This window comes from Andreprevotia chitinilytica DSM 18519 (assembly GCF_000711875.1).
Classification (GTDB): Bacteria; Pseudomonadota; Gammaproteobacteria; order Burkholderiales; family Chitinibacteraceae; genus Andreprevotia; species Andreprevotia chitinilytica.
The window spans coordinates 1-57,671 of sequence record NZ_JONM01000014.1 but is presented as its reverse complement, the minus strand read 5'-3'; the positions used below and the strand labels follow the sequence as shown (position 1 = coordinate 57,671).

Genomic DNA, 57,671 nt, shown 5'->3' with positions numbered 1-57,671 from the left:
GTGCGCGGGTCACACGGCGTTCGGTGGCCTCGGCGGCGACGGCCTTGGCGCCGTTTTCGCAGAACTCGAACGTGGAATGGTGATTCTTGTCCGGCCAGGCACAACCGGGGCAATCGAAACCATCTGGCTGGTTGGCGCGCAACAAGGTGCTCACGCCCCGCCCGACGATGCCCTGCTCCTCGATATGCTTGAACACGCTACGCAACGCACCCCAGCCGCCGGCCGGCTTGTCGTAACGCTTGATTACCTGTTTGGTCATGCCACCGTTCTCCCTCGCTACGCCACCGTTGTGCTTTACCGGTGGAATCGCAGCCCAATCGGGTGAAATACCCTGTGAGCATGACGCCGTCAACTACCCGGCCGGGCGGACTGCAATGACGCCATCACGTAAAGGCGAGCGGATTCTTGCAGTAGCCATTCAAATTTTGCAGAAAAATGTCAGGAATAGGTATCACCAACGGCCACGGAGTGGTATCTGGCGGCGCGGGTTTTGCCCCGATCCCGTGATCAGCCCCTGTTTTTCACCCATAAAACCACCGAAGAAATGATGAAGAAACCACTTCGTCAACAACATTTACAACAGCTTTCTCAATATAAAAACCTACCGCTCATCCAGCGCAATATTTTTGACTTAATCACTCGCATCCACTCACCACCGCCTCATCACCCCGCACCAAAACAAGGCACGGAGAGACTTGCACGCCGACATGCCAACCCCGTGGCGCGGCCAACGCAAGCGATGCAGAAGAATTATCTAATCTGCTGAATTTAAAACAATATTGACAACCGCATAATCGTTTCCGATGCTCAATTCCGGCCACGACATGCGGTACAAGCAAGGGGTGGCCGAATTGACGTGAGCGGTTGCTGTCGTCAAAAAACCCTGGCAACAACAGCTGACAATGGCTGACGAAGATCAGCTTACAGCACTGACTCATGTTCCTGAGCGAGCGTGGTCTGCCGTACTACACCGGTTTCACCACGCGTGTATCTAAAAACGAAAGAAGATGGAGAAGTTACGAATGAAACATCATTTGCCGCGAAAGCTGGCCATTAGCGCCGCACTCGCCATGCTGCCTGCCGCCGCCTGGGCCTATCCGGTCTGGCAAGACGGTGGCACCTATACGGCCGGCACCATTGTTTATTACAACGGCCATGATTATCAGGCGCTCGTCACGCAGACCGACTATGTCGGCGCAGGCTGGAATCCGGCTGCCGCACAAAGCCTGTGGAAAGACCTGGGTGTAGATACCGGTGGCACGCCGACTGCGACCCCCGTACCGACGCCCACGCCAACTGCCACACCGACGCCGGTCACGGGCACCCCGGCGCCGACGCCCAAACCAACTACAACGCCAACTGCAACGCCGGCCCCGACCACGGCACCTACCCCGGCCGGCACCTGCTACGCCGCATGGGATTCGACCAAGGATCACTACAACGGTGGCGACAAGGTCACCTTGAATGGCGTCAATTACGTCGCCAACTGGTGGACCAATGCCAATCCGTCGACCAACAGCGGCCCATCCGGCTCCGGCAAGGATTGGACCGTGCTGGGTAACTGCAGCGGCGGCACGCCCGTCCCAACCCCGGTGCCGACAGCAACGCCAACACCGAAACCGACCGCCACACCAACACCCACGCCAAGTGGTACGCCGACCCCGACACCAAGTGGCACGCCCACGCCGGTGCCGACCGCGACCCCGACACCCACACCAAGCAGCGGCGCTGAAGTCGGCGCTTACTTCGCACAGTGGGGCATCTACGCGCGCAACTACTTCGTGAAGACCATCGACACCAGCGGTTCCGCCGCCAAGATGACCTTCGTCAACTACGCGTTCGCCAACCTCTACAAGCAAGCCGACGGCACCTATCAATGCCAGAACGGCATCAGCCAGCTCGAACCGGGCTCCACCGATCCGAACTCGGCCTCCGCCGGTCTGGGTGGCGATGCCTGGGCGGATTACCAGAAGACATTCAGCGATACCGTCAGCGGCACCGCAGATACCTGGAACCAGCCACTGGCCGGCAACTTCAACCAATTGAAGGAACTGAAGGCCAAGTATCCGAAGCTGAAGATCTTCATCTCCGTCGGCGGCTGGACGTGGTCGAAGTGGTTCTCCGCCGCCGCAGCGACCGATGCGGGCCGTAAAGCGCTGGCATCGAGCTGTATCAACCAGTTCATCAAGGGCAACATCACCGCTTCCGGCGGCTTCGGCGGCGCGGGGACTGGCGCGGGCATCTTCGATGGCATCGACATCGACTGGGAATACCCGGGCGTGCAAGGCGTGGGCTACAACACCCTCAATGCCACCGCCGACAAGCACAACTTCACCCTGCTGATGCAAGAGCTGCGCACCCAGCTCGATGCCTACGGTTCGACCACCGGCAAGCATTACTACCTGACGGCAACCAGCTCGGCCGGCGCAGACAAGATCGCGCAAACCGAACCGGCCGCCCTCGCCCCGCTGGTGGACTGGATCAACCTGATGGCCTACGACTATCACGGCGGCTGGGAATACACGAGCACCAGCTACCTGGATGCGACTGGTCAGAACCACCCGACCCCGTCGGCCGTCACCGACTTCCACGCCAACCTCTACAAGGACCCGAACAGCCCGAACGTGAAGGCGGCCGGCATCGCTGCGTCGTACAACACGGATGATGCGGTCAACCTGCTGATCAGCTCCGGCCTGCCCGCCAACAAGATCGTGATGGGCGTGCCCTTCTACGGTCGCGGCTGGACCAGCGTCGCCGCAGGCAGCAACAACGGCCTGTACTCCGGCGCGACCGCACCGGCACACGGCACCTATGAAAACGGCGTTGAAGACTACAAGGTGCTGAAGAACGCCGCCGGCACCGTGTACTACAACAACGTCACCATGGGTCTGTTCAAGTACGACGGCAGCAACTGGTGGAGCTATGACGACGTCACCACCCTCGCCACCAAGGTGAACTACGCCAAGTCCAAGGGCTTCCGCGGCGTGTTTGCCTGGTCGCTGGATGGCGATGACAGCAGCGCCACGCTGATGGGCGCTGCAGCGAAGTTCGCGCAGTAAGTGAGGTATGCACTCGGGCGGAACATCGCCTGAGTGCAAAGCCGCACAACGACGTGAACCCGCGTTTGTAAACGTCAGTTCGACGAGTGATTAACCGGCCCGCAAGGGCCGGTTTTTTATTGGGCCCGATGACGTCACGGGATTGCATAGGCCCGTAGCCCGGACGGCTTTGCCGGCCGGGGTTGGTTCACATGGCCCAACCCGCTTGATTTGCCCACGCCGCTCCCCGGCCGGCAAAGCCGTCCGGGCTACGGAAGCTGACGTTCTTGACCGCTCCGGTGAGGGTTGGGGATACTTCGCTTTGTCACGCCTCACGGCGTGATCAGGTTTAGCAGCCTGGATATGTAGGCGGACAAACCGCTGCAAAGCGGTTTTATTACGTCCGCAACACCCTTGGTGCGCCTTCAATGGCGGAGCAAGGATGGGGCACCTTCGGGTGCGCCGGTTCCTACATTCCGGTCTGCTAACCCGTCCTTGCGCCCGCCACCTTCGTTTAGCAGCGAAGCGGCGGGTAAAAACCCGCAAATGTAGGGGGCTCCCATGCCCAACGCACCCCAAGGTACACCTGCACCACCGCTCCCCCGCTACGCCTCTGCACCCCGCTCGATCGGCCGCACCACCGACGATTTTGCCCGCTACGGCATCGAATGCGTAGACGAACTCGGCCGGCTCTTCCAGATCCTCGCCCGCATCGTCGATCCCGGCTCCGCTGCGTACCAGCTGACACAAACGGGTATCTCACTGGCTCAGGAGCGACGCAGCGCGATTGATATGGCGCGGATCAATGAAAAGGAATTGAAGGAATTCAGGGAGAAAGACCGGAAGTAGAACGTAGGGCGGAACACCCAAAGGGCGTTCCGCCGTATCTCAAATGATCCAACATGCGGCGCACTGCCCTTTGCTGGGCGAATCCAAGATTCGCACGCGACGGGGAGTGCGCCCTACGAACTGGCCTTTTAAGTTTTGCTGCATTCGTTGGTGGGGCTGAATAGAATGATGCCCAATAGTTGCCCTTCCCCCTCCACTCCAGGGCACCGATTGTCTCAAGCATACGGAAAACCGATGGCTGACCAAGACAGCATCAACTGCACTACACATGGCGACTCGGTCACCACTTATGTCTGCCAGCACCTGATTCGCGGGGAAAATCAGGACTGGTATTGCGCCGAACCCGACGAAGAAAAACCGTGGCCGGATTCTTGGTGCGGAAAATGCCACGAACATTTCGCCAAGGAAGGCGAATGGAACGACGTTTCTGAACAAGCAGCCGACATCACGAACAACGTCAGTATCCTTTGCAATCACTGCTATGAGCAGATTCGCTCAACCTGCCATGTCCACTATATCTAACTGCGCCAAACTCACATCGAACAAAGCCCAATGTGTAGGCATTTGTGGTCGGCATAGCGCCATGACAATGAATGGCACCCAATGATTGAACTCTTGCAAGCACTACTAGGACTCTATCTTTTATACATATTCCTGGTATTGCCATACTTCATAATTGCATGGAACATTTATTTCAAGAAAATAAAATACCTATGCTATACGCGAAAATATTTCGAAGACACTTCGTTGTTTGCATACAGATCAAATTCTCTCTTGATCCGCAAGATGTACACCAACAAGGGTTATCTTAAATTCAACGACCCTGAAATAAATAACCTATTTGAGAAGCTCCACCAAATCAACGCGCGTGCCTTGAAGGCCTTCTTCATATCAATCCCTATTTTCGCAATCGGCCTTTTGATATACGCCTTTTCATAACCGCAAACAAATCACAACGGCAAGAGACGTTACATACAGGAAATTTATAAAAATGAGCGGGCTGCGTAGAATACTGCTGTGTTGCTTTTCATGCGGATGGCTCGTCCCCGCCTGGTTCTGTACTTATCTTGCGTTGTACATGCTTGGCGGCCACGGAGTTAAATGCGGCGACTCATTCCCTTTTGAGTACTATGCAGAAAATTCGTTAGCCGTTGCAGCCATCTGGCTTGGGTTGGTTATTTTTTATTGGGCAAATCGCACCTTAAAAACCCAACGCATCAATTAGGCTGAGAATGCAGGCATAACCAAGGCAATCCAACAGGAGCACCGAATGCCTTTCGAAAGAGCCAACTGTTACGGATATGCGTGGGGCGTGGATTACAACTTCGCGCCGGGATCGATCAGCGATGAGCGTGAAGGGATCGACCTGGACGGGATCAGCGACGTGAAGGAGGCAAAGCGCATCGTCATGGATGCGTGTAAGCGCGATGGTCTGTTGCCGCTGGCCAATGCCTCCACTTACCCAATCGCTGTCTTTATCAATACCTATGAAGGCGGCAGGCTGGACTACCACTTTTACCGATTTGGTGTGACGAAGTGGAGCCATAAAATGAGCAACACCGGTGAAGTCGAAACAGGGATTGATGAGCCGGTGGGGCACAATCGGGGCTTGATCAACACCAGAGACGCAAATGACGACCTGATCATCGACCAGAAATGTTGCGGCGTTCTTTATCGGCCGGCCGCCCCGAGTCCGGAACAGATCATCGAGATTCTTGAAGAGTAGCCGTATACTGCGAGCCAATCCTCAGTTTGAGCTGAATGAAGCCCGACACTCATCACCCAATAATTAAATTATTACATCACGAGTCACAATGAACGCAATTAAAAAATTCGCTTTGGCTACTTGCCTGATCATGTTTGCAACTGGCGAAAAGGCGCAAGCCGATGAGCAAAGCAAGCTTGGAAAAATAGATCAAATGCTGGATGCGATGCATCTTGAAACGGCGCATAGGCTAGGTATTGAGACTTGCATAGAAACGGCATCTACTGCCTATTACGCCCCTGAAGAAATGGTAAAGAAAAACGGAAGTTATAACGGATTCACACCAAAATCAGCAGAGTGGCCCAAAGTAGAAAAATTGTTCAAGGAGTACGTAAAATCCACGTGCACCTATATGGACTATCCAGCATTAAAGGCATTGTACGTTAAGTTCTACATGGACAATGTGACCGAGGAAGACATGGATGCTTGGTTGGTATTTGTCCAAAGCCAGCCAGGGCAGGCTTTCTTGAAGAATCAAGATACCATCGTCAAATCTCTTACCAGCTATTCCTATCAAAAATCCTTGGAAGCTGGCAAAGCCGCAGACATGAAACTCGGGACAGGGTTGGCGGCGTTAAGAACAAATGACGGCGGCAATGATTTTACGTATTTGTTGATGCTTGGCGGTAAGGCTTTCTTTGCTATGACGTGGCTTTTAATGTTTTCGTTGTTGGCATTTCAACAAATCAAAAAAAGAAAATCCAAACCCATAGGCTGGGCTGAATGAAATGAAGCCCAACGGCAACCGAATGCGTTGGGCTTCATTTCATTCAACCCAACCTACCGCTTAGCCGTCTCCTCACGTCGCACCGCCCCAATCACCCCCGCCACCAACCGATCCATCCCCGCAATCATTCCATCCGGATGATGTGATACCCCCAGGCGCACCACGACCAGATGTTGGGACGGCACGATCACCACGTGCTGGCCCATGTAGCCCATGGCGAAAAAGGCATCTGGCGGGACGTTGGGCATGCCCCACGGCAGCCCCCACGGGCCGTCACCGCTGACGCTGTTGATCCAGAAGCCTGCGCCATAGCCGGTATCCAGCGTTTGGGCGGCGGAGTATTTCACCCACCCTTCCGGCAGGATGCGTTCGGTGCCGATCTTGCCGTCGTTCAGGTACAGGAGCCCGAAGCGAGCCCAGTCACGTGCAGGAGCTGCCATGCGATCAACAGGGACAGGATCGCCAACCCGCAGGCGTTGGTCGTGCTTGAAAGCGCCGCTGGTACGCCGCCTTCGGATGCAAGGGCAGCCAGCGCCATCACGATGCTGTAACCCGCCGTCGCCGCCACGATCAACATGCGCAGTCGTCGACGGCCTTCAACCAGATCGGCCCGCCACGTTGCCAGCGATTGCGCTACGGATAACGCGGCCAGCAACACCGTTGCGAGGGTGAGCACCAAGCCGGCCGGCGCAGAGATCGAAAGCTGCCTTGGCACGAACACCAGACAATTCAACACTCCAAGGGCGGCGAGCAGGCTCCATACCGCCAAGTACCACGGCCGCAGCACGAATTTTTCGTCCGGGGCGTCATTGAGCAAAGCGCGGGTGAACAGCCAGAACACGATGCGACTGCGGCACCGAGGCGGGCAGCAAGCACCCGCGGAAAACCGCGCAGCAAAGAAGCGGCAATAAGGACAAGCAACAGCATCGCCCCGCCGCGCAGCAGCAGGTTCAGCGCAAGTTGTGGGTTGATCTCCACGCGTGTTCCTTTGGGTGGGGGATGGGTCGCAAGTGGGTCGGCGTAGTCAGGTGCCAAGCATGCCAGCAGCAATATTGCATTCGCTAGCCTGCTCTTAGAATCTGTTCACGATCTTTTGGGAAGCCGGTTCAGAGTTAGATGCGGCGCAATGCCCGGCGGGGATTGCAGCCTACGAAATAACGGTCAGTCGCACACTGTAGCCATTGTTTTCCTCGCAATGGCTGCACTGCGCGCTTTTCCTCCCCTTTCGCTCAGCGCCGAGGGAGTGTCGCGAGACCTTAGGCTCGCGACCGACCGAGGGTAGCCCGGAGGGCCGCCCAGCGGGGGTCGCCTTTGGAGTGGAGAGGGCTTTGGCGAGACAAAGTCCTTTCCCCGTTTGCGCGGCGGAACGCGCTGTAATGCTTTTAACCTGCGCCGCAGGCGCATAACTAGAAACAACAAACCAGATACATACCAAGCAAGCATTGTTGTCAGAAACACAAACCGCTTGTCCCCCTGTTACAACCGATCGTCCATAAGCGCATCAGCAACGACTGATTTGGCTGCGAGCCGCCAGCCGGCAAGCAGGGCAGCCATCCCTAGAAGTAACAATGCCTTGCCGCACGTTGACACCATGCGCAGCAAGATCGATGCGTGTTTCAGACAAATCCGATGTTGATTCCACCCACGTTGACAATGTCATGGTGCTATTGAATGATCTGAAAGCGTTTGCATATCCGCGTTTGGCGTATCCCGGCGCAGGTTGCAGCCACACAATCTGCACCCATCAATCAGCAAAACAACAACTTAGCTGCGCGGTGCGGATCGGCACAAATGAGGCAAAGTCCTCGTACAGATCAATAAAGGATGGAGAGTCCCAATCATGAAGCAGAAAGCGTTTTCACGCCGTCTGGCGATGAGTGCTGCCTTGGCCATATTGCCGGTTGCAGCGTTTGCGTCTTACCCGACCTGGCAGCCGGATGTGACCTATACCGCCGGCACCATCGTGCTCTACAACGGCCACGACTATAAGGCGCTGGTCACCCAGACCGACTACAGCAGCGCCGGCTGGAACCCCACTGTCACCAGTCTGTGGCAAGACCTGGGTGTGGATACCAGCGGCAGCCCCACTCCTGCACCAACCCCGGCCCCCACGCCGAAACCCACCGCAACACCAACTCCGGCACCGGCCGCGACACCAACCCCGGCACCGGCTGCCACGCCGACCCCAGCACCAAGCTCCGGCTGTTATGCAGCGTGGAGCAGCAGCACGGCCTATGGCGGTGGCTCGCTGGTGAGCTACAACGGCGTGAACTATAAGGCGGCGTTCTGGACGCAGGGCAACAATCCGTCGACCAGTTCCGGCGCAGCCGGCAGCGGCCAGCCGTGGACGGTCGTCGGCAGCTGTGGCGGCAGCACGCCGGCACCGACGCCAACGCCGACACCTGCACCAACTCCGGGCCCGACACCCGCTCCAACACCCGCTCCAACACCCACACCGACCCCAGCGCCGACCCCCACTCCGAGTGGCGGCTATCGCTTCACGCCGTATGTCGATGTCAGCGGTACGTTCGATCCGGTCGGCTGGTCGCAAGCCACCGGCCAGAAGTACCTGACGCTGGCGTTCGTGAACTCGAACGGCGGTTGCGGTGCCAAGTGGCCGATCGACGAAGCCACCGTGCTTTCCAAGGCCCAAGGGTTGCAGGGTTTGGGCGGCAACGTGATCATTTCGAGCGGCGGCTGGAACGCACTTGATCTGGCGCGCCAATGTACCGATGCCGCCAGCCTGGCAGCGGTATATCAGGCTGAGCTCGACAAGTTCGGCGTAAATCACCTCGATCTGGATGCCGAGCACGGCGATCAGCAAAACAACCTCGATACCACCGTGGTGGACCGTCGCAGCGCCGCCGTGAAGATCCTGCAGGATCACTACGCCAGCCTGGGCAAGGCCTTCACCGTGTCGTTCACGCTGGCGGTCAACCCGGTCAACGGTATCCCGGCAGAAAGCTTCTATGTGCTGCAGTCGGCCAAGAATGCCGGTGCGCGTATCGATCTGGTCAACCTGATGGTGATGGATTACTACGATGGCGGCGCATCGTCGGGCCAGATGGGCTCGCGTTCGGTCACGGCGTTGCAGCTGTCGTTCAACCAGATCAAGAACCTGTTGCCGGGCAAGACCGATGCACAGTACTGGGCCATGATCGGCGCAACGCCGATGATCGGGCAGAACGATGACCCGACCGAGGTGTTCTCACTGGCCGATGCGCAAACGGTACTGAACTTCGCCAAGACCAATGGCCTGGGCCGGCTCGCGTTCTGGTCGACCGGTCGCGACAACGGCAATTGCGCCGGTAGCACTACCGCCAACTGGCAGTGCAGCGGCATCAGCCAAAGCCTGTGGGGATTCAGCAGCATCTTTGGCGGATTCTAAAGGGTTCTAAAAGGCAGTAAGTAAGCTGTTCGTCCCCGAATAGCTGATGTTGGAAATCGGCCGAAAGGTCCGATGCAATGTTCTCCTTCTTGACCGGCCCGTAAAGGGCCGGCTTTTTTTGCGCAGCACATTGGGGAGTTCAGCCACGGGGAGCGCAGATAAAACAACACCAGCGCAGGGCTGGTGTCGTTTGCGGCTTAAAGCTTAGGGGACTAGTGCTTGGTGCCGGTTGGCGTATTCGGCTTGGCCGGTGTGACGAAGGAGGTTGCCGGAGCAATAGGCGGTTTGGTTTTCTTGGGCTTCTTGGCTTCGCGGTGACTACGTAATTGACTCTTGGCCATGATGGTTCTCCTGGCCACGCCGGCCCGCTGCTGCGACCGTGCGGCCTTTGGGTTGCAGGTATTTCCCTGCGGCGGCTGCCTGGGTGCGTGAAGTGCTGTTGGTACCAATTCCGTTTGCGCCGGGGCAGCAGCGTGCTTAGATCATAGGCCGACGTGCCGCAGGGCGTCGTTTTTTTCCAGGCAAGACCAGACAATCGAGCAGATAGCCGGAAAATACAGCTATTATTTGGACTGTCGGGTCTAACCCATAGTGCACAACGGCAGAATGCCGGGTAAGTTAGCAAGTGTGCCGACCAATGCAGCTGACCGCGTCACCACACCGATTCCGCAAAAACAGCCTGAAAAAAGATTGTTCAATAGCAAGTTGATGCAGCTTGAATTTGATAATTAATACCCACACACTAAACTTTTCTGGTCAGGCATGGCCTATTGATACCTTTCGCAGCCAATTCAAAAAAACATGATTCAATTGCATCTTCCCGCAGGCGTTTCCGAAACAGATCACCCATCTGCCTTATTCAAGGCACCGGATCAAGCTGAGTCCGCCAAGTCCGGCGAATCGCAGTCACCCCAAAGCAATCAGACGCACCATCATCCCCACCCGCCGAATCATCCATCAGCCTTAACAGCCTTATTCAAGGAACCTGAACCCGCTACGACGGCAAATGGTGATGAATCGTGGCACTCGCTGGTGAAGCAAACCACCCAGCTGACCCAACGTCAGATCGAGCGCCTGGCACTGCAACGATTGGTATTTGAACGCATCCGCCTCTGTGCCAAGCGCTACGGCGAAACGCCAGATGAAATGCTGGAATGGGTACGCAGCCAAGTCATGCCCAACCCGGAGCCCTGACCTCCACCCTTCCGATCTACCGCAACAAACCCGCCAGACCCCAATTCATATGAACAGCACCAGTACAAGACTGGGGTTGTCGCTCTGCCATTTAATCGGGGCGGTATTTTATTTCGCTTAGCTTGCATCCTGCTTCCGCATTCATCGCGTTACCTTTATCAAGCACCGTGCGCTTGAATTCATGCACGCCATGCCAATCATTTGCCATATTGCTTAATCGACCGTTTCGCTTACTTGCCGATATGGATTGGCAATGACAAATCATCTGCATCGTCGAAACCCTCCAAGTTAGCCACCGCTCGACGGCATAGGTCGTTGCGCCATCCAGCAAAAGCCCGCACCCTTCCACCATTCCCAACTCCGTCGGACCTGATTATGAAACTCCGCCTGTTGCTACTCACCCTCCTCTGCCTGCTCGCCGCGCCCTTCGCCCTCGCTGGCGTCGATCAGATCAGCGACAAGGAAGCCGGCAACGGCCTGCGCGAAGCGCTGAACAAAGCCGCCACCATTGCCGTGAATCAATTGGGCACAACGGACGGCTTCTTTGGCGATAGTCGCGTGAAGATTCCGCTGCCGGAGAGCCTGAAAAAGGGCGAAGTGCTGGTACGCACGATGGGCTACGGCAAGCAGGCGGATGAGCTGGTGCTGACCATGAACCGCGCCGCAGAAAGTGCGGTGACGCAAGCCAAACCGATTCTGGTCGACAGCATCAAGAAGATGAGTTGGCAGGATGCCAAGGAGATCGTCACGGGTGGCGATACCGCCGCGACCGAGTACTTCCGCCGCACTACCAGCCAGGCCATCACGGCCAAATTCCGCCCGGTGGTCAGCAAAGCCACCGCCCGCGTGCAACTGGCGGACAAATACAACGCCTACGCCGGCATGGCTGCGCAGCTGGGCCTGATCAAGGCGGAGGATGCGAATCTGGATGACTACGTGACGCAAAAAGCGCTGGATGGCCTGTTCCTGATGATTGCCGAGCAGGAAAAAGCCATCCGCAAAGATCCGCTCGGGCAGGCCAGCAAGCTGTTGCAGAAGGTGTTCGGGCAATAGCGTTGCGCGCTAAGCGGCATCAACCATCGCCGCATCAGTTGTAGCCCGGACGGCTTGCCGGCCGGGGCGACATCGCGTCAGGGATCAGATGCCCCCGGCCGGCCAAGCCGTCCGGGCTACGGAGCGCCCCTCTCCAGCATATTGCCGGGGGAAGTTACAAATCACTTCCCCACCATCGCCAGCACCGCAATCACCTCGCCATCCTCCACCTGATTGAAATGGGTATAGAACTGCCCGACCGCCTGGAAGAACGTGGGCGTGAACAAGCAGACCACTTCGTCGGCATGGCGTTGCATCTTTGCCAATACGTCGAACGGCGCGACGGGCACTGCGCAGATCAGCCGCGCCGGCTGTTGCTGACGCACCGCATGCAGCCCGGCGATCATGGTGGCGCCGGTCGCAAGACCATCGTCCACGACGATCACAACACGCCCGGCGGGACTCACGGGGGCACGCCCCGGCGTGTATTGCGCACGGCGGCGGTGGATGACCGCTAGTTCGGTCACGCGCTGCGCTTCGATATAACGCGCACTCTCCTCATCATCGCCGGCATAGGGGTTGCGATAGACCCAGCCCGATTCATCGACCGCTGCCAGCGCGAATTCAGGCTGATACGGCGCACCGATCTTGCGCACCATCACCACATCCAGCTCGCCGTCCAGCGCATCGGCCACCACCTTGCTCATCGGCACCGCACCACGCGGAATGGCAAGCACCAGCGGTCGTTGGCCCTTCAGGTAGCGCAGCGCCTCGGCCAAGCGCTGGCCGGCCTCGATCCGGTCGTGAAACACCATGTTTCCTCCTCACGCGCCAGCCGCGATGCCGTCAACAGAGCCTGGCAACACAAAGGTGTCATGAATCCGCAAGCAGGTTGTCAATTCGTCTTGCGATATTCTTTTGCTCTAACTACAAAAAAGCACGATGCGCGGGTACTTGGCCGGCTTGTCTGATCGCAGCACCGACTAGCGGCAAAAACAGCGCAAATGCACTGTGCCAAGGAAGAGGAGCCGGATGATTCGCAGGTCTTGCCTGACGAGCCGTCCTCCACTTCGCCCCATGACGTGCAGCCCGATCATTCCCCCATCGATGCCCCGCGGCTTCGAATACGCCTTGCCCAGGAAAACGACCCATGAACCGACTTTGCCTGCTCCTTGCCCTTGTTGCCGCAACCTTCAGCCTTTCCGCCGAGGCACGGCACCAGCCCAAGTCGCAGTCTCAAGACGCCAGCACGCAAAACCAGCCCGGCCTGTTCGACTATTACGCGCTCTCGCTCAGCTGGGCGCCCTCCTACTGCGCCACCCATGCGGCCGATCAATCGGAGTGCGGCACTGGTAAACGCTATGGCTTTGTTCTGCACGGGCTCTGGCCGCAATTTGAAAAAGGCTATCCGCAAAGCTGTGGCAACACGCCGCTCAGCAGCGATGAACAAGCGCAATATGCCAGTCTCTATCCATCGACCAATCTGATGCAGCACGAGTGGAGCAAGCACGGCACCTGCTCCGGTCTATCCGCTGCGGACTATTTCACCTTGTCGGGCAAGCTCAAGGATGGGGTGGCGATCCCGGATGCCTATCAGCTGCCCGCCCAGCCCTTTCGCACCACCAGCGCCGATCTGGCCAGCGCCTTTGTCAGCGCCAACCCCAGCCTGAGCCCCGGCAGCGTGCTCGCCATCTGCACCGGTGGCGGCCGGTTCTTGCAGGAAATCCACGTGTGCTTCGATAAATCCGGCACATCGCGCGATTGCAGCAGCAACGATGTGAATCAGGCGGCCAAGAGCTGCGGCCAGAGCAATTTCCTGGTTCAAAACGTACGTTGATCAGGGGACTGCCATGCGATCCATCCGCACCCGTTTTTTCTGCGTATTACGGCTGACCGCAGCGCTGCTCGTTGCCGCCACGGCCAGCTTTGGCCACGCCGACGATGCGCCAGTGCCACTGCTGGCCGAAGGGCACCCGGTCGACTGGTGGTTTGCCTTCAAATTCAACGGGCAGTCTTTCCCCGCCTGTTCGGCGCAAGCGCCTGCCAACACCTGCGTATTTGGCGGCAGCCTGCAGAGCTACAAGCAAGGCGCCAGCCAGCAGTTCGTCTACGCCAGTAGCGACGACGCCACCTTGCAGCAGGGGGTGGATTGCATCGGCACCACCAGCGTGGACCCGCTCGGCGCGACATTTGGCGAGATTTACAACGGCAGCTACCACTTCGTGGTCTGGAACGATCAGTTCAAGACCGACCCATCCGTGGCCGGTTGTGGCGTGAATTGCGGCGCGCCGTGGGGGCATTCGAAAGGAGTATTGGCGTGGAACGACGCCGGTGATGGCGTGGTGGTGCAGGTCTCCACGCCGTCCTGGCCCGGCAGCGGCAGCCGCGCCTTCCCCCGTAGTGACGGCAATACCTTGGGCTGCGTGCAGGACAACAACATTGAATACAGCCAGCATTTCTTCGCGCTCAAGCTGACCAAGTCCGACGTGGTAACGGTGCTGGAGGCCTTGCAGACCGCCAGCGTGGTCACCGACCCCACGGTACCGCAGCTGGTACAGAACGGCGGGCCTGCGGATATCCAGTTACTGGTGAAACAACTGGGCAAGCGGCTGGCAACGGCGCGTGCGACTTCGGCCACCTTGTCGAGCGGCGTGCAGCTGATCGCCAAGCCATCGCACCTCAGTGTGCCGCCGTGGCAGATGGTGTCGTCCTTGCTCGGCGGCGTGCCCTTGTATGTGGCCAATTGGTGGGAGCAGACCAAGAGCGTCGCCATACCCGACACCACCGCAACCACCCAGATCGATTGCTGGGATGCCAGCCTGACCACGCCCCCCGGCGCGGTTACCAATGCCAAGACCGGCACGTGGCAAGGCGTGGCTTTGGGGCTGACCGGTGGCGGTGGCGATACCCATAACCATGCCAAGGTCGGCGTTACTGTGGGCAGCGATGGTCACACCGCCATTTTTGGCGACATGAATCAGGAAGGCTCGATTTCCGGCAAGTGCACCAGCGCCCAGAATGGCCGCGGCGGGATGTTCTTCGTAGTGCCCAACCCGACGCTGGGCAACGGTGTGGCGCAGTTGATCGGCCTCACCCCCTGATTCCTGAACGTAGGGCGGGTTAGCAAAGCGTAACCCGCCGCCCCCGTCATTCCACCGTCACTCCTCCCTCACCTTTGCGAGAAAAACATGCCCCAAGCCACAAAAATCATGATCGTTCGTCACGCTGAAAAACCGGCAGATACTGGCGCGCCCTACGGTGTCGCCATCGATGGCACGCAGGATGCCGAATCGCTGATCGTGCGTGGCTGGCAGCGTGCCGGCGCGCTGGCAGTGCTATTCGCACCGAGCCACGGCCCGTTGCAGAACACCGGTCTGGCACAACCGCAAGCGCTGTTTGCCTCCGGCATCGCCAAGCACAGCGAGAGCATGCGCCCGCAGGAAACGCTGACGCCGCTGTCGCAGAAACTGGGCATCGAGATCAATACCGGCTGCCTCAAGGGGCAGGAAAGCCAAGTCGCCGCCCAGGCCGTGGCGACGGCCGGCATTGTGCTGATTGGTTGGGAACACCAGAACATCCCGCTGATCGCCAACGCCATCGTCGGCAACGACACCACCGTGCCGCAAAGCTGGCCCGGCGATCGTTTCGATATCGTTTGGGTGTTTGATCTGGACAGCAGCGGCAACTACGCATTCAGCCAGGTGCCGCAGCAGGTGTTGGCGGGGGATTTGCCGACGGTGATTTGATGCGAGTCGTTTCGCATCAGGTGACAGCCGCACAACTGTTGAAGTTATCCCCTCTCCCACGAGTGGGAGAGGGTTAGGGTGAGGGTGCCAGGATAAGTACGCTGCCGTTGCTCGGCCCTCACCCCCGGCCCCTCTCCCGCACGCGGGCGAGGGGAGAATACCCAGATAGCCCTTAGGGCCGGCAAACATGCGCCAACGCCAGCTTGAGCGAAGCGCGAAACACATCATCCACAGCCGGCTCCAGCGCAATCAGCTGACCAAGCGTTTCTTCACAATCCGGCTGGTGCAAAAGCGGCGCATTTTCCGCCAGCGTTGCCACGATCTGACGGTTGAGCAGATCGATTTTCGGCCGCACATCCCGCGCCAGATCAGGGATGGTGCCCTCCCCCGGCCCGCCATCCTCCCGCCAGTGCTGCATGATGCTGGCTTGCAGCTGTTTATTGGCTTCGATCTGATCGTTGAACACGGCAGCCACATAGTTCTCGTCCAGCGCCAAGGGCTTGCTGAGCTGCTTTACCGACTGGATCACCGTCGCTTCACGCGCCCGATCCTGAATGGCCGCATCGCCTGCGCCGTCGTGGCCCCATTTCGCCCGGGCCACGGGCTCAGCCAATTGCAGCCGTGCCACGCAAAGCTTCACGATTTGTTCCGGGCCGCCTTGGGCTGCGCAGACCGCAGCGGAGAAAAAAATCAGGCTGATGAATCGGATCGGTTTCATGGGGCACTTGTGTAAAAAGGGGAGAGAGCGGCCGAAGGGGCTGCGGCATTATCGGCGCGCGGGGCTCGCCGATGCAAAAACACCGCCATCCCAAGCCGTGCCGAAGGTCTGCCAATCCTGCTTGACCGCAGTGGCGCAAGCCTCGGCGGCATCCAGCAGTGGGCGCTGCCAGTCGGCTCGCTGGCCAAAGTCGATCAGCTCATCCGCAATGGCCGACCCTTGCCGCCCACTGCTGCGCAACTGTGCCCAAGCCACCACCGCCCCCATGCTGCACATCAAGCTGGCGAGCTGCTTGCCCGAGGCTTTGTCGGCAGGGGCATCGGCGGGCAGCGCCACCCGATCTTCACTTGGCTGCAAGCCACGCAGGATGTAGGACGGCGCGCTGGCATCGTCCTCGATCCGTACCGATTGCAGAAAAGCCATCGACACCGCCTGCATGCGCCGCTGGATCGTCACCACGCGCTCGGCCTCGCTGGTCCACGCTGGCTGCTTCAGTGGCACATGCGGCACCAATGCCGAGGGCAAGGCCTGCTTCAGATCGAGCAGGTAGTTGTCGTCTGGCGAGCCCTTGCCTTCGACCAGAATGGAATAGCGATCCACGCCCAGGCTGCCGGTGCCGGCGATGCGGCGCGCAACGTCCAGCAATTTGAAGAACTGGGGATGGGTTTGTTGGCTGGCCCATGCCGCAATGAAACTTTCGATGCGGCTGCGTTGCTCATCCGACACCGACAGCGCCTTTTTGCCGTCGATCCGCAGCACCCGCCGCTTCCCCTTCAACTCGGTGCGGCTATCCAGAAAACGGGGCCGCAAACACCCTTGCAGACTGTCGAGCAAATCCTTGACCAGACCATCGGCCGTTTCCCGCTCTACCCAGCGCGCCTTGCCGTTGGCGAGCGCCGCGCTGTAGCTATCCAGAAAGACGTGGCACAGCGGCAGGATATCGGGCCGTTTGAGCTTCAGGTCCTCCATGCCCAGGATCACGCTGGTCAGAAACCGCACCAGATCCCAGGTGGCCGGTGCCAGCACGGCTTCGTCGAAATCATTGATATCGAAGTAAACCAGCCGGTTGTCACCCTTGTAGCTGCCGAAGTTCTCCAGGTGCAGATCGCCGCAATGCCACGTGGCTGGTGCGCGCTTGAACAGCGCATCGCTTGCCGGTAAGCGGTCATAAAACAGATGGCAGCTACCGCGCAGAAAGATGAACGGGCTTTGGCGCATCTTGGCGAACTTCATCGCCAGCCGCTCTGGATCACGCCCTTGGTTGAAGGTCTGCAGACAGGTGATGACGTCGATCATGGGAAGCTCTCAATTGTGTCGTTCAAGACGGAAGCACGCGTATTTCAACGGGATTGACTGGCGGTATTTGGCGCACGCTTGCTGAAAAGTATGGATCGACTCCGGGACGTCGTCGCCACTTGTTTCGCCCTGGCACCAGACATCCGGCCGGAAATTCCCATGCCAAATGGTTAAACAGTTTGTACAAGCATGCCATAGCAGGCAAAAATAGCGCTCACCCGGCGCAACGGTAGAACAAGTGTCTATACAGACACCCGGCGACAACTTTGCGGCAGGATGTCTTTATCTGGCAGAAAGCATCCCCATATCAAACGGCGGCCAACAGCATTGCGGCAGCCCCGAATTGGCAAGCTCGGCTCAACAGGCCGATGATTGCACCTTGGCAACAGGCGCAGCTACGACATGCGCATATCGACAGGAGCAGAAGAAATGTCCAAGCAGCAAATCGGCGTTATCGGTATGGCGGTCATGGGCCGCAACCTGGCGCTGAACATTGAAAGCCGTGGTCATACGGTCTCGATCTACAACCGCTCGCCGGAGAAGACCGACGAAGTCATCGCCGAGAACCCCGGCAAGAAGCTGGTGCCGCACCACACGCTGGAAGATTTCGTTGCTTCGCTCGAAACCCCGCGCCGCATTCTGTTGATGGTGAAAGCCGGTGGCCCCACCGACTCCACCATCGACCAGCTCAAGCCGCTGCTCGCCAAGGGCGACATCATCATCGACGGCGGCAACACCCTTTACACCGACACCATCCGCCGCAACAAGGAATTGTCCGACCTCGGTTTCAACTTCATCGGCACCGGCGTTTCCGGCGGCGAGGAAGGCGCGCTGAAAGGCCCGTCCATCATGCCGGGCGGCCAGAAAGAAGCCTATGAGCTGGTCGCGCCGATCCTGCGCGAAATCGCCGCCAAGGCCCCGGATGGCGAACCGTGCGTGACCTACATCGGCCCGGATGGCGCCGGCCATTATGTGAAGATGGTCCACAACGGCATCGAATACGGCGATATGCAGCTGATCGCCGAAGCCTACGACATCCTCAAGAACGTGCTGGGCCTCTCCAACGCCGAACTCGCTACCGTGTTCGCCGACTGGAACAAGGGCGAGCTCGATAGCTTCCTGATCGAGATCACCGCCAACATCTTCAAGAAGAAAGACGCCGACACCGGCAAGGAACTGGTCGATGTGATCCTCGACCAGGCCGGCCAGAAAGGCACCGGCAAGTGGACCAGCAAGAGCGCGCTCGATCTGGGCGTGCCGCTGCCGCTGATCACCGAATCGGTATTTGCCCGCTTCATCTCCGCACTCAAGACCGAACGCGTTGCCGCCAGCAAGGTGCTGAACGGCCCGGCGAAGAAGCCGGCCATCGCCGATCGCGCCGCCTTCATCGAAGCCGTGCGCCGTGCGCTGTATCTGTCCAAGATCGCGTCCTACGCCCAAGGCTTTGCGCAGATGCGTGCTCAGTCGGATGAAAGCGGCTGGAACCTGCACTACGGCGAAATCGCCAAGATCTTCCGCGCCGGTTGCATCATCCGTTCCGGCTTCTTGCAGAACATCACCGATGCTTATGCCAAGAACCCGAAGCTGGCCAACCTGCTACTCGATCCGTACTTCGCGGGTATTGCCAACGAGTATCAAGCAGCGTTGCGCGAAGTCGTGGCGGCGGCTGTGCAAGCCGGCATTCCGGTGCCGACCTTCGGCTCCGCGATTGCCTACTTCGACAGCTACCGTGCGGAACGCCTGCCGGCCAACCTGATCCAGGCCCAGCGGGATTACTTCGGCGCGCATACCTTCGAGCGCACCGACAAGCCGGGGATTTTCCACGCTGAGTGGTTCTAAGCGGGATGCCGTCCTTCATCGGATCGACGGTTGGATAAGTTGTGGCTCCAAAAAAAATCGGCCCTTAATGGGCCGTTTTTTTGGTCGCATCACTGGCGAACTATCTCACCGGCAAGCCCCCTTATCCGCCCACACCTTGCCAGAGCCTTCATTACCGGTCGTGGCAGCCAGACCCGGTTCATTGTTTTGCGTCCACCAGCGGGCCAGGTAGTTCTTGCCATTTCTGGATACGCTCTGACCCCCGGTATATGCCTTGGCACCAGTCCAAGCGGCTGCGCATGCATTCGGTGTCGGCGTCGGAACCACCGTCGGAGTCGGAGTCGGAGCTGGCGTAGGGGCCGGAGTCGGCGTGGGTGTTGGCACGACAGCACGCTCAATCGTCAACTCCTTTTCAAGGGTTGCGGTGCGCTCGCCACTGCTGCTGTAGGCACGCACGTTCACCTTGTAGCTGCCAGCAGCCAGATCGGCCGGCGTGCTCCAGGTTTGCCCGGTACCGGTTGCCACCGGCTGCGCTGCCCCATTCAGCAATGTCCACGTATAGGTGGCGCTGCCAAAATTCGCGTTGGCGCTGTAACTGACCGACTGTTTCTCGATGGTGCGATTGTTGCCGTTCAAGGTCACCTGCGGCGCCACGGCAATCACCTTGGTCGTCGCGGTTGCTGTCTTGCCGGCATCGTTGCTCACCATCAGTTCATACACGCTCTCGCCCGTGGTGTTCTTCGGCACGATCGCTTCCGCGTTGGCTTGCGTAGCATTGCGCAAGGAAAACGGACCGCTGACCACGCGCCATTGGTGCTTCAGGCTCTGGCCGGCAGGATCACTGCTTTGTGCTCCCTGCAGCGCATATGCATAGCTGAAGTTGCCAGTCGCCACCACGGTGCGATCCGGCCCGGCATTGGCAATGGGCATCGGAACAGGCGTGGGTGTCGGCATCGGCGTCGGCTCTGCGCCTGCCACCGCAACGATGTGCGATACGCTCGCTTTCGCCTGACCGTCATCGACTTCCACATCAAACAGATACTTCTTTTCGCTGCTGTTGCTCGGGGCCAGCACGGTCAGTCTGGCGCTGTCGAGGATATTGGCGGTGATACCGGCCGGCACCGTCCAGCGGTATTTCAGCGCGGATGCCCCCTTGTTGTTACTGGTCGAACCGCTGGCATCCAGCGTGAATGCCTTGCCAGCTGCAATACTGACCGGCCCGGCAACGTGGACGGAAGGCGGTACGGCAACCGGCGGCACATCGGGCGGCGGGAAGAAGTTGGCAACGGTCTCGCGTCGCTCTTCCAGGCGCCGGGCGCTATTACCGGTGGTGACCGAGCCGCCGGGCAAGCCGTTGACCAACACATTCGGGTTCGAGAATTGATTGATCCGCGGGCAGGTCACGCCGCTGCAATCATAGGCCATGATCGTGCGCCAATAGGGCGCGACGGCTTTCTGCTGATAGCCCGATTTGTACTTGAGATTGACATCCGCAATGTCGTCCGCTGAATGCTTGAGGCCAAAGTTATGCCCCAGCTCATGCGCGAAGGAGTAATTGCCGATGGCGCACGTCGATTTCACCATGCTCACTGCGGAATTCACGCTGGCCTCCACATACGCCAACCCGCAGTAGGCGCTGTTGTCCGCCAGCAGCGACACCAGATCGGCACGATGTTCCGCCCGCAGACTCTGCGCCCTCGCGCCCAACGCCGTGGATTTGTCTTTCAATGCACTCAGCGTATCGCCGAACGAGGTCGTCGTATAAGGCTTGGGCTCCGTATAGTCAGCCAGAAATACACCCGCGTTCTCCAGCCTGATCTTGGCTCCGGTGTTGGCAAAACCCTGATTGGCTTCGGCGAACATTTGCGTGACAAAGCCATCCAGATCCGGGCCGATCTTCCTCGCGGCCTCGCTGGTAACCAGGATCAACACGCGCACCGTGCTCATGGCACTGCTCGTGCTTTTCAGTAGTGGCTTGGGGGCCGGCTCGATGGCTTCTGGCGGTGCATATACCTCGTCATCGCCGCCTTGCGGTAGCTGTGTGGCGTCCACCTTGACGATCGCATGCTCGCCATCGCCCACTGGCTGGATGCGATACAACTGGCCATTGACGTGAACGGAACCGAACAGGTTTTCACCACGTTGGGTCAGGATGACATCACCGGCACTTGCCGGCGACGCACCCTCAGGCTGGCCATCGACGACCACATGCCCGGACCACATGATGCCGTCGCCGCCGCTTTCAAAACCGGATTTGGTGGCAATCACGGTCATGCCCGGCTCCAGCTCGATCTTCAGGCTGTCGCTGTCGTTACCGAGTAGCTGCGTATTGATGCGAACCAGCCGAATCTGCTGCGAGCTGGGCTCGTTCGCCAGCGTCTTGAGCATCGGCTTGGGGCTGCTTTGCAGCAGCTTGCGGGGCGGGGTTGTCTCGGGCACGAAGAGCGAGTCGGCAGCGAACGACGCAAGCGGCAGCACCAGCGTCATCGCGACCCCCAGGTTTATGCCGGCTCGATGCCATTTTTTCAGCAAGGCCATTTTCAATCTCCGGTGAAACAATTCATCTGTTCATACAGAACCCCATAAAACCAGATGCCCCACCCGGAGATCGAACTTGCTTTACGTTTCCTCAAAGAAATCAACTACGAGCACGACTTGATGCATGCGCCGCAGGCACTTACCGCTGGCTGCGCCGAAACTGATCCGGCGTCGTCCCGCTCTGGCGCTGGAACATCGCAATGAACGCCGACGACGTGCTGTAGCCCAGCTCCAACGCCACCGTCTGCACCGGCAAGCCCTGCTCCAGCATCGGCAGCGACGCCAGATAGCGCTGGCGTTGCCGCCACTCCCCAAAACTCATTCCCAGATCACGCAGGCAACGCCGCGCCAGCGTGCGCTCGGTGACGTGCAGCTCCACCGCCCAATCGGCCAGCGTGCGGTTGCAACCGGGTTCTTTTTCCAAGGCAGCCAGCAGTGCAGACAAAGCCGGATCGTCGCTCCCCGGCAAATAGCTACTGGTGTAATGCAGCGCCCGCAACTGGTCGAGCAACACCTCGGCCAGGCGTTTGTCCGCATCGGTGGCCGGCGTGTGCACTTGGCGCTCGGCGAAGTCGGCCAGGATCGCCTTCAGGATCGGGCTGAGCATCACGGCGCGTGGTTGCTGCGGCAAGTCACCGCATAGCGCGGCGTCGATATAGGCCGAGTGATAACTCACCGGCTGGCGGATATACGCGCTGTGCGGCACCGCCGGCGGAATCCAGATCGCGTATTGCGGCGGGGACATGTACTGCTGGCCGGCGATTTCCATTTCGATCACGCCTACCGCTGAATAGTTGAGCAGTCCCCACGGATGAGCGTGCATGGCGAAGCGGCTATGCGCATCGAAATGATCGATGCGCAGATACACCGGGTATGGCAGTTCGGTGAACGAGGGCGGCTGAAGTTGGGTATCGGCGGTCATGTCTGGATCACGGCATGTTTTGTCTGATTTGGATTATATCCACCGAAACCGACTATGGAAGAATGGCCCAATCCAAACAAAGACTCATGTAGGAGCGAGCTGCTCCTGCAGAGACCAGCCATCTACCCGAAGGCATGCCATGCAACTCAAACACTACGTCTTCCCCATACTCGCCGTCGTGATCTGGTCCGCTAATGCGGTGGTCAGCAAGCTCGCCGCCGGTGTGATCGACCCCGCCGCCATTTCCTTCTATCGCTGGTTGCTCGCGGGCCTGTTGATGGCCACCGTACTGTTCAAGCCGGCCTGGGCTCAGCGCCGCGCCATCCTGCCTTGGCTCCCCAAGCTGGCGGTGCTCGGCGTTCTCGGCATGGTCATGTACCAATGTCTGGCGTATATCGCCGCACAAACCACCACCGCTACCAATATGGGCCTGCTCGCATCGCTGATGCCGTTGCTGGCCGTCGGCCTGAGCATGCTGTTGCTGGGCGAAGCGCCCACGCTGGGCAGCATCGTCGGCGGCATGTTGTCTTTGTTCGGGCTGGGTTATCTGCTGAGTCGCGGTGATGCCGCAACGCTGATTTCGCATGGCATCACGACCGGTGACGGCATGATGCTGCTGGCGTGCCTCTCCTACGCCGCCTATGGCGTATTACTCAAGCGCTGGGCGATTCCGCTCGATAGCTGGACATCGCTGTTCATGCAGATCTGGTGCGCCATCCCGGTGCTGTTCGTCTACTACCTGTGCCAATCCGCCCCGCCGATTACTCCCGCCGGCCTGCCACTGGTGCTGTTCGCAGGCATTCCGGCCTCCATCCTTGCGCCCTTCTTGTGGATGCACGGCCTGAAACGGCTCGGCCCCAGCCAGACCACGGTGCTGATGAACCTGTTGCCGGTATTCACGGTGGCAATCGCCATGCTGTTTCTGGGCGAAACACTGCACACCTACCATGTGATCGGCGGCGGTATCGCGCTGTTTGGCGTGATCTTGGCGCAGCGCTGGAAGCAGCCGCTGCTACGACGCAAGGTGGCGATGGCCTGACCGGGACGATGCCGGCAATAAAACCCAGCGCACAAAAAACAACGCCAGCTCAAAGCTGGCGTTGTTCGTTTCAGGCGGCGAATTTGGAATGTGTATTTACGCCGCGAGCGTCGGGCAAACCCGGGCGCGTGGATCAATCGTCGTGATGACGATGGCCCCGGTCATGCTCATCCCCACGATCATCGTGGCGATCATGGTCCCGCCCACGACCGTGGTCTTCTTCACGCCAATGGCCTTCATCGCGATGCTCCTGGCGATAACGCGGCGCGTATTCGTTGTTGTACCAATTGTCCCGCACGAAATAGACCGGGCGTCCGCATGCGTTGTACTCGCCACAATGTCTATCCCAGTGCTTCATGTGGCCGGGCGGCACCCGCAGGTAGATCGGCTCGTAGTGCACTGGCTCATGCACGATCACGACCGGTTGCGTGTACACCACCTGTGGCCGAGGGTAATCGCCGATGTTGATCTGACCATAGAAATTAGGATCGCCGATGGTGACGGAGACACCGACATTCGCGGCCAGCGCCGACGTTGCGGCACAGGCGATAACAACCGCAAGCAGAAATTTTTTCATGATCAAGGCTCCTTGCCTGGTTTCTTGCCCAAATGGCACAGCGACCCACTCGCTCTTCAATCGTGCTGCAGTGCTGCCCAGATTGGAGCGGCATTTTTAAGATTTGCCGCATGGACACATGCGTTCAAAGCGACACATGAACCGTGGCGCAATTGAATCTGGATTCAAGGCAAGACACTGTTATCCCCGTCACATTCTGATCAAGGATGGCAATTTTAACGGTAGTCCTTGCGCGGCTCCGCGACGGCGCTTACTGGATCGAGGGCAGCTGTGTGGTGAAGGAACGATGTAGCCGGGCATGGGCCGATTTGCGTACTGCACCGTGTCAGGCAAAGTAACAGACAGTATTGCTGGCGTGCTTAAGCCCAAAAAAACGGGGAAGAGGCACGAATGGCCTCTCCCCCCAAACCGCCCTCTGATGGGCGGTACTGCACCACTGATCTCAATGCATTGCGTGCTTTAGCGTGCAAGCATTACCAGCCAATCCCCATGCCCACCCCGAAGTTGTACTCGCTGCCGGATGTCGAGCCGCCCACGGTCACGGTCGTCACGTCGTTGACGCGACGTTGGTAGCCAAAGGCAATCGCGCTTTGACCGTGCATGGAACCGGCACCAATTGCGACCCGGTTATCAGTGCGCAGGCCAGCGGTACTAGCGACCATCGTGGACATGGCGGCGTTCATCGCGCCCAGGCGGTTCAACTTCTGAGCTCTCGGCAATGGCGGAGACTTCCGGGCCGATCGCAACGGCATTGGCGTTCTTTGCGGTTGCGCCACGGCCGATGGCGACCTGGGCCGGGTCGACGGTCACAACGGATTAGGCACCGGCAACTGCGCCGTCACTTAGTGCAATGGCACCACCGCCGGTTGCGGTAGCTTCCGTGGCGGATTGAACGCCGCCAAACAAAAAGGGAACTGGCAATGGCCTGTTCCCCCGAATCCCCTCTTCCCTTGCAACGCGAAAAGGGTGCGCCTGATATTTAGGTATTGGCGCGCTTTTGTCGTTCTGCTCTTCCCCTTCCTCCTCTATCTACCAACCAATCCCCACGCCTACGCCCACGTTGTATTCGCTGCCCGAGGTCGAACCGCCAATGGTCACGGTGGTGGCATCAGTCACACGGCGCTGGTAGCCGAAGGCAATGGCGCTTTGCCCGTTCATGTAACCGGTGCCGATGGCTACACGGTTATCGGTGCGCAGACCGGCGGCACTGGCGGTCATGGTGGACATGGCGGCGTTCATCGCGCCAAGTTTGTCCAGCTTGCGTTCCTGATCGCTCAGGCGTTGGTACACGTCGTCGCGCAGACTGTTCAGGTCGGCTTGCACCTGATCGACGCGCCTGCTGACCGCGTTGAGCTGCCCGACGTTGACCGCGTCCGTAGCGGCAGTACCGGCTGCGACGTTGGCTATGGCGCGTTCGTTGCCCGCTGAGCCGACCGAGACGGTATTGGCCCGATCCGCCACCGAATTGGCACCGATGGCTGCTGAGTTATCCGCACTGGCGATGGAATTGGCACCAAGCGCCGTTGTGCTGTTGCCGGAAGCAGTCGCATTGGCCCCGGCGGCGGTGGCATTGGTCCCGGTCGCGGTGGCTTGCTCTTGCTGTTCATCGGCCGCGCCACTGCCACTGCCGTTGAACTTGGAACCCCCTTGCGAACTGCCACCGCCGCCGTTTTGCTCCAGCGTCGAGACGCGACCGTCCAGCCCACTGATCGAAGACTGCAGCGAATCACGCAGCGCGGCGATCTGGCCGCCGTTCACCGCATCGCGGCTGCCGGCCCCGATGACGCCATCCCGCACATTGGTGATCAGCGTGCCGGCCATACCACCGCCCAACACGACCGAGCCGCGAGATGCGTCGGTATAGGTGACGACCGCTCCTGCCGAGCCATCGGCATTGATCACGCCCGCGCTCTTGAGCTGGCGCACATTCACCGCATCGGCATCGTCAGTGCCATCCGCCACGTTCCTGATCTGCACCGCCTGACCGCCCTTGTTGAGGGTGATGCTGGCTTTGCTGGCGTCGTCGTATTGCACCGTGCTGGCCTCCAACACGCCGACCCGGCCATTGGTCGCGTGCAGCTGCTTGCCCGTTACCGCGTCGCTGCTGGTCTCGGTCAGATCGGCATCGGCCAGATCGGTCAGCTTGCGGGCGATGGCTATGCCGTCCTGGTTTTTGCCGGCAAAGCTCACCTGCGTACCGGCTGTGTCTTTGGCGACGGAGAGATTGCCGGTGGCGGCATCCTGCTGCACCAAGCCGACCGAGCCGTTATTGAGTTGGGTGGATAGATTGGTAATCGCGACTGCGTTATCCGCCACGTTACTGTTGGTGGCATGCAGCTGCTTGCCGGTGACGGCATCGGTGCTGTCGTCCGATAACCGGGCATCCTTCACGCCGGAGATTGTCCGCACACCATCCGTGCCGGTGACGTTGATGTGGTCACCCCCGGTGGCACTGGCAATCGTGATGGCTTTGGTATCGGCGTTTTGCTGCACCAAGCCGATGCTGCCGTTGCTGAAATTGGTAATGGCGCTGGTGTTGGCGGCGGTGCGGCCATCCAGATTGGTGAGTGCGCCGCCGACGCTATTGAAGGTCTGATCACCAAACTGGTAGGTCGGTGCGGTGATCACGCCACCCGCTCCTACCGTCGAGCCACCACCCAACGCTGCAGCGATTACAGCCGCATTGCCGGCAACGATCGTGCTGGTTGCAGCAAGCATCGCGTTGGCAGCATGCAGCTGCTTGCCGGTGACGGCATCGGTGCTGTCGTCCGACAACCGGGCATCCTTCACGCCGGAGATTGTCCGCACACCATCCGTGCCGGCGACGTTGATGCTGTCGCCGCCAGTGGCACGGGCAATCGTGATGTTCTTGCTGGCGGAATCTTGCTGCACCAGTCCGGCCAGCCCGGTATTGAGATTGGTAATGGCGATCTTGTTGTTCGCCGTGAGGCCATCCAGATCGCTCAAGGCGCTGCCGACATTGTTGTGGCTGATCCCGCCAACGGTGTAGGCCGGCGCAGTCATCGCGCCGTCCGTGCCGACTTTCGCACCGCCGCCCAAGGCCGCTGCCGTGCGGATGGCGTTGGTATCGACCACGCTTTTCACGCCCAGCACCTGGCCGACATTGGCGGCATCGGTGGCTTGGGTGCCGGCTGCAACGTTAGTGATCTGGCGTTTCAGGTCGGCATTGGTATCGTCCCCGACCGATACCTCCCCCACCCATGTCGTCACCGTGGCTTTGGAATAAGAGAGCGGGTCCAACAGCTTGGTCACCGCGCCACGTGAAGTCCACGATGCACTGCCCAGCGCCACGGATTCATCCGCATTTGCATGCGCCTGCTGCCCAATTGCAACAGACATATCCGCGCGCGCCCAGGCATACGCGCCCAGCGCCACCGTCATGTGTTGCTCGGCCCGCGCGCCCGCACCGATGGCCGTCTGGGAATACGCCTGTACCTTGTCCGGCTGCCCGGCATAGGCACCGTTGCCGATGGCGATCGCACCGGGGTCGGTCGCGGCCGCATCCGCCAGATCCTTGCCGGTTGACCCGTTGGCCTTCACATATTTCTGCCCGGCCACGACGGCACTGTTGAGTGCGGTGAGCGCGGTGGCGTTGTTTTGCACATTGGTGTTGGTGGTGAACAACTGCGCGCCGTTGACGGCATCGGTGCTGATAGCCGATAGCGTGCCAGCGCTCACGCCGGTGATCTTGTGGCCGTTCATGTCGAGGATGGATTTGAGGCTGGTATTGCCCCACACGGTCAGATCGCCACCGACGTTGATCGAGTCGCCCCCGCCCGCCGTGCCCTTCACGCCGGTCTTGGAATAGAAAACGATATTGCCGCCGGGGTTGGTGCCGGCTTGTTTGGTGCAGTTGTCATCCTGGGTATTGGATGTAAACGCGCTGGCGGTATCGACGATCTTGGCGCAGGTGCTGTCATTGCCATCGGCAAAGTAATAGGCTGCGCGCGATTCGGCTGATACGCCCAGCCCGCTCAACAGCAATCCGGCGATCAAGGTCAGCCTGTTCGCCTTGCCTCGGTACCTCATCGACGCCAGCTCGGCACATGACTTGCCCGCTGCTTTGCATAATTTCAAACGAATCGCCTTGGTCATTGCACTACCCCATCGAGAAGACGAGCCGCCCGCATTGCGGACAGCAGATTTGCCTCTTTTCGAACAAGGAAATAAACCTTTCCTCATTTCTAAAAAGCATCTGCATAAGGTAGAGAAACAACACCTCCGGGCACATGAGACGATTCTCAAAGTGTGCATGGATTTGATTTGGCGCAAACCGATGCGGCCGTGCGTACCGAAGCAACCCCGGCCGCAAAATGCGTCCGGGCTACGTCTCAAGCCAGCGCCACACGTAGCCCGGACGGCTTGCCGGCCGGGGGCACTATACGAATCACTCCTCTGACCCAGACTCCTCTTCACATGCGCCAACCCCGGCCGGAACTTGTTCATAAGCGGCACCGCCGACAACGCTGTCCGGGCTACGTTTTCCCCGCCGATCAACCGATAAGGTCAAACCCCTACAAACGCGTCGGAACAGTGCAACGCCTCGGCCTGGTGCACCGTTGCAGTGCAGCAAAAGAAAATGGGGCAAACCCCATAAATCCAGCAAATCCGCCACTTCCCGGTCTTTTTACCGCCCGCTGAGCCGCTGGCACGACCATTGCTACATATCCCCTGACTGGCACAAAGGCGTGCTGGTCACCGAACCGTTAACCCTGCCAACGCAGGCAGGGTGACGCGGGTAATCCTTCCCCCGGCGCGCTCCGACTCCCGCGTCGGCGGGATTGGATTCCCAAACACAAGGACAACGGCGTCCCCTCCAACCTTCGGGTTGCGAGCGGACGCCTTTTTTTTCGCCTGTCGGCATGTCGCCGGGGCTGTGTTAACGAGGAGAGCCACCCATGAACCGTTCCTTCTGGCGAGCCGGCCATACGCCCACGCTGTTTTCCGCGTTTCTGTATTTCGACCTGAGCTTCATGGTCTGGTATCTGCTCGGCCCCTTGCAGGTGCAGATCGCCAAAGCGCTGGAGCTCTCCACGCAACAACGTGGCCTGATGGTCGCTACACCGATTCTGGCCGGCGCGATCCTGCGCTTGTTCATGGGCATGCTGGCTGACCGCATCGGCGCCAAGCGCGCTGGCCTGTTGGGTCAGGTCATCGTGATCTGTGCGCTGCTGGCCGCCTGGAAGCTGGGCGTGCACAACCTGCACGAAGCGCTGCTGCTGGGCGTGTTCCTCGGCGTGGCGGGCGCATCGTTCGCCGTGGCCCTGCCGCTGGCATCGCGCTGGTATCCGCCGGAGCACCAAGGTACGGCGATGGGCATTGCTGGTGCGGGTAACTCCGGCACCGTGTTGGCCGCCCTGTTCGCCCCGGTGCTGGCAATTGCCTTTGGCTGGCAGAACGTGTTCGCCCTGGCCACCATCCCGCTGGTGATCGTGCTGGCGGTGTACTGGAAGCTCGCCAAAGATGCACCGGGCGACTTCAAGCAAAAGACCTGGACCGACTACGCCCAAGTGCTGGCGAATCGTGATGCTTGGTGGTTCATGTTCTTCTATGCGCTGACTTTCGGCGGTTTCTCCGGCTTCGCCAGCGCCCTGCCCGGTTACTTCCATGACCAGTTCGCCTTCGAGCCGAAGATGGCTGGCTGGGCCACTGCGGCTTGCGTGATGGCCGGTTCGGTGATGCGCCCGGTCGGCGGCGTGCTGGCCGACAAGATCGGTGGCACCAAGTCGCTGCTGGCAGTGTATGCATCCGTGGCGGTGTTGATCGGTCTGGCCGGCTTCAACCCGGGCGGCGCTGCCGTGCAACTGTGCCTGTTCATCGCCGCCATGCTCTGCCTCGGCGCGGGTAACGGCGCGGTGTTCCAACTGGTGCCGCAACGCTTCCGCAGCGAAATCGGCGTGATGACCGGCCTGATCGGCATGGCCGGCGGCGTGGGTGGTTTCGCACTGGCAGCCAGCCTGGCCTCGATCAAGCAAGCCACCGGCGATTACGCCACCGGCCTGTGGTTGTTCGCCTGCCTGGCAGCACTGGGTTGGGTCAGCCTGACCACCGTGAAGCAACGCTGGCGCAGCAGCTGGACCGTAGCGGCAGCGCGGGTTTAAGGGTTTTAACCTCCCCCTTTCATGCCTGAACGAATTAATAAATTCGCACGGCAAAGGGGGATTGAGGGGGATTTCGACGTCATTGCAAGTTGAGATGCCGCAGAAATCCCCCCTAGCCCCCCTTCATGGAAGGGGGGAACAAGTTAAGTACGTTTTTGAAGGAACGACTCACCATGAACAAACCGAAACTCGTCGTCGTCGGCAACGGCATGGCCGGCATCCGCACCATCGAAGAGCTGCTGACCATCGCGCCGGATCGCTACGACATCACGGTCTTCGGCAGCGAGCCGCATCCCAACTACAACCGCATCCTGCTCTCGCCGGTGCTGGCGGGCGAGCAAGCGTTCGAGGACATCATCCTCAACTCGCTCGATTGGTATGCCGAGAACAACATCACCCTGCACACCAGCAAGACCATCACCCGCATCGACCGCATGCGCCGGCTGGTCGTGGCGGACGACGGCACCGAGGTGCAGTACGACCGCCTGCTGCTCGCCACTGGCTCCACCCCGTTCATCCTGCCGGTGCCGGGCAAGGATCTGAAGGGTGTGATCACCTATCGCGACATCTACGACACCGAAACGATGATCGAAACCGCCAAGGTCAAGAAGCACGCGGTCGTCATCGGCGGCGGCCTGTTGGGTCTGGAAGCGGCCAACGGCCTGAAGCTGCGCGGCATGGCAGTCAGCGTGGTGCATCTGGGCGACTGGCTGCTGGATCGCCAGCTGGACGACACCGCCGGCGCGCTGCTGCGCAAGTCGCTGGAAGATCGCGGCCTGACCTTCCTGATGCCCAAGCAAACCGCTGAAATCGTCGGCAACGATCTGGGCGAAGTGACCTCGGTGCGTTTCAAGGATGGCGACGAAGTCCCGGCCGATCTGGTCGTGATGGCCGTCGGCATCCGCCCGAATTCCTCGCTGGCCGAATCGGCCGGCCTGCATTGCGATCGCGGCATCAAGGTGAGCGATACGCTGCAAACATTCGACCCGCGCATCTACGCCGTGGGCGAGTGCGTGAACCATCGCGGCGTGGCTTATGGCCTCGTCGCCCCGCTGTTCGAACAAGCCAAGGTCTGCGCCAACCATCTGGCGCAGCACGGCATCGGCCAATACAAGGGCTCGGTGCTGTCCACCAAGCTCAAGGTCACCGGCATCGATCTGTTTAGCGCCGGCGATTTCATGGGTAGCGACGGCACCGAAGACATCGTGCTCTCCGACCCGGCCGGCGGCGTGTACAAGAAGCTGGTGATCAAGGACGACCAACTGGTCGGCGCCTGCCTCTACGGCGACACCACCGACGGCGCGTGGTACTTCAAGCTGCTGCGCGAGGGCCGCAAGATCAACGATCTGCGCGAACACATCATGTTCGGCGAATCGGCCATCGGTGACTCCGGCGTGGGCGGCCAAAGCCGCGCTGCCGCCATGCAGGACAGCGACGAAGTGTGCGGCTGCAACGGCGTGTGCAAGGGCACCATCGTCAAGGCGATCAAGGACAAGGGCCTGTTCACCGTCGATGACGTGAAGAAGCAAACCAAGGCCGCCAGCTCCTGTGGCTCATGCACCGGTCTGGTCGAGCAAATCCTGATGAATTGCCTGGGCTCCAGCTTTCAGGAAACGCCCAAGACCAAGGCGGTCTGCGGCTGTACCGACCACACGCACGCCAACGTGCGCAAGGCGATCCGCGAGAACCATCTGCTGACGCACAAGGAGGTCTACGACTTCCTGGAATGGCGCACGCCGAACGGCTGCGCCACCTGCCGGCCGGCGGTGAACTACTACTTGCTCTCCACCTGGCCGCATGAAGCCAAGGACGATCCGCAAAGCCGTTTCGTCAACGAGCGCGTGCACGCCAATATCCAGAAGGACGGCACGTTCTCGGTCATTCCACAGATGAAGGGCGGCGTGACCAATTCGTCCGAACTGCGCCGCATCGCCGATGTGGCCGACAAGTATCAAGTGCCGATGGTGAAAGTGACCGGCGGCCAGCGCATCGACTTGCTGGGCGTGAAGAAGGAAGACCTGGTCAACGTGTGGCAAGACCTCGGCATGCAATCCGGCCACGCCTACGGCAAATCCATCCGCACGGTGAAAACCTGCGTGGGCAGCGAGTTCTGCCGCTTCGGCACCCAGAACAGCACGCAGATGGGCATCGATCTGGAAACGATGCTGGCCAATATGTGGTCGCCGCACAAGGTGAAGCTCGCCGTCTCCGGCTGCCCGCGCAACTGCGCCGAAGCCGGCATCAAGGACGTGGGCGTGATCGCGGTCGATAGCGGTTGGGAGCTTTACGTGGGCGGCAACGGCGGCATCAAGACCGAAGTCGCGCAGTTCCTGTGCAAGGTGAAGACCGCCGAGGAAGTGAAGGAATACAGCGGCGCCTTCCTGCAGCTGTATCGCGAAGAAGCCTATTACCTCGACCGCACCGTGCATTACATCGAGCGCGTGGGTCTGGATTACATCAAGGCCAAGGTGGTTGAGGACGCCGCCAACCGCCGTACCTTGTTCGAACGCTTGCTGTACTCGCTGGAAGGCTTGCCCGACCCATGGGCTGCCCGCATCGCCGGGGCGCAGAAGAATGAGTACATCCCGATCAAGGTGGTCGCGTAACCAGTTTCCACGACGGCCCCACCTGACTAGCCCCCTTTTTGAAGGGGGCGGGCCAAAGGCCGGGGGATTTCGACGCCGCGTCAACGTGAGATGCCGCTGAAATCCCCCCTAGCCCCCCTTCAAAAAGGGGGGAACAGCAGCGAGGAAGAGACAAATGAACATGCAAGCCGAACAACCCTGGGTGCGTATCTGCACCGTTGAAGACATCCCGCAACTGGGCAGCCGCCTGGTCGAACGCGCCAGCGGCAACGTGGCCGTGTTCCGCACCGCCAGCGACACTGTGTTCGCCCTGCTCGACCGCTGCCCGCACAAAGCCGGCCCGCTTTCGCAAGGCATCGTCCACGGCGAAACGGTCACCTGCCCGCTGCACAGCTGGAACATCGACCTCGCCAGCGGCGAAGCCAAAGCGCCGGACGTCGGCTGTGCGCGGCGGTTTCCGGTGAAGGTGGTGGATGGCGAGGTGTTTTTGTCGCTGAGTTGATCCGAACACAGTAGGGCGGGTTAGACGCGTAGCGGCGTAACCCGCCGAATACGACGTTTGGGTCACCACGTTGTCCGGCGGGTTACGCAGCAAGCTGCTAACCCGCCCTACGCAACCCACGCAAGCCAACGGTTTTGCTCTCTTCAACAGGATTCGCCATGACCAAAACCATCACCAAATCCACTTGCTGCTACTGCGGCGTCGGTTGCGGCGTGCTCATCGAATCCGAAGCCGGCCGCATCACCGGCGTACAGGGCGATCCGGATCACCCGGCCAATTTCGGCCGGCTGTGCACCAAAGGCATGAGCTTGGCGAAGACGGTCGCCAGCGACGCCGGCCGTGCGCTCTATCCCACCATGCGCCTCACCCGTGACGAGCCGCGCCAGCAAGTCGATTGGCCGACTGCCTTCGATACCGTGGCCGAACGCTTTGCCGACATCATCGAGCGCTACGGCCCTGATGCGGTCGCTTTCTATGTCTCCGGCCAGTTGCTGACCGAGGACTACTACGTGTTCAACAAGCTCGCCAAGGGCTTGATCGGCACCAACAACATCGATACCAACTCGCGCCTGTGCATGTCGAGCGCGGTGGTCGGCTACAAGCTCGCGCTCGGCGCGGATGGCCCGCCCACCTGTTACGAAGACCTGGAACTGACCGACTGCGTCCTGTTCGCCGGCAGCAATGCCGCCTACGCCCACCCGGTGCTGTTCCGCCGCTTGGAAGCCGCCAAGGCCGAGCGCCCGGACGTGAAATGGATCGTGATCGACCCGCGCCGCACCGATACCGCCGCCACGGCCGACTTGCACCTGCAAATCCAGCCCGGCACCGATGTCGCGCTGTTCAACGGCATGCTGCATCACCTGATCTGGGAAGGCCTGGTCGATACCGACTATGTGGCCGCACATACCGAAGGCTTTGCCGAACTGAAAAAGCTGGTGCGCGATTTCACACCGAAGATGGCCGCCGAGCTGTGCGGCATCCTCGAAGCCGACCTGATCACCGCCGCCGAATGGTTCGGCCGCAGCCCGGCCAGCCTGTCGCTGTACTGCATGGGCCTCAATCAATCCGCCCACGGCACCGACAAGAATCTGGCGCTGATCAACCTGCATCTGGCCACCCGCCAGATCGGCAAACCGGGCGCGGGCCCGTTCTCGCTCACCGGCCAGCCGAATGCCATGGGCGGCCGCGAAGTCGGCGGCATGGCGACCATGCTCGCCGCGCACCGCGACATCGGTAACGCCGAACATCGCGCCGAAGTCGCCGCACTGTGGGGCATCGACGCCGACCGCATCTCCGACCGCCCCGGCCTGCCTGCCGTCGCTATGTTCGACGCCATTCGCGACGGCAAGATCAAGGCGGTCTGGATCGCCTGTACCAACCCGGCCCACTCGATGCCGGACCTCGGCAACGTGGCCGATGCGCTCGCCAAGGCCGAATTCGTGGTGGTGCAAGAAGCCTTCGCCGAAACCGACACCACCGCCTACGCCGATGTGCTGCTGCCCGCCGCCAGCTGGGGCGAAAAAGCCGGCACGGTGACCAACTCCGAACGCCGCATCTCCCGCGTGCGCGCTGCCATCCCCGCCCCCGGCGAGGCGCTGCCGGATTGGGAGATCGTCGGCGAAATCGCTCGCCGCATCGAAGCGCATCTCGCACCGGATTTCCCGAGCCTGTTCGATTTCGCCACGCCGGAAGCGGCCTTCAACGAACACCGCGCCCTCACCGCTGGCCGCGATCTGGACATCACCGGCCTCGACTACGCCATGCTGGATGCCGCCGGCCCGCAACAATGGCCGCTGCCCGCTGGCGCAACCACTGGCCAAGCCCGCCGCTATGAAGATGGCGTGTTCGCCACCGCCGACGGCCGCGCCCGTTTTCACGTCACGCCGTACAAGCCACTGGCCGAGGCAACCAACGCCCGCTATCCGTTCCACCTGCTCACCGGCCGCCTGCGCGATCAATGGCACGGCATGACCCGCACTGGCCGTGTCGCTTCCCTGTTCCAGCACACGCCGGAACCGTCCTTGACCATGCATCCGGGCGATGCCGAGCGGCGCGGCTTCAAGGCCGGCGAGCTGGTGCGCGTGGCGAGCAAGCGCGGTGGCATGGTGCTGCCGCTGGCCGTCTCGGATGACGTGCAATCCGGCAGCGTGTTCGCCGCCATGCACTGGAGCGGCCAGTTTCTCAACAGCACCGGCATCAACGCCGCCACCACTGGCGCAGCCGATCCCAAATCGTTCCAGCCGGAACTCAAGCACGCTGCCGTGCGCGTGGAACGTGCCGAATTGCCGTGGCGGCTGACCGCGGCCCGGCGCGGCGATGTGCAGGCGCTGCAAGCAGCCGTCCAGCCCTTGCTGCAGGACTGCAGTTACGCCGCGATCACGCTGGCAGCGGACGACCTGCTGGTGGTCAAGGCCGCGCACGAATCCGCCCCGGCTGGCTGGCTGGAGCGGCTGTTCACGGCCCTTGATCTACACCCCGGCGAGAACGTGCTGGAGTTCCACGATGCCCGGCGCGGCGTGCTCAAGCGCGTGGGCTGGCAAGGCGATGTGCTCAATGGCTTCGTGCTGGCGGGCGATGCTGCTGGCAGCGATGCGCTGCTCGGTACGCTGCTCGACGCCCAACCGTGGCAAGGCTCGCGCCTCGCGGTGTTCGCCCCCAAGTCCACCAACAGCGCCCCGCGCGACAAGATCGTCTGCAACTGCGTGCAAGTGCCCGAGTCCCGCATCCGCAACGCCATTGCCCGTGGCGCATCGCTGGTCGAACTCAAGGCCACGCTTGGTTGCGGCAGTGTTTGCGGATCCTGCGTGCCGGAACTGAAACGGCTGTGCGCGACGACGCCGCAGATTGCGTCGACGTAGCAGCGCGATGCTTCCGGTTTTTCCTCCCCCTTTGAGAAGGGGGATCGAGGGGGATTTCGACGTCGTAGCAAGTTGAGACGCCGCAGAAATCCCCCCTAGCCCCCCTTCAAAAAGGGGGGAACGAATCAAAACAAACCTTAGCAATCATTTTTGAAGCACCGGAGCACACCATGAACCCAGGCAAAGTCATCCTCCTCGGCGCCGGCCCCGGCGATCTGGACCTGCTGACCCTCAAGGCCGCCAAGGCACTCGCCGCTGCCGACGTGCTGCTGCTGGACGAACTCGCCAATCCGGAGATCGTCACCCTTGCGCCACAAGCCACGGTGATCCGGGTCGGCAAGCGCGGCGGTTGCAAATCCACGCCGCAAGCGTTCATCCAGAAACTGATGCGCCGCTATGCGCTGCAAGGCAAGGTGGTCGTCCGCGTAAAAGGCGGCGAAGTGCTGCTATTCGGCCGTGCCGGTGAAGAAATCGCTTATCTGGAAGCGGCCGGCGTGACGGTCGAGATCGTCAATGGCATCACCTCGGGTTTGGCCGCTGCGGCATCGCTCGGCATCTCGCTCACCCATCGCGAGCACTGCCGTGGCGTCACGTTTGTGACTGCCCACGCGCAAGACGACAGCGAGCCGGACTGGCACGCATTGGCAGCCACCGGCACCACGCTCGTCATCTACATGGGCATGAGCCGCATCGAATCGCTCACTGACGGGCTCATGCAAACACTCCCGGCATCGACGCCCGCGGCAGTCGTACAGTGGGCCAGCACAAAAAAAGAGCGCCGGCTTGTCACAAATCTGGGGGCACTCGCGACCAAGGCACAAGCGGCGGGTCTGGGTAGCCCCGCCATCATTCTGGTGGGCGATGCGATTGGTGAAGCAATGGGTGAGGCGACGAACGTCGACCCGATCCAGATGGCATTTGCCGCCTAACTTGCGGACAATGTCATGACCGAAACAATCGCCGCTGACAAAACCCTGCTGGCTGCGTTGCGCTCACTTGCCGTACCAGTTTGTACTGTCTGCGTTCGCGCGCCTTGCCAGCACCGCTACGCTGGCTTTTTTCAGCGGCTCCGATCATGAGGGAAGCAACGATGAGTACCCTGCATCTGCGCTACTTTGCCCGCCTGCGCGAGCAATTCGGTCTTGATGCCGAACCGCTGGGCATCCCCGCCGTGCCATACACGGTGGCGGATGTCATCGAACTGTTGATCGCCCGCGGCGGTGTCTGGGCCGAGGAACTCGGCGGCCCACGCGTGTTTCGCGTCGCGGTCGATCAGGAAATGGCCTCGCCGGAAACCCTGGTACACGATGGCGCGGAAGTGGCGATCTTCCCGCCGGTGACGGGTGGCTGAGATGACCTGCCGCATCAAGATTGCCGTCCAGCACGACGATTTCGATCTCGCCGCTGAAGAAGCCGAGCTTTGCATTGGCGATCACGGCGTCGGCGCGACAGCGAGTTTCGTCGGCCGCGTGCGTGGCGATGGCGACAACGTGACCGATCCGCTGCTCGCACTCGAACTCGAACACTACCCCGGCATGACCGAGAACACACTCACCGCCCTGGCCGAGCAAGCCGCCGATCGCTGGCCACTGAGCGGCGTGACGGTGATCCACCGCGTTGGCCGGCTGATCCCCGGCGAGCGCATCGTGCTGGTGCTCACCGCCAGCGCCCACCGCCAAGCCGCCCTGACCGCGTGCGAATTCCTGATCGATGCGCTGAAAACCGATGCGCCGTTCTGGAAATGCGAAGAACGGGCGCATGGCAAACATTGGGTGGAAGCGAAGACGAGTGATGCCAATGTGCGGGCGCGTTGGGGGGAGCATGGTTAGGAATCCGTTGCAAACCTCCACCGACATGCCTTTTATTCCCCCCTTCCTCGAAGGGGGGCTAGGGGGGATTTCTGCACGCGTTCAATCGCCACGGCTGGTCGCGCAAAACCAAAGAGCGCACTCGGTGGATTTTCAACAATCAGCTGCAAATTCCAGCGGCGTCGAAATCCCCCCTCCCCCCCCTTCGGAGAAGGGGGGAACGCGTGCTCAAGCAGGTGACACCCCCGAAACCCGCGACGCCGTCATCCTCTGCGGCGGCCGTGGTCAGCGCATGGGCGGGATCGACAAGGGCTTGGTTCAGCTCAACGGCCAGCCGCTGTATCAGCACGTGCTCGCGCAAATCAACCAGGCGGACTTCGGCCGGATCTGGCTCTCGGCCAATCGCAATGGTGCGCTCTACGCCGCCAGCCAGCTGCCAGTGCTGCCCGATCTGCGTTTCGGCTTTCCCGGCCCGTTAGCCGGCATCGAGGCCGCTTTGTACGCCAGCAGCGCCGATTGGCTGCTGGTACTGCCCTGCGACGTCCCCAATCTGCCTACCGATTTGCTAGCGCGTCTTTGGGAAGTACGTAGCCAAGCGCCAGTCATCCGCGCCGCCAATGCCGAACGCAGCCAGCCGGCGATCTGCCTGATTCGCGCTACGGTGCTGTCTGCATTGCAAACCGCACTGGATCAGGGGCAGCATGCATTAATGCGCTGGCAAGATAGCGTCGGCGCGGTCGAAGTCCATTTCGATCATCCCTTTGTTAATCTGAATTCGAATTTGAACGATGCAGCAGCGTTGAATGCGCTCGCTGCAACGAAGTAACCCACATCATGGCTGCTTTGCCCTCCTCCCCCGCCCCATTGATCGATAGATTCAACCGACGTATCAGCTATCTGCGTCTGTCGGTCACGGATCGGTGCGATCTGCGCTGCACCTACTGCATTCCGCAGGGCTTCAAGGATTTCGAGGAGCCGGAGCACTGGCTTACCTTCGACGAGATCGAGCGCGTGGTTGGCTTGTTTGGCCAGCTCGGTGTCGCCCGCATCCGGCTCACCGGCGGCGAGCCGCTGCTGCGCAAGAACCTGCCCGATCTCGCCGCCCGCCTCGCTGCGCTGCCGGGGATTGAAGACCTGTCACTCTCCACCAACGCCACCCAGCTGGATCGCCACGCCAAAGCGTTGCGCAAGGCCGGCGTTGGTCGCCTCAACATCAGCCTCGACAGCCTGCGCCGCGAATGCGTCACCCACCTGAGCGGGCGCGATAGCCTCGCCAGCGTCATGGCCGGGCTGGATGCTGCTCAGGCGGCCGGCTTTTCGCCGATCAAGCTCAATATGGTGGTGATGAAGGGCGAGAACGAACAAGACATCGAACCGATGGCCGCCTTTTGCTTCGAACGCGGCTTCCTGCTGCGGCTGATCGAAGCCATGCCGATGGGCGACACCGGTCGCAACGCGCATTACCTCTCGCTCGACCCGATCCGCGAACGGCTGGCCAAGCGCTTCAACCTGCAACCGCAAGCCATCGAACTCGGCGGCGGCCCCGCCCGCTACTGGTCAACCCCGGACGGCCGCGGCCAGATCGGCTTTATCACCCCGATCAGCCAACACTTCTGCGCCACCTGCAACCGCGTGCGGCTGTCGGTGGATGGCACGCTTTACCTGTGTCTGGGGCAGGAAGAAAAGCTGGAACTACGGCCGATGTTGCGGGGCGGTGCAAGCGATGAAGAACTGATCGCTGCTTTACGCGATGCCATCGAACTGAAGCCGGAGCGGCATGAGTTTCTGGAACAGCCGAAGAAGATCGTGCGGTTCATGTCGATGACTGGGGGGTAGCCAGTCCCCGCACGTCTCTCCCCTCCCACAAGTGGGAGAGGGAATACCCCACTCCGCCCCCCTGCAATCCCCCCGCAACATAACGGTCATTCACACGTCATACCGGCCTCTGAAAATGTAAACGTTTTCATCAACGCATTTTCAGGCCGACCGTGGTTGCCACCATCAAAGACGTTGCCCAGCAGGCGGGCGTATCCATCGCGACGGTATCGCGTGCGCTCAACACCCCCGACCGCGTCAGCCTCGCCGCTCAGAGCGCGGTGCAGGCGGCGATCGCGGCACTGGGGTTTCGGCCCAACCTGATCGGCCGCCAACTGCGCGCCGACAAGACCGGCCTGATCGGCGTGATGTTGCCAACCCTCTCCAACCCGGTCTTCGCCGAATGCCTGCAGGGCATCGAGCAAGCGGCGCTGGCCGCCAACTACCGCGTGTTGTTGATGACCACGCATTACCGGGCGGACCGCGAACAACACGCGCTGGAGACGCTGCTCAACCAGCGCGTGGACGGCATGATCCTGACCGTGGCGCATGCCGCGCAACACGCGTGGCTCGATCGGCTGGAAGACCTCAGCGTGCCGTACATGCTGGTGTACAACCAGTGCGATGCCCGGCCTTGCGTATCGGTGGACAATCGCGCGGCGGCAGCGCAAGGCGTGACCGAATTGCTGCTGCGGGGGCACCGCCACATCGCCATGATCAGCGGCCAGCTGCAAGCTTCCGACCGTGCCCAGCAACGCTACCAAGGCTATTGCGATGCGATGCGCGCTGCCGGCCTCGTCCCCGGCGAGCCGCTGGAAATCGATTTCGAATCCGCCGACCTGCCGCCTGAACTGGTGGGCCGACTCACCGGCCCGGATCGGCCAACCGCCGTCTTCTGCGGCAATGACCGGCTGGCCATTCTGGTGATGCGCCGCCTGCTCGCGCGCGGGCTGCGCATTCCGCAGGACGTCGCCATTCTCGGCTTCGATGGCCTGGAAATCGGCGAGCTGCTCGCCCCGGCCCTTGCCACCGTATCCCAACCCAACGCCGACATCGGCGCCCGCGCCATGGAGCGACTGCATGGCTGGCTGGATTCCGGCCAGCGGCTCGCGTCCTTGGTACTGCCGCACGGCATTCGCCGTGGCGGTTCCATTCATGCCTAACCCTGTACGCCTCCCAGGAGAATCAACCATGTTGCGTCTGCGTCAAATCCTGACCGCCGTGCTGTGCACCGGCGCGTTGCTGAGCGCTGCTGCCAGCCATGCCGGTGAAACGGCGATCTGCTACAACTGCCCGCCCGAGTGGGCCGACTGGGCCAGCCAGATCAAGGCCATTCAGCAGGCAACCGGCATTACCGTGCCGTTCGACAACAAGAATTCCGGGCAATCGATCGCGCAACTGATCGCCGAGCAACAAAGCCCGGTGGCCGATGTGGTGTACCTCGGCATCGGCTCGGCCATTCAGGCCAAGGAAAAGGGCCTGCTGGTGCCCTACAAGCCCAAGCATTGGGATGACATCCCCGCCGGCCTGAAAGACCCGCAAGGCTACTGGTTCACCATCCACTCCGGCTCGCTCGGCTTCATGGTGAACAAGGATGCACTGGGCGGTAAGCCGGTGCCCAGAAGCTGGCAAGACCTGTTGAAGCCCGAATACAAGGGCATGGTCGGCATGCTCGACCCGAGCAACGCTTTCGTCGGCTATGCCGGCGCGGTGGCGGTGAACATGGCGCTGGGCGGCACGCTGGATAACTTCACGCCGGGCATCAATTACTTCAAGCAGCTCAAGAAGAACGAGCCGATCGTCGCCAAGCAGACCGCCTATGCGCGCGTGCTCTCGGGCGAAATCCCGATCCTGCTCGACTACGATTTCGACGCCTATCGCGCCAAGTACAAAGACCACGCCAACGTCGAATTCGTCATCCCGAAGGAAGGTTCGATCTCGATTCCCTACGTGATGACACTGGTGAAGAACGGCCCGCATGCCGACAACGGCAAGAAGGTGCTCGACTTCGTGCTATCCGATCAGGGGCAGGCCTTGTGGTCGAACGCCTACCTGCGCCCGGTGCGCGGCAGCATCAGCGGCGATGTGGCGGCCAAGTTCCTGCCGGCCAGCGAATACGCGCGGGTGAAGAGCGTGGATTACGAACGGATGGGTGCAGTGCAGCCGGGGTTTGTGCAGCGGTATTTGGCGGAAGTGCGGTAAGGGGCGATTCATACGCTTTTTGTCCCCTCGAGGGCTAGGGAGAGGGTGCTTGCATAAATTGATGCATTTGGCACGACCCTCTCCCCCAGCCCCTCTCCCGCAAGCGGGCGAGGGGAGAACAGCCGCTGCATGAAATCGCGAACAAGTTTTGAAGCAACAGAGACCCACCCATGCAAACCGACCTAACCTTCAGCCGCCCTATGCGCCTGCTGTTCCTGCTGCCGCTGCTGGTGGTATTCGCTGCCTTCTGGCTGCTGCCGATGGGCGCGCTGCTGCGGATCAGTACCGGTGAGCACGGCGGCGCTTATCTGGCTTTGCTGCACAGCCCGCGCTATCTGCAGAGCCTGATCTCCACCGTGCTGCTGTCGTTGGCAGTCACCGCTGTGACCATCGTATTGTCGCTGGTAGCCGGCTTGTTCTTGTCGCGGCGCGCCTTCCCCGGCCGCCAGTTGCTGATCGCCGCGCTGACGCTGCCGCTGGCCTTCCCCGGTGTGGTGGTGGGGTTCATGGTGATCATGCTGGCCGGCCGCCAAGGCGTATTCAGCGATCTCACCCAAGCCATCACCGGCACGCGCAGCGTGTTTGCCTATTCGATGACCGGGCTATTTCTGGGCTATCTGTATTTCTCCATCCCGCGCGTGGTGCTCACCGTGATGGCGGCGGCGGAAAAACTCGATGCCAGTCTGGAAGAAGCCGCCCGTTCGCTCGGCGCACGCGATTGGGAAGTGCTGCGCGACGTCACCCTGCCGGCCTTGGCCCCCGCGCTGCTGGCAACCGGCGCGATGTGCTTCGCCACCTCGATGGGCGCGTTCGGCACGGCGTTCACATTGGCGACCGATATCGATGTATTGCCGATGGTCATCTATACCGAGTTCACCCTCAACGCGAACATGCTGACCGCCGCCGCGCTGAGCCTGGTGCTGGGCGCGGTGACGTGGACGGTGCTGTCGCTGGCCCACACCGCCGGCGCGCAAAGCGCCGCACCGTCGGCTTGAAGAGGGCAACAAATGAAAAAATTCCTGACCGCGCTACAGCTCGTCATCACCTTGCTGATGGTGCTGTTTCTGGTCGTACCGGTACTGATGTCGATGCTGGCCGGCGTGACCGACAACTACGCGCATGGCTGGCGTAGCGGTTTGACGCTGCGCTGGGTACAGCAGGTGTGGGAGCTGTATCACGGCGCGATCGGGCTCTCGATCCTGATCGCCCTGGCCACGCTCGCCATTACGCTGGTCGTCGGCGTGCCTGCCGGCTATGCGCTCTCCCGCAGCCGCAACCGGCTGGCCCGCTGGCTGGAAGGGTTGATGGTGCTGCCGGTCGCTATCCCCGGCCTGGCTTCTGCCCTGGCGCTGCTGGTGATGTACGGCAGCCTGACCGCCTTTCGCACCAGCGCGTGGTTCATCGTGGTGGGGCACGTGATCTTCACCCTGCCCTTCATGGTGCGATCCGTCACCGCCATCTGCCTCGGCTGTGATTTGAAAACACTGGAAGAAGGCGCGGCCAGCCTGGGCGCGACGTTCTGGCAGCGCTTCACCACCGTGGTCCTGCCGAATATCCGCCCCGGCATCCTCGCCGGCGCGCTGACCGTCGTCACGCTCTCGATCGGTGAATTCAACCTGACATGGATGCTGCACACCCCCACCACCCAGACGCTGCCGGTGGGTCTGGCCGATGCCTATGCCTCGATGCGCCTGGAGATCGGCAGCGCTTACACGCTGATTTTCTTTGTCATGATCGTGCCGCTGCTGACCGTGCTGCAGTCGGTGAGCAAGCCCACCGGCCAACAGCGAGGCCAGCGGACGAATCGTATGAAACAGGACCAAACCGCATGAAACTCGACGCCATCGATATCACCCTGCAAGGCTGCGCCAAGCACTACCCGAATGGCCACCGCGCGCTGCAGCCCACCGATTTATCCATCGGCGCGGGCGAAACACTGGTGCTGCTCGGGCCGTCCGGCTGCGGCAAGACCACCATGCTGCGGCTGATCGCCGGGCTGGAAAGCCCGGATGCCGGTGGGCGCATCCTGTTCGGCAGCGACGACGTGACGCGCCGGAGCATCGAGCACCGGCAAGTCGGCATGGTGTTCCAGAACTACGCGCTGTTCCCGAACATGAGCGTGCGGCAGAACATTGCCTATGGCCTGCGCATCCGCAAAGCGCCGGCAGCCGAGATCAAGCGCAGCGTGGATGAGTTGCTGGCGCTGACCCGTCTGACTGACTTCGCTGATCGCAGCATCGCGCAGCTTTCGGGTGGCCAACGGCAGCGTGTCGCGCTGGCCCGCGCACTGGCACCGCAACCACGCGTCTTGCTGCTCGATGAACCACTGACCGCACTGGATACGCAATTGCGCGAACACGTGCGCGGCGAGATGGATCGGCTGCTGCGCCAGCTGGGCGTCACCACCGTCTATGTCACCCACGACCAAGCCGAAGCGATGGCGCTGGGTGATCGCATCGTGGTGATGAGCGCCGGCCGCATCGAACAGATTGGCGCACCACGCGAGATTTATCACCGCCCGGCCAATCTCGCCGTCGCCCGCTTCATCGGCACCATCAGCCAGATCGATGGTGACTGGACCGAACAAGGCCTGCTCTGCCGGGGCGGCCTGCTGCCCGCCCCCGCCGGCACGCCGCCGTTGCGCCAATTCTGGCTGCGCCCCGAAGACGCCATCGTCGTCCCGCCCGAGTTAGCCCACCTGCGCGGCACCGTCGCGCAAGCCGTGTTCCTTGGCGAGCGCACCCGGCTCAGCATCGCGGGCCTGAGCAATGAGCCCGTGACCGTCGATATCACCGGCCGTTTTGCGCCCGTCGTGGGGGACGCCATCGGCATCCAGATCCGGCCCGAAGCCTGGCAAGCCAACCTCACCTACGCGGAGGCCGCATGATTCTGGCCCAGATTACCGACCTGCATATCAAGGCTGGTGGCCGCAAAGCCTATGGTCGCGTCGATACCGCCGCTGCACTCGCACGCTGCATCGACCGCCTGAATACGCTCGAACCTCGCCCCGATGCGGTGCTCGTCACCGGCGATCTGGTCGATGCCGGCGGCGCGGACGAATACGCCACGCTCAAGCCGCTGCTTGATCAGCTGGCGATGCCCTACTACCTGGCGGTCGGCAATCATGACCACCGCGAGAACCTGCTCGCGGCTTTCCCCGAGCACGCCTATCTTGCGCAGCACCCCGGTTTCATCCAATACCGCGTCGACCTCGGCCCGCTCCGCATCATTGCGCTCGATACGCAGCACCCACCGCATAGCGACGGCCAGCTGTGCGCCGCCCGGCTTGACTGGCTGCAAGCCCAACTCGCCGCCTGCGCCGGCCGCCCCACGCTGATCCTGATGCATCACCCGCCGTTCCAGACCGGCATCGATCACATGGACGCCATCGGCCTCGACCCCGCCTCGACCGCCGCGCTGGCCGGGCTCGTCGCCGCCCATCCCAACGTGGAGCAGATTCTCTGCGGCCACCTGCATCGCCCCATCACGACGCGCTTCGCCGGCACGCTGGCCTCCACAGCCCCCTCCACCGCCCACCAGGTGGCCCTCGACCTGCGCCCGGATGGCCCGTCCGCCTTCGTGCTCGAACCCGGTGGCTATGTGTTGCACCAATGGAGACCCGGGCAGGGGCTGGTGTCGCATGTGGCGCAAGTCGATGCGGCGGAGGGGCCGTATCCGTTTCATGATGCGGCGGGGGTATTGCTGGATTGAGGTGGGGTGAGAGTTGGGTCATGCTGTCCTGCGCGCACTTTGTGCACGCTGTGCCTACAAGCCAACCATTTTCCAAAGCAGACTAAGCTCGATTCTTTTTGGAAACCTCACATGAAAACCATCGGCCTGCTTGGCGGTATGAGCTGGGAAAGTTCTGCCCTTTACTACCGCGCCATCAACGAAGGCATCCGCCAGCGCCTGGGCGGTCATCACAGTGCGCGCAGCGTGCTGTACAGCGTGGATTTCGAAGCGATCAAGGCGCTGCAATACGCCGGGCAATGGGACGAAGCAGCGGCGCTGCTGGCCGATGCGGCGCAAAACGTCGAAAAAGCCGGCGCAGATTTCTTGCTGATTTGCACCAACACCATGCACAAGGTCGCCGACCAGATTCAGGCGGCGATCAGTATTCCGATCATCCATCTGGCCGATGCCACGGCGGAGCGGATCAAGCAGCAGGGCATTACCACGGTCGGCCTGCTCGGCACGCGGTTCACGATGGCAGAGGACTTCTACAAAGGCCGGCTGGCCGAGCGCCACGGGCTGCAGGTGATCGTGCCCTCGCCCGCCGATCAGGACATCGTGCACCAGATCATTTACGACGAGCTATGCCAAGGCATCGTGCGTGAGGAATCCCGCCGCGCGTATTTGCGTATCATCGACACCATGCGGGCCGCCGGTGCGCAGGGCGTGATCGAGGGCTGTACCGAGATCGTGATGCTGATCCAGCAAGCACATACGGATGTGCCGTTGTTTGATACCACAGCGATTCATGCGGAGCGGGCGGTGGAATTGGCGCTGGCGGCTTAAAAACCTTAAGTCTTGGACCACAGAGGGCACAGAGAACACAGAGGTTCACAGAGAAAGGCAAAGGCGAAAATCTGTGGACGCAGAGATCGGTGAGCACACAGAGAAAAGCATTCCATGCTGTAGGAGCGAGCTTGCTCGCGATAGCGCTGTTTGATGAACCATTGCCATCGCGAGCAAGCTCGCTCCTACAAAAACCTCGGGTTTCTCATTGATCTCTGTGCCCTTCGTGTTCTCTGTATCTACAGATTTGTAGTTGGTTTTCTCTGCCCCCTCTGTGGTTCAAGATTTAGGTCTTTGCATTTAATTAATTGGAATCCGCATGAAAGTCTTCGGCTTCACCGGCCATTCCGGTTCCGGCAAAACCACGCTGATCGAAGCCATGCTGCCGGTCTTCGCCGCACGTGGCCTCAAGGTGAACGTACTCAAGCACAGCCATCACGACATCCAGTTCGAGCCACCAACCAAAGACAGCGCCCGCTTCCGCGCGGCAGGCGCGCAGGAGGTGGTCATCGCCACGCCCTACCGCATCGCCCGTTTTGAAGAATTGCGCGGCGCACTGGAACCGACGCTCGATACGCTGCTGGCCCGCCTTGCGCCAGCCGATCTCACACTGGTGGAAAGCTTCACCGATGCCGCCATCCCGAAACTGGAAGTCTTCCGCCCCGCGCTCGGCAAGCCATTGCGCAATGCTGCTGACCCGTACGTGGTCGCCATAGCCAGCGATAGCGCTCTCAATCTCACTTCCTGCGATGCTGCGATCGAAACCATCCTGCCGGTCTGGCCGCTGAACGAGCCAGCCACTATCGCCCAACTGATTCTGCAATACCTGGAGATACCCCAGTGCTAAGCGTACAAGACGCCATCGACCGCCTCTCCGCCGCCGCCAAAGCCCCAACAGAGACGGAAACCCTCGCGCTGGCCGATGCGGTGGGCCGGATCGCCGCAGCGGAATACCGCGCCATCGTCAATGTGCCGTCGCTGGATAACAGCGCGATGGATGGCTACGCGATCGCCTTCGCGCCCGATCTGTTCCTGCCGACCTCCTTCCCCATCGTGCAACGCATCGCCGCTGGTCACGTCGGCACGCCGCTGCAGCTGAACGAAGCGGCGCGCATCTTTACCGGCGCACCGATCCCGCCCGGCGCGAATGCGGTGGTGATGCAGGAAGACACGGAAGCGGACGGCGAAACATTACGGATCAAGCATGGCGTGGTGGTGAAGCCCGGCCAACATATCCGCCGCGCTGGCGAAGACATCGCCCGCAACGCGGTACTGGTGCAGACGGGCGAGCAAATCAACGCGGCGCGGATTGCCAAGCTGGCCGCTGGCGGCATTGGTGCCATCGACGTATTCAAACCATTACGCGTGACCTTGCTCTCGACCGGCGACGAACTTACCGAGCCGGGCACGCCGCTGCCGGAAGGCGGTGTGTACAACAGCAATCGGCCAATGCTGCTGGCCATGCTGCGCGAACTCGGCTGCGTCGTGACCGACGGCGGCATGGTGCCGGACAACCGCGCCGCCACCGAAGCCGCGCTATCTGCGGCGGCGGCCAAGAGCGACGTAGTCATCAGCACCGGTGGCGTATCGGTCGGCGAAGAAGACCACGTGAAAGCCGCGCTATCGGCTCTTGGTTCGCTCGATTTGTGGAAGGTGGCGATCAAGCCGGGCAAACCACTCGCTTTCGGGCGCATCGGCACGGCGGATTTCGTCGGGCTGCCGGGGAATCCGGTCTCGGCCTTCGTCACTTTGCTGGTATTGGTGCGGCCTTACCTGTTAACCCGGATGGGTGCTGCACACGTCCAACCGCGCTCGTTCACCTTGCCCGCCGCATTCGACAAACCCAAGCCGGACGCTCGTCAGGAATACCTGCGTGCCACGCTCGGGCCGGATGGCGTTGGCGTTGTCGGCCAGCAAGGCTCGGCGATGATTGCGGGCTTGGCACAGGCGGATGGTTTGGTGGAGATCCCAGCTGATACGCCGATTGCCAAGGGTCAGTTGGTGCGGTTCATTCCGATTTGATTTGATGGGTGTCGCCGAAGAAGGGGCAAGATTGCCACGGCGGTGATGCCCTCTCCCCCGGCCCCTCTCCCGCATGCGGGCGAGGGGGGATTCTAGGCTTGCGCGCCTTGGTAGCGACGAACGCCCCTTTGGGCCAAAGAAGCAGCCCCAGTCCTGGTTACGCCAGCACCTACTGCCCTACCACATCCCCACCCAACGCCTGATACACCTTCATCAGATTATTGAGCTGGTTGTAGTGATTCTCGGCCAGCGCACTCTCGGCGCTGCGGCGGGATTCCTGCTGGTCCAGCCACTCTTTCACTCCGGTCTGCCCGGCCCGATAACGCACTTCGGCCAGTTGCTCGGCGCGGCGGGACAGGTCAAAAGCGCGTTGCAGCGCATCGCCTTGCTGGCGGTAGTACATCCGCGCCGACAAGGTGTTTTCGACATCGGCCAGCGCCTTGTAGAGCGTCTGGCGGAAGTTGACGACAGCTTCGTCGTACTGGCTTTGCGACACCTTGATAGTGAGCTGGGTGGTATTCCATTGCACGAAGGGCAGCACCAATCCAGCCCCCAGCGTGCCCAGCGGGTTGGAGAGCACGTTCGCAAGGCTGGCGCTGGTACTGCCAACACTGCCGGTCAGCGAGAAGGTCGGATAGAAGCCCAGGCGCGTTGCATCAACGTTGGCGAGGCTTTCTTTCAAGCGCCACTCGGCCGCTTGCAGATCGGGGCGACGGCCGAGCACGTCAGCGGGGATGCCGGCTGGTACATCAGGCAGGGCGCTATCGGGTAGGCGATCGCGCTCGGCTTCGCGGTTTTGCGGGGCTTGGTCGAACAGGATGGCCAAGGCGTTGCGGGCTTCTTCGCGCTGTTGCTGCAGCGTGGCGAGGTTGGCTTGTTGGGTCGCGACGCTTTGCTCGGCTTGCACTTCATCCAACCCGGCGACTGCGCCGGCCCGGTGCTTCACTTGGGTCAGCGTCAGCGCTTGCTGCGCATAGACGAGGCTCGCTTCGTTCGCGGCAACCCGTTGATTCAGATAGGCGATCTGCCAATAGAGCTGGGCAGTGGTGCCGATCAGCGCCAAGGCGGTGTTCTGGCGATCCAGCTCGGTGGCTTGTGCTTCCCAGTCTGCAGCATCGCGCAGGCGGGCGAGCCGTCCCCACAAATCCAGCTCGTAACTGAGCGAGGCAGTGGCGCTATAGGTCTTGGTGCTGGGACCGCCATTTTTCAGGTCTTTCGAGACACTGCCGTTGCCACTGACCGTCACGCTCGGGGTGAGGTTGGTGTCGGTCAAGCCGGCTTGCAGACGGGCGCGGCGCACTTTGATTGCGGCAGCAGCGAGGTCGTTGTTGCTGCGCAATGCCTTGTCGATCAGCGCGGTCAGCGTGGGGTCGTCAAAACGTGTCCACCAGTGCTCGGTCATCGCCACGGTGTTGCCGGTGGTGGTCTGGCCTTGCCAGTGTGCCGGAATGGTGACCGCCGGGCGCTGGTAATCGGTTTTCAGCATGCTGCCACAGCCGGCGAGGGCCAGCGCGAGAGTAAGCGCAAGAAAACGCGAGGGTTTGATTCCCCCCTTCGCGGAAGGGGGAATGTGCGGCGCGATTGTCTGCTTACCGGAATAGCAGTCCGTTGCGGGAAAAAGCTTTGATTTGATTTTCAGAAAACGCATATGAAAACTCACTCGCGGGCCAACGCTTCGATCGGATCAAGCCGCGCGGCGTTACGCGCCGGCAGGAAGCCGAAGACGATGCCGATCAGCATCGAACACAGGCAGGCGGCCACGATGGACAGCGTGGAAAACTTCATCGACATGGCCGACACCAGCACCGAGAACAGCTCGCCAATGCCAAACGCCAAGCCGACGCCGATCAGCCCGCCCAGCAAGCAGACCAGCACGGCTTCGATCAGGAACTGCTGCAGGATGTCGCCTTGGCGCGCGCCGACGGCCATGCGGATGCCGATCTCGCGGGTGCGCTCAGTGACCGACACCAGCATGATGTTCATCACGCCAATCCCGCCAACCACCAGCGAAATCACCGCAACCGCTGAGATCAGCAGCGTGAGCGTGCCGGTGGTTTTCTCGACGGTCTGCAGGATGCTGTCGCTGCTGAAGGTGAAGAAATCCTTGGTGCCGTGGCGCTGGACGATCAGCTTGATCAAGCTCTGCTCAGCCAGCGCATTCGGCAGGCCGTCGCGCACGCGCACCGAGATATTGCTGAAATACTGCTGACCGAACAGCCGGCCCATCGCCGTGGTGTAGGGCACCCAGACATTGAGGTTGGAATCCCCGCCGCCAAAGCCGGCTTCCCGCTTCTTGGTCACGGCAATCACGCGCACCGGCACCGAACCAATCAGGATGATCTGGCCCACCGGGTTTTCACCATGCGGGAACAGCTTCTTGGCGGTGTTGTCATCGAGCACCACCACCTGCGCCTGCCGACGTACGTCTTCCGCCTGAAACGCGGCGCCTTGCACCGTGATCAGACCCTTTACGCGGAAATACTGCTCGCCCACGCCGGAGATCAGCGCCGCAGCGGTGATGTTGCCGAAGCGCAGCGTTTTGGTGCCAGAGACATTGGGCGCAACGCTATCGACATAGAACTGCGCCTGCAGCGCGGTCACGTCACCCGCCACCAGCGTGTGGATCGAGGCCGCCTTGTCGTCACCCCAATCCCGGCCGGGATAGATGTCGATGGTGTTGGTGCCCATCGCGCTGATGTCGTCGATCACCTTCTGCCTCGCACCCTGCCCCAAGGCCACGACTGACACCACCGAGGTAATGCCGATGATGATGCCGAGCATGGTCAGCAAGGTGCGCATGCGGTGCGAAGCCATGGCGATCCACGCCATCTTGAACGCCTCGCCAAAGCGAGCCCAGTTGCCGTGCAGCCAACTGCGCGGGCCAACCGCTGGCGGCTTGACCAGCACGGCCGGGACGACTTCGTGCGCGCTCGGATTGGCGCGGTCGGCGATGATTTCGCCATCGCGAATCTCGATGATGCGGCCAGCGTTGTTGGCCACGTTCATATCGTGGGTGACGATGATGACGGTGTGGCCAGCGTGATGTAGCTCGCGCAGGATATTCATCACCTCCGCGCCGCTGTGGCTGTCGAGTGCGCCGGTCGGCTCGTCGGCGAGGATGACGTCGCCGCCATTCATCAAGGCGCGGGCGATACTCACGCGCTGCTGTTGGCCGCCGGAGAGCTGGCTGGGGCGGTGCTCGGTGCGATCAGCCAGCCCCAGCCGCCCCAGCAATTGCTGTGCGCGTGCTCGCCGGTGTGCCTTGTCGGTACTGGCGTAGACGGCCGGAATCTCGACATTGGCCTCGGCCGACAGATGAGGCAATAGGTGGTAGCGCTGGAAGATAAAGCCGAAATGCTCGCGCCGGAGCGTGGCGAGTTCATCGCCAGCCAGCTCGCCCGTCTCGCGCCCGGCCACGCGGTAGCTGCCGCTGGAGGGTTTGTCGAGGCAGCCGAGGATGTTCATCAGCGTCGACTTGCCCGAGCCGGACTGGCCGACGATGGCAACCATTTCGCCGGCGTGAATGGTCAGATTGATGTCGCGCAGGACGGTGACTTCCGTCTCGCCGGCCGGAAAACGGCGCTCGAGATGGGTCAGTTCCAACAGAGGTCGTTTCATCATTACGGTCCTGGCGGCGGGCCACCCGGGCCGTGACCATCCGCACCGGCAATTTGCGTCGGATCGCCGATGATCACCTTGTCACCCTCAGCCAGACCTTCAAGCACTTGGCCGTTGACGTTGTTGTTCAACCCGATCCTGATCTTGCGGGCCTCCGGCTTGCCATCCTTCAACACGCGAACGTCATAGCGGCCGTCTTTGTCTGCCGTGCCCAAGGCGGATACTGCCAGCGTCAGCGCTTGCTTGGCCTCGCCCTGCACGATGGACACTTGCGCGGTCATCGACGGGCGCAGGATGTGCTCCGGGTTGGGCACATCGAACAGGCCGTTGTAATAGATGGCAGTGCTCGTTGTGGTCGAGGATGACGTCGAGGTAGTCGAATCGCTGAAGGTATTGTTGGCCGGCTCGATGCCGCGCAGCTTGCCGTTGAAGCGTTTGTCCGGCGCGCCAAGGATGGTGAAGTACACGTGCTGGCCGGGTTTGACGCGCACCACGTCAGCCTCGGAAATCTGCGCCTTGATCGTCATCGTATCGAGGTTGGCCAGCACCAGAATCGTGGTCGCGGACTGGGCGGAAACGATGGTCTGGCCTTCCTTGGTAACAACCGAGATCACTTCGCCATCCATCGGCGCAATGATGCGGGTGTAACCGAGGTTGGCTTTGGCGGTATCGACTTCAACATTGGATTGGCGAATCTGCGCATCGAGCGACGCCAGTTCCGCCTTGGTGGACTCGACTTGCGCCTGCGCGCTTTCCAGATCGGCACGCGGGCTGGCATCGCTGGCGATCATCTGCTGTTGCCGCTTGAGGGCAAGCTCGTATTGCCTGAGCAGCGCCTCCTTGGCGGCGCGTTGTGCTTGCACGTTAGCCAGACCGGCCTCGGCTTTGCGCAGATCGTTCTGCTGCAATACCGGATCGATCTCGGCCAGCAATTGCCCCTTGGTGACGCGATCACCCAACGCCACCTTGAGCGATTTGAGCTGACCACTCACCTGCGCGCCCACGCTGACCTGTTTCACCGGCTCCAGCGCGCCGCTCGCGAGCACGGCTTCTTCGATATCGGCACGGACGACCGGTGCAGTCAGATATTGCGGTTTTACTGCGGGGAAAAAGAAGTGCTGTATCAGATAACCCAGCGCGATAACGCCAAGCAGCGCCGCCACCGCGACGACTATTTTTTTCTTATGTTTCATCATCGGTTTCTAAGTTGAATCGAGCTTCGTCAGACCGGATTTAACCGTGTAGTTGCACGGCAGATGTCGATTTTTTGTCAGCAAATTGTCTTCATTTGTGTGAAGGCGTTGGTGCCGGGCGCAAGCAGATTGAATTCCCTATTTACAAACACGGCCAAACTGCAAACATTTTTTGAGCAACACCGGTTTCTACCGGCAGTGGGGAAACCGGTCAAGGGATTGTGCTGCGTCAGCACCCTACACGCAGATTGTGCAAACAATCGGGATTTGCCCTAGGGCCGAAGAATGCACGATCAGCCCTGCAAAACGCCCCCGTAACCCGGACGGCATTGTCGGCGGGAGCCGCATTTGAACCGACTCCGGCAGGAGCCGCGTGTGAACCAATGTCGTCCGGGGTTGGTGCAAATATCCAAACCAATCGCACCTATTCAGATGGCTATCCCGGCCGGCAAGCCGTCCGGGCTACAGATGGGATGCTCAAGAAAAAATGGCGAGGGAGATAAAGCAGAAGGGGCAAGAAATCCCCCGAGCAGCACTCGGGGGTAGGTAGCTCAATCCCTTGGGCCAGCGCGTTACTTGGCCGCCGGCTTGATGGGCGCGTAATAGTCGGCCAGTTCCTTGATGTCGGCATCATTCAGCAGCGCGGCCATCGCGTTCATTTCCCGATGTTTGCGCGCCGCTGGTTTGCCCTTCGTTGGGCGATACAGCTTCAGTTCCTTGGCGATGTAGTTGGCGCTGGATGAATTCAGGGCCGGCGTATCGTATTCCGGGCTGCCCTCGCCCTTGGCACTGTGACATTGCGCGCAAATTTCGATTTTCTTCTCGATATTGCCGGGTGACTTGAACAGTGCGCGCTCCACGGCGATGTCGCCAATCTTCACCGTGTCGCCAGCGGCACAGGCTGCGCCCACCGTGAACAGGCCAGCGGACAGCGCCAGGCATGCGCTGGCGAGTGTTGTCGTTGTGAGTTTGATCAAGATCGTTCTCCTTGCAAGGTTGTGGAAACAGGCTGGTTCAACCACGGCACATACAGCAAGCGGGAAATACGCATAGCCGCACACCTCACATGCTTATCATGGCAGTAACCAAACCCGCATTGTTGTTATCACTTATTGGTCAGGATGAATTCAGCACACTACCAATTTGATCGCCAGACTCATGCCATGTAGATCCCGCCATCCTTCAGATGTGCACGGCAAGGAATCACGCGAAGGGGCGCATAGCGTATGCGATGACCCTATCAGCGTGTCAGGTAAATAAACACGACCGAGGCGTACTTTCAGCAGGCAGCTACCGTACGTCGAAACGTGAAAATTATTTTCTTGAAATTTGAAAACCGTAGTCGTAACCTTGCCAACTACAGCTGAAAAATCCAGCAATCCAAGGAGTATTCGCCGTGAGTATTGAAAATAACTTCCAGAAAGCCACCCTTAGCCGCTATGGCAAGGGTTTGGGTGACTTCCCAGCCGGCCAAGCCGTCAGCACGGCGAACACGCTGGGCTGGAACGTACTCAAGGAAGACCTCAGCCTGCCGTTGGCGGTGTTAAGCGGCCAACGGATCGAACACAATCTGAACTGGATGAAGCAGTTCATCGAGACTTACAAGGTCAAGCTCGCACCGCACGGCAAAACCACCATGAGCCCGGCGCTGTTCCAGAAACAACTCGCCCACGGCGCCTGGGGCATCACTCTCGCTACCGCACCGCAAACCCAGGCCGCCTACCACCACGGCGTGCGCCGCGTGCTGCTGGCAAACCAGCTGGTCGGGCGCGGCAATATGGCGATCATTGCCCGGCTGCAGCAAGACCCATCGTTCGATTTCGCCTGTATCGTCGATTCCCCCGCCAACGTCGATCAGCTTGGCCAGTTCTTTGCCGACGCCGGCCAGAAACTCAAGGTACTGATCGAGCTCGGTGTACCGGGTGGCCGTACCGGCGTGCGCAACGAGGCGGAAGAAGACGCCGTGCTCGCCGCCATCGCCCGCTGGCCGCAATCGCTGGCGCTGGTCGGCATCGAACTCTACGAAGGCGTGCTGAAGGAAGAAGCCGACATCCGCGCCTTTTTGCAACGCGGTGCAGCGCAAATGAAGCGCCTGCACGCCGAAGGCCGCTTCGCCCCCGGCACCATCATCCTCACCGGCGCGGGCTCCGCGTGGTTCGACGTGGTAGCGGAAGAATGGACGCAGCTGGATATCGGCCGCCCGCTCGACGTGGTACTGCGCCCCGGCTGTTATCTCACCCACGACGTGGGCATCTACAAATCCGCCGAAACGCGCATCCAGGCCAACAATCCGGTAGCGCGTTCAATGCACGCCAGCCTGCTGCCGGCGCTGCAGGTATGGGCCTATGTGCAGTCGTTGCCGGAACCGGGCCTTGCCATCATTGCGCTCGGTAAGCGCGACGCCGCATTCGATGCCGGCCTGCCGATCCCGGCCCTGCATTTCCGCCCCGGTGATGCCGCCCCCAAAGCCGCACCAGACGCGTGGAAAGTCACCGCGATGATGGATCAGCACGCTTTCATGCAGATCGATGCCGGTGCGGATATCCAGATCGGCGACATGATCGCCTTCGATATCTCCCACCCCTGCCTGACGTTCGACAAGTGGCGGCAGCTGGCGATTCTGGATGAGGCGTTCAATGTGACGGAGATTGTTGAGACGTTTTTCTAATGCAATCCCCTTGTAGGAGCGAGCTTGTGCCCCGCAAGCGTGCGATGGCTTGCCATCGCTCAGCGTGGAAATACTCTTGGGGTGCTCGCGATTGCTTTGACGGCTGCGCCAGATTGACACGGTGCCATCGCGAGCAAGCTCGCTCCTACAGGGCATCGCCCCTTTTTACGGAAAGGGTAAAACCCGAGCCGGCCCACCGGCCACACGCAGCTGCCCAAGTTGGCTGCACCCCAGTTGATAACGACTTGCCTTGAGGACTAACCCATGACTCCCGGAGCCCTGCTGCTCAGCTACGCCGTCGTCGCGATCATCGCGCTGGTGTTGCTGATCGCCCGCTACAAACTCAATCCTTTCATTACCCTCACCATCGTCTCCTTCGGTCTGGCACTGGTGGCCGGCATGCCGGCCAAGGACATCGTATCGTCTTACGAGGCCGGGGTCGGCAAGACGCTCGGCCACATTGCGCTGATCGTGGCGCTGGGCACCATGCTCGGCAAGATGATGGCCGAATCGGGTGGGGCGGAGCGCATTGCCGCCACGCTGATCGGCAAGTTCGGCGAGAAGAATGTGCATTGGGCGATGGTCTGTATCGCCTTTCTAGTTGGCTTGCCGATCTTCTTCGAGGTCGGTTTCGTGCTGCTGATTCCGATTGCCTTCAACGTGGCGCGTCGCACTGGCACGTCGATGTTGATGGTGGGCTTGCCGATGGTGGCGGGTTTATCAGTGGTGCATGGGCTGGTGCCGCCGCATCCGGCGGCGATGATTGCGGTGGGCGAGTATCACGCCGATGTGGGCCGGACGATTTTCTATGCGCTGCTGGTGGGGATTCCGACCGCGATCATTGCCGGGCCGATCTTTGCCAAGTTCATCGCGCCACGAGTGCAGTTGCCGGCAGTCAATCCGCTGGAGTCACAGTTCATCCATCAGCACCAGCGCGAGTTGCCGGGCTTTGGCATTACGCTGTTCACCATCCTGTTGCCGGTGTTCCTGATGTTGCTGGGCGGTTGGGCGGATGTGCTGGCGGACAAGGGCTCGCATCTGAATAACTTCTATCGCTTTATCGGCAATTCGGTGGTGGCGCTGTTGGTGGCGACGCTGGTGAGTTTCTACACA

52 protein-coding genes (1 of these 52 running past the window's edge) are annotated in these 57,671 nt (G+C 61.0%); 34 read left to right on the top strand and 18 right to left on the bottom strand.

What is annotated here, in order from left to right:
• Nucleotides 1–259, bottom strand: partial view of an FdhF/YdeP family oxidoreductase gene (locus BR41_RS16450; RefSeq protein ID WP_035059165.1) — the start only. It extends 2,021 nt beyond the left edge of the window; the window shows 259 of its 2,280 coding nt (coding positions 1–259); the start codon lies at nucleotides 257–259; the stop codon falls past the left edge of the window.
• 288 nt (nucleotides 260–547) lie between these two features.
• Here BR41_RS16450 and BR41_RS24270 point away from each other — a divergent pair, with 288 nt between their 5' ends.
• The 6 genes from BR41_RS24270 to BR41_RS16420 all read left to right on the top strand — a co-directional run bounded on the left by BR41_RS24270 (nucleotide 548) and on the right by BR41_RS16420 (nucleotide 6,379).
• The gene (locus BR41_RS24270) at nucleotides 548–766 is read left to right on the top strand and encodes a hypothetical protein (protein ID WP_169741321.1); all 219 of its coding nucleotides are present in this window, start codon (nucleotides 548–550) and stop codon (nucleotides 764–766) included.
• Between the two features lie 256 nt (nucleotides 767–1,022).
• The gene (locus BR41_RS16445; RefSeq protein WP_035059163.1) at nucleotides 1,023–3,059 is read left to right on the top strand and encodes a glycosyl hydrolase family 18 protein; all 2,037 of its coding nucleotides are present in this window, start codon (nucleotides 1,023–1,025) and stop codon (nucleotides 3,057–3,059) included.
• Nucleotides 3,060–3,599: 540 nt separating this feature from the next.
• Nucleotides 3,600–3,887, top strand: coding sequence for a hypothetical protein (locus tag BR41_RS16440; RefSeq protein WP_035059160.1), 288 nt, complete (start codon nucleotides 3,600–3,602; stop codon nucleotides 3,885–3,887).
• 234 nt (nucleotides 3,888–4,121) lie between these two features.
• Nucleotides 4,122–4,409, top strand: a complete 288-nt coding sequence (locus BR41_RS16435; RefSeq protein WP_035059158.1) for a hypothetical protein — start codon at nucleotides 4,122–4,124, stop codon at nucleotides 4,407–4,409.
• 748 nt (nucleotides 4,410–5,157) lie between these two features.
• The gene (locus BR41_RS16425) at nucleotides 5,158–5,613 is read left to right on the top strand and encodes a hypothetical protein (protein WP_035059152.1); all 456 of its coding nucleotides are present in this window, start codon (nucleotides 5,158–5,160) and stop codon (nucleotides 5,611–5,613) included.
• Nucleotides 5,614–5,701: 88 nt separating this feature from the next.
• A complete protein-coding gene (locus BR41_RS16420; RefSeq protein WP_035059149.1) occupies nucleotides 5,702–6,379 on the top strand; it encodes a DUF2059 domain-containing protein in 678 nt (225 codons plus the stop codon).
• Nucleotides 6,380–6,432: 53 nt separating this feature from the next.
• Here BR41_RS16420 and BR41_RS16415 read toward each other — a convergent pair whose 3' ends face one another.
• Both BR41_RS16415 and BR41_RS25265 read right to left on the bottom strand, forming a co-directional pair.
• On the bottom strand, nucleotides 6,433–6,819 hold the full coding sequence (locus BR41_RS16415; protein WP_035059146.1) for a serine hydrolase: 387 nt from the start codon (nucleotides 6,817–6,819) through the stop codon (nucleotides 6,433–6,435).
• Nucleotides 6,771–7,220, bottom strand: coding sequence for a hypothetical protein (locus BR41_RS25265; protein ID WP_051711182.1), 450 nt, complete (start codon nucleotides 7,218–7,220; stop codon nucleotides 6,771–6,773). Before BR41_RS25265 ends, BR41_RS16415 begins: the two co-directional genes overlap by 49 nt.
• Before the next feature lie 999 nt (nucleotides 7,221–8,219).
• Here BR41_RS25265 and BR41_RS25445 point away from each other — a divergent pair.
• Nucleotides 8,220–9,767 carry a carbohydrate-binding protein gene (locus BR41_RS25445; protein ID WP_035059143.1) on the top strand — a complete coding sequence of 516 codons (1,548 nt, stop codon included), beginning with the start codon at nucleotides 8,220–8,222 and terminating at the stop codon, nucleotides 9,765–9,767.
• Between the two features lie 212 nt (nucleotides 9,768–9,979).
• Here the strand turns inward: BR41_RS25445 and BR41_RS25440 are convergent, their stop codons facing one another.
• Nucleotides 9,980–10,108 carry a hypothetical protein gene (locus BR41_RS25440; protein WP_281174013.1) on the bottom strand — a complete coding sequence of 43 codons (129 nt, stop codon included), beginning with the start codon at nucleotides 10,106–10,108 and terminating at the stop codon, nucleotides 9,980–9,982.
• Nucleotides 10,109–10,799: 691 nt separating this feature from the next.
• Between BR41_RS25440 and BR41_RS24265 the strand changes: the two genes are divergently transcribed.
• The gene (locus tag BR41_RS24265; protein WP_156970755.1) at nucleotides 10,800–10,961 is read left to right on the top strand and encodes a hypothetical protein; all 162 of its coding nucleotides are present in this window, start codon (nucleotides 10,800–10,802) and stop codon (nucleotides 10,959–10,961) included.
• A gap of 91 nt (nucleotides 10,962–11,052) precedes the next feature.
• On the opposite strand, the gene BR41_RS24260 is transcribed toward BR41_RS24265, so the two are convergent.
• The gene (locus BR41_RS24260; RefSeq protein WP_156970754.1) at nucleotides 11,053–11,313 is read right to left on the bottom strand and encodes a hypothetical protein; all 261 of its coding nucleotides are present in this window, start codon (nucleotides 11,311–11,313) and stop codon (nucleotides 11,053–11,055) included.
• A gap of 23 nt (nucleotides 11,314–11,336) precedes the next feature.
• On the opposite strand from BR41_RS24260, the gene BR41_RS16395 reads away from it, so the two are divergent.
• Nucleotides 11,337–12,014 carry a DUF4197 domain-containing protein gene (locus BR41_RS16395; protein ID WP_035059137.1) on the top strand — a complete coding sequence of 226 codons (678 nt, stop codon included), beginning with the start codon at nucleotides 11,337–11,339 and terminating at the stop codon, nucleotides 12,012–12,014.
• 161 nt (nucleotides 12,015–12,175) lie between these two features.
• On the opposite strand, the gene BR41_RS16390 is transcribed toward BR41_RS16395, so the two are convergent.
• Nucleotides 12,176–12,808 carry a phosphoribosyltransferase gene (locus BR41_RS16390; RefSeq protein ID WP_035059135.1) on the bottom strand — a complete coding sequence of 211 codons (633 nt, stop codon included), beginning with the start codon at nucleotides 12,806–12,808 and terminating at the stop codon, nucleotides 12,176–12,178.
• 335 nt (nucleotides 12,809–13,143) lie between these two features.
• Between BR41_RS16390 and BR41_RS16385 the strand changes: the two genes are divergently transcribed.
• The 3 genes from BR41_RS16385 (at nucleotide 13,144) to BR41_RS16375 (ending at nucleotide 15,739) form a co-directional block, all read left to right on the top strand.
• On the top strand, nucleotides 13,144–13,830 hold the full coding sequence (locus tag BR41_RS16385; protein ID WP_035059133.1) for a ribonuclease T2 family protein: 687 nt from the start codon (nucleotides 13,144–13,146) through the stop codon (nucleotides 13,828–13,830).
• 13 nt (nucleotides 13,831–13,843) lie between these two features.
• Nucleotides 13,844–15,094: a deoxyribonuclease II family protein gene (locus BR41_RS16380; protein WP_035059130.1), complete on the top strand. Its 1,251-nt coding sequence runs from the start codon at nucleotides 13,844–13,846 to the stop codon at nucleotides 15,092–15,094.
• Between the two features lie 87 nt (nucleotides 15,095–15,181).
• Nucleotides 15,182–15,739: a hypothetical protein gene (locus BR41_RS16375; RefSeq protein ID WP_035059128.1), complete on the top strand. Its 558-nt coding sequence runs from the start codon at nucleotides 15,182–15,184 to the stop codon at nucleotides 15,737–15,739.
• A gap of 172 nt (nucleotides 15,740–15,911) precedes the next feature.
• Here the strand turns inward: BR41_RS16375 and aroQ are convergent, their stop codons facing one another.
• Both aroQ and BR41_RS16365 read right to left on the bottom strand, forming a co-directional pair.
• Nucleotides 15,912–16,457 (bottom strand): gamma subclass chorismate mutase AroQ, encoded by a 546-nt coding sequence (aroQ, locus tag BR41_RS16370; RefSeq protein WP_051711179.1) that lies wholly within the window; start codon nucleotides 16,455–16,457, stop codon nucleotides 15,912–15,914.
• A 48-nt stretch (nucleotides 16,458–16,505) separates the two neighbouring features.
• On the bottom strand, nucleotides 16,506–17,753 hold the full coding sequence (locus BR41_RS16365; RefSeq protein ID WP_035059126.1) for a DUF2252 domain-containing protein: 1,248 nt from the start codon (nucleotides 17,751–17,753) through the stop codon (nucleotides 16,506–16,508).
• Between the two features lie 429 nt (nucleotides 17,754–18,182).
• Here BR41_RS16365 and gnd point away from each other — a divergent pair, with 429 nt between their 5' ends.
• Nucleotides 18,183–19,592, top strand: a complete 1,410-nt coding sequence (gene gnd, locus BR41_RS16360) for an NADP-dependent phosphogluconate dehydrogenase (protein ID WP_035059124.1) — start codon at nucleotides 18,183–18,185, stop codon at nucleotides 19,590–19,592.
• Nucleotides 19,593–19,697: 105 nt separating this feature from the next.
• Here gnd and BR41_RS16355 read toward each other — a convergent pair whose 3' ends face one another.
• Nucleotides 19,698–22,109 (bottom strand): M12 family metallo-peptidase, encoded by a 2,412-nt coding sequence (locus BR41_RS16355; protein WP_035059122.1) that lies wholly within the window; start codon nucleotides 22,107–22,109, stop codon nucleotides 19,698–19,700.
• 139 nt (nucleotides 22,110–22,248) lie between these two features.
• A complete protein-coding gene (locus BR41_RS16350) occupies nucleotides 22,249–23,031 on the bottom strand; it encodes an AraC family transcriptional regulator (protein WP_035059119.1) in 783 nt (260 codons plus the stop codon).
• 139 nt (nucleotides 23,032–23,170) lie between these two features.
• Between BR41_RS16350 and BR41_RS16345 the strand changes: the two genes are divergently transcribed.
• The gene (locus BR41_RS16345) at nucleotides 23,171–24,070 is read left to right on the top strand and encodes a DMT family transporter (protein WP_035059117.1); all 900 of its coding nucleotides are present in this window, start codon (nucleotides 23,171–23,173) and stop codon (nucleotides 24,068–24,070) included.
• 133 nt (nucleotides 24,071–24,203) lie between these two features.
• Here the strand turns inward: BR41_RS16345 and BR41_RS16340 are convergent, their stop codons facing one another.
• The 4 genes from BR41_RS16340 to BR41_RS16330 all read right to left on the bottom strand — a co-directional run bounded on the left by BR41_RS16340 (nucleotide 24,204) and on the right by BR41_RS16330 (nucleotide 28,697).
• Nucleotides 24,204–24,647: a hypothetical protein gene (locus BR41_RS16340; RefSeq protein WP_035059114.1), complete on the bottom strand. Its 444-nt coding sequence runs from the start codon at nucleotides 24,645–24,647 to the stop codon at nucleotides 24,204–24,206.
• Between the two features lie 473 nt (nucleotides 24,648–25,120).
• Nucleotides 25,121–25,318, bottom strand: a complete 198-nt coding sequence (locus BR41_RS16335; protein WP_169741320.1) for a YadA-like family protein — start codon at nucleotides 25,316–25,318, stop codon at nucleotides 25,121–25,123.
• Nucleotides 25,299–25,457 carry a hypothetical protein gene (locus BR41_RS23715; protein ID WP_084187298.1) on the bottom strand — a complete coding sequence of 53 codons (159 nt, stop codon included), beginning with the start codon at nucleotides 25,455–25,457 and terminating at the stop codon, nucleotides 25,299–25,301. The genes BR41_RS16335 and BR41_RS23715 overlap by 20 nt, the downstream gene beginning before the upstream one ends.
• Before the next feature lie 219 nt (nucleotides 25,458–25,676).
• Nucleotides 25,677–28,697, bottom strand: a complete 3,021-nt coding sequence (locus BR41_RS16330; RefSeq protein WP_169741319.1) for a YadA-like family protein — start codon at nucleotides 28,695–28,697, stop codon at nucleotides 25,677–25,679.
• Nucleotides 28,698–29,566: 869 nt separating this feature from the next.
• Between BR41_RS16330 and BR41_RS16325 the strand changes: the two genes are divergently transcribed.
• The 18 genes from BR41_RS16325 to BR41_RS16240 all read left to right on the top strand — a co-directional run bounded on the left by BR41_RS16325 (nucleotide 29,567) and on the right by BR41_RS16240 (nucleotide 49,079).
• Entirely contained in the window at nucleotides 29,567–30,769 is a 1,203-nt protein-coding gene (locus BR41_RS16325) for a nitrate/nitrite transporter (RefSeq protein WP_035059107.1), read from the top strand.
• A gap of 173 nt (nucleotides 30,770–30,942) precedes the next feature.
• Nucleotides 30,943–33,375 carry a nitrite reductase large subunit NirB gene (gene nirB, locus BR41_RS16320; protein WP_035059106.1) on the top strand — a complete coding sequence of 811 codons (2,433 nt, stop codon included), beginning with the start codon at nucleotides 30,943–30,945 and terminating at the stop codon, nucleotides 33,373–33,375.
• Nucleotides 33,376–33,529: 154 nt separating this feature from the next.
• Nucleotides 33,530–33,856, top strand: a complete 327-nt coding sequence (nirD, locus tag BR41_RS16315; RefSeq protein WP_245615940.1) for a nitrite reductase small subunit NirD — start codon at nucleotides 33,530–33,532, stop codon at nucleotides 33,854–33,856.
• 158 nt (nucleotides 33,857–34,014) lie between these two features.
• Nucleotides 34,015–36,714 carry a nitrate reductase gene (locus tag BR41_RS16310; protein WP_051711177.1) on the top strand — a complete coding sequence of 900 codons (2,700 nt, stop codon included), beginning with the start codon at nucleotides 34,015–34,017 and terminating at the stop codon, nucleotides 36,712–36,714.
• A gap of 170 nt (nucleotides 36,715–36,884) precedes the next feature.
• A complete protein-coding gene (gene cobA / locus BR41_RS16305) occupies nucleotides 36,885–37,643 on the top strand; it encodes a uroporphyrinogen-III C-methyltransferase (protein ID WP_035059100.1) in 759 nt (252 codons plus the stop codon).
• Between the two features lie 161 nt (nucleotides 37,644–37,804).
• Nucleotides 37,805–38,065, top strand: a complete 261-nt coding sequence (moaD, locus tag BR41_RS16300; protein WP_035059098.1) for a molybdopterin converting factor subunit 1 — start codon at nucleotides 37,805–37,807, stop codon at nucleotides 38,063–38,065.
• Nucleotide 38,066: 1 nt separating this feature from the next.
• Complete coding sequence (locus tag BR41_RS16295) at nucleotides 38,067–38,543, top strand: molybdenum cofactor biosynthesis protein MoaE (protein WP_035059096.1); 477 nt, start codon at nucleotides 38,067–38,069, stop codon at nucleotides 38,541–38,543.
• Complete coding sequence (gene mobA, locus BR41_RS24710; RefSeq protein ID WP_084187292.1) at nucleotides 38,440–39,348, top strand: molybdenum cofactor guanylyltransferase MobA; 909 nt, start codon at nucleotides 38,440–38,442, stop codon at nucleotides 39,346–39,348. Before BR41_RS16295 ends, mobA begins: the two co-directional genes overlap by 104 nt.
• An 8-nt stretch (nucleotides 39,349–39,356) precedes the next feature.
• Nucleotides 39,357–40,358 carry a GTP 3',8-cyclase MoaA gene (gene moaA, locus BR41_RS16285; protein WP_035059094.1) on the top strand — a complete coding sequence of 334 codons (1,002 nt, stop codon included), beginning with the start codon at nucleotides 39,357–39,359 and terminating at the stop codon, nucleotides 40,356–40,358.
• A gap of 152 nt (nucleotides 40,359–40,510) precedes the next feature.
• On the top strand, nucleotides 40,511–41,500 hold the full coding sequence (locus tag BR41_RS16280) for a LacI family DNA-binding transcriptional regulator (RefSeq protein WP_035059091.1): 990 nt from the start codon (nucleotides 40,511–40,513) through the stop codon (nucleotides 41,498–41,500).
• A 28-nt stretch (nucleotides 41,501–41,528) separates the two neighbouring features.
• On the top strand, nucleotides 41,529–42,539 hold the full coding sequence (locus BR41_RS16275; protein WP_035059089.1) for an ABC transporter substrate-binding protein: 1,011 nt from the start codon (nucleotides 41,529–41,531) through the stop codon (nucleotides 42,537–42,539).
• A 170-nt stretch (nucleotides 42,540–42,709) separates the two neighbouring features.
• Nucleotides 42,710–43,534, top strand: coding sequence for an ABC transporter permease (locus BR41_RS16270; protein WP_035059087.1), 825 nt, complete (start codon nucleotides 42,710–42,712; stop codon nucleotides 43,532–43,534).
• 12 nt (nucleotides 43,535–43,546) lie between these two features.
• Entirely contained in the window at nucleotides 43,547–44,371 is an 825-nt protein-coding gene (locus BR41_RS16265; RefSeq protein WP_051711173.1) for an ABC transporter permease, read from the top strand.
• Entirely contained in the window at nucleotides 44,368–45,426 is a 1,059-nt protein-coding gene (locus tag BR41_RS16260; RefSeq protein WP_035059085.1) for an ABC transporter ATP-binding protein, read from the top strand. Before BR41_RS16265 ends, BR41_RS16260 begins: the two co-directional genes overlap by 4 nt.
• Nucleotides 45,423–46,250 carry a phosphodiesterase gene (locus BR41_RS16255; RefSeq protein WP_035059082.1) on the top strand — a complete coding sequence of 276 codons (828 nt, stop codon included), beginning with the start codon at nucleotides 45,423–45,425 and terminating at the stop codon, nucleotides 46,248–46,250. The genes BR41_RS16260 and BR41_RS16255 overlap by 4 nt, the downstream gene beginning before the upstream one ends.
• A 111-nt stretch (nucleotides 46,251–46,361) precedes the next feature.
• On the top strand, nucleotides 46,362–47,057 hold the full coding sequence (locus tag BR41_RS16250) for an aspartate/glutamate racemase family protein (protein WP_035059079.1): 696 nt from the start codon (nucleotides 46,362–46,364) through the stop codon (nucleotides 47,055–47,057).
• A gap of 319 nt (nucleotides 47,058–47,376) precedes the next feature.
• Nucleotides 47,377–47,904: a molybdopterin-guanine dinucleotide biosynthesis protein B gene (gene mobB / locus BR41_RS16245; RefSeq protein ID WP_035059075.1), complete on the top strand. Its 528-nt coding sequence runs from the start codon at nucleotides 47,377–47,379 to the stop codon at nucleotides 47,902–47,904.
• Nucleotides 47,898–49,079, top strand: coding sequence for a molybdopterin molybdotransferase MoeA (locus tag BR41_RS16240; protein ID WP_035059072.1), 1,182 nt, complete (start codon nucleotides 47,898–47,900; stop codon nucleotides 49,077–49,079). The genes mobB and BR41_RS16240 overlap by 7 nt, the downstream gene beginning before the upstream one ends.
• Nucleotides 49,080–49,248: 169 nt before the next feature.
• On the opposite strand, the gene BR41_RS16235 is transcribed toward BR41_RS16240, so the two are convergent.
• The 4 genes from BR41_RS16235 to BR41_RS23125 form a co-directional block, all read right to left on the bottom strand.
• Nucleotides 49,249–50,589, bottom strand: a complete 1,341-nt coding sequence (locus BR41_RS16235; RefSeq protein ID WP_281174014.1) for an efflux transporter outer membrane subunit — start codon at nucleotides 50,587–50,589, stop codon at nucleotides 49,249–49,251.
• A 146-nt stretch (nucleotides 50,590–50,735) separates the two neighbouring features.
• On the bottom strand, nucleotides 50,736–52,697 hold the full coding sequence (locus tag BR41_RS16230; protein WP_035059070.1) for a MacB family efflux pump subunit: 1,962 nt from the start codon (nucleotides 52,695–52,697) through the stop codon (nucleotides 50,736–50,738).
• A gap of 2 nt (nucleotides 52,698–52,699) precedes the next feature.
• Nucleotides 52,700–53,890: a macrolide transporter subunit MacA gene (gene macA / locus BR41_RS16225; RefSeq protein WP_211251779.1), complete on the bottom strand. Its 1,191-nt coding sequence runs from the start codon at nucleotides 53,888–53,890 to the stop codon at nucleotides 52,700–52,702.
• A 572-nt stretch (nucleotides 53,891–54,462) separates the two neighbouring features.
• On the bottom strand, nucleotides 54,463–54,867 hold the full coding sequence (locus BR41_RS23125; protein WP_051711171.1) for a c-type cytochrome: 405 nt from the start codon (nucleotides 54,865–54,867) through the stop codon (nucleotides 54,463–54,465).
• Nucleotides 54,868–55,286: 419 nt separating this feature from the next.
• Here BR41_RS23125 and BR41_RS16215 point away from each other — a divergent pair, with 419 nt between their 5' ends.
• Together BR41_RS16215 and BR41_RS16210 are read left to right on the top strand one after the other, a co-directional pair.
• Complete coding sequence (locus tag BR41_RS16215) at nucleotides 55,287–56,558, top strand: amino acid deaminase (protein ID WP_156970750.1); 1,272 nt, start codon at nucleotides 55,287–55,289, stop codon at nucleotides 56,556–56,558.
• Between the two features lie 264 nt (nucleotides 56,559–56,822).
• The coding region (locus BR41_RS16210; protein ID WP_035059061.1) for a GntT/GntP/DsdX family permease at nucleotides 56,823–57,671 on the top strand (849 nt) is incomplete at its 3' end.

Bases quoted from the DNA above. Each gene is read 5' to 3' on its own strand.
- nirD (WP_245615940.1), top strand. From the start codon at position 33,530: ATGAACATGCAAGCCGAACAACCCTGGGTGCGTATCTGCACCGTTGAA.
- BR41_RS24260 (WP_156970754.1), bottom strand. From the start codon at position 11,313: ATGGTGGAAGGGTGCGGGCTTTTGCTGGATGGCGCAACGACCTATGCC.
- macA (WP_211251779.1), bottom strand. From the start codon at position 53,890: ATGAAACATAAGAAAAAAATAGTCGTCGCGGTGGCGGCGCTGCTTGGC.
- mobB (WP_035059075.1), top strand. From the start codon at position 47,377: ATGAAAGTCTTCGGCTTCACCGGCCATTCCGGTTCCGGCAAAACCACG.
- BR41_RS16390 (WP_035059135.1), bottom strand. From the start codon at position 12,808: ATGGTGTTTCACGACCGGATCGAGGCCGGCCAGCGCTTGGCCGAGGCG.
- BR41_RS16425 (WP_035059152.1), top strand. From the start codon at position 5,158: ATGCCTTTCGAAAGAGCCAACTGTTACGGATATGCGTGGGGCGTGGAT.
- nirB (WP_035059106.1), top strand. From the start codon at position 30,943: ATGAACAAACCGAAACTCGTCGTCGTCGGCAACGGCATGGCCGGCATC.
- BR41_RS16350 (WP_035059119.1), bottom strand. From the start codon at position 23,031: ATGACCGCCGATACCCAACTTCAGCCGCCCTCGTTCACCGAACTGCCA.
- BR41_RS25440 (WP_281174013.1), bottom strand. From the start codon at position 10,108: ATGGCCAAGAGTCAATTACGTAGTCACCGCGAAGCCAAGAAGCCCAAG.
- BR41_RS16355 (WP_035059122.1), bottom strand. From the start codon at position 22,109: ATGGCCTTGCTGAAAAAATGGCATCGAGCCGGCATAAACCTGGGGGTC.
- cobA (WP_035059100.1), top strand. From the start codon at position 36,885: ATGAACCCAGGCAAAGTCATCCTCCTCGGCGCCGGCCCCGGCGATCTG.
- BR41_RS16420 (WP_035059149.1), top strand. From the start codon at position 5,702: ATGAACGCAATTAAAAAATTCGCTTTGGCTACTTGCCTGATCATGTTT.
- BR41_RS16255 (WP_035059082.1), top strand. From the start codon at position 45,423: ATGATTCTGGCCCAGATTACCGACCTGCATATCAAGGCTGGTGGCCGC.
- BR41_RS16385 (WP_035059133.1), top strand. From the start codon at position 13,144: ATGAACCGACTTTGCCTGCTCCTTGCCCTTGTTGCCGCAACCTTCAGC.
- BR41_RS16250 (WP_035059079.1), top strand. From the start codon at position 46,362: ATGAAAACCATCGGCCTGCTTGGCGGTATGAGCTGGGAAAGTTCTGCC.
- BR41_RS25445 (WP_035059143.1), top strand. From the start codon at position 8,220: ATGAAGCAGAAAGCGTTTTCACGCCGTCTGGCGATGAGTGCTGCCTTG.
- BR41_RS16440 (WP_035059160.1), top strand. From the start codon at position 3,600: ATGCCCAACGCACCCCAAGGTACACCTGCACCACCGCTCCCCCGCTAC.
- BR41_RS16435 (WP_035059158.1), top strand. From the start codon at position 4,122: ATGGCTGACCAAGACAGCATCAACTGCACTACACATGGCGACTCGGTC.
- BR41_RS16270 (WP_035059087.1), top strand. From the start codon at position 42,710: ATGCAAACCGACCTAACCTTCAGCCGCCCTATGCGCCTGCTGTTCCTG.
- BR41_RS16445 (WP_035059163.1), top strand. From the start codon at position 1,023: ATGAAACATCATTTGCCGCGAAAGCTGGCCATTAGCGCCGCACTCGCC.
- BR41_RS16345 (WP_035059117.1), top strand. From the start codon at position 23,171: ATGCAACTCAAACACTACGTCTTCCCCATACTCGCCGTCGTGATCTGG.
- BR41_RS16275 (WP_035059089.1), top strand. From the start codon at position 41,529: ATGTTGCGTCTGCGTCAAATCCTGACCGCCGTGCTGTGCACCGGCGCG.
- BR41_RS16340 (WP_035059114.1), bottom strand. From the start codon at position 24,647: ATGAAAAAATTTCTGCTTGCGGTTGTTATCGCCTGTGCCGCAACGTCG.
- BR41_RS16330 (WP_169741319.1), bottom strand. From the start codon at position 28,697: ATGAGGTACCGAGGCAAGGCGAACAGGCTGACCTTGATCGCCGGATTG.
- BR41_RS16415 (WP_035059146.1), bottom strand. From the start codon at position 6,819: ATGGCAGCTCCTGCACGTGACTGGGCTCGCTTCGGGCTCCTGTACCTG.
- BR41_RS16380 (WP_035059130.1), top strand. From the start codon at position 13,844: ATGCGATCCATCCGCACCCGTTTTTTCTGCGTATTACGGCTGACCGCA.
- BR41_RS16310 (WP_051711177.1), top strand. From the start codon at position 34,015: ATGACCAAAACCATCACCAAATCCACTTGCTGCTACTGCGGCGTCGGT.
- mobA (WP_084187292.1), top strand. From the start codon at position 38,440: ATGCGCCGTTCTGGAAATGCGAAGAACGGGCGCATGGCAAACATTGGG.
- moaA (WP_035059094.1), top strand. From the start codon at position 39,357: ATGGCTGCTTTGCCCTCCTCCCCCGCCCCATTGATCGATAGATTCAAC.
- BR41_RS16325 (WP_035059107.1), top strand. From the start codon at position 29,567: ATGAACCGTTCCTTCTGGCGAGCCGGCCATACGCCCACGCTGTTTTCC.
- BR41_RS16260 (WP_035059085.1), top strand. From the start codon at position 44,368: ATGAAACTCGACGCCATCGATATCACCCTGCAAGGCTGCGCCAAGCAC.
- BR41_RS16375 (WP_035059128.1), top strand. From the start codon at position 15,182: ATGCCCCAAGCCACAAAAATCATGATCGTTCGTCACGCTGAAAAACCG.
- BR41_RS16365 (WP_035059126.1), bottom strand. From the start codon at position 17,753: ATGATCGACGTCATCACCTGTCTGCAGACCTTCAACCAAGGGCGTGAT.
- BR41_RS16230 (WP_035059070.1), bottom strand. From the start codon at position 52,697: ATGAAACGACCTCTGTTGGAACTGACCCATCTCGAGCGCCGTTTTCCG.
- gnd (WP_035059124.1), top strand. From the start codon at position 18,183: ATGTCCAAGCAGCAAATCGGCGTTATCGGTATGGCGGTCATGGGCCGC.
- BR41_RS16395 (WP_035059137.1), top strand. From the start codon at position 11,337: ATGAAACTCCGCCTGTTGCTACTCACCCTCCTCTGCCTGCTCGCCGCG.
- BR41_RS16265 (WP_051711173.1), top strand. From the start codon at position 43,547: ATGAAAAAATTCCTGACCGCGCTACAGCTCGTCATCACCTTGCTGATG.
- moaD (WP_035059098.1), top strand. From the start codon at position 37,805: ATGAGTACCCTGCATCTGCGCTACTTTGCCCGCCTGCGCGAGCAATTC.
- BR41_RS16335 (WP_169741320.1), bottom strand. From the start codon at position 25,318: ATGTCCACGATGGTCGCTAGTACCGCTGGCCTGCGCACTGATAACCGG.
- BR41_RS24270 (WP_169741321.1), top strand. From the start codon at position 548: ATGAAGAAACCACTTCGTCAACAACATTTACAACAGCTTTCTCAATAT.
- aroQ (WP_051711179.1), bottom strand. From the start codon at position 16,457: ATGAAACCGATCCGATTCATCAGCCTGATTTTTTTCTCCGCTGCGGTC.
- BR41_RS16295 (WP_035059096.1), top strand. From the start codon at position 38,067: ATGACCTGCCGCATCAAGATTGCCGTCCAGCACGACGATTTCGATCTC.